This is a genomic window from Pelagibius litoralis (assembly GCF_011683915.1).
GTDB classification, from domain to species: Bacteria; Pseudomonadota; Alphaproteobacteria; order Kiloniellales; family Kiloniellaceae; genus Pelagibius; species Pelagibius litoralis.
In genome coordinates, this window is the sequence record NZ_JAAQPH010000012.1 from 111,338 (window position 1) to 168,466 (window position 57,129).

At 62.9% G+C, this 57,129-nt stretch carries 49 protein-coding genes (2 of these 49 only partly in view); 25 read left to right on the forward strand and 24 right to left on the reverse strand.

Annotation, left to right across the window (positions count from 1 at the left end):
* The 3 genes from hemA to HBA54_RS16220 form a co-directional block, all read right to left on the reverse strand.
* Positions 1–418, reverse strand: partial view of a 5-aminolevulinate synthase gene (gene hemA, locus HBA54_RS16210; protein WP_167226463.1) — the beginning only. It extends 794 nt beyond the left edge of the window; the window shows 418 of its 1,212 coding nt (coding positions 1–418); it begins with the start codon at positions 416–418; the stop codon falls past the left edge of the window.
* Between the two features lie 279 nt (positions 419–697).
* A complete protein-coding gene (locus tag HBA54_RS16215) occupies positions 698–2,089 on the reverse strand; it encodes an aspartate aminotransferase family protein (protein WP_167226465.1) in 1,392 nt (463 codons plus the stop codon).
* Between the two features lie 138 nt (positions 2,090–2,227).
* Positions 2,228–4,075, reverse strand: a complete 1,848-nt coding sequence (locus HBA54_RS16220) for an ABC transporter ATP-binding protein (RefSeq protein WP_167226467.1) — start codon at positions 4,073–4,075, stop codon at positions 2,228–2,230.
* Between the two features lie 301 nt (positions 4,076–4,376).
* On the opposite strand from HBA54_RS16220, the gene HBA54_RS16225 reads away from it, so the two are divergent.
* From HBA54_RS16225 to HBA54_RS16275, 11 genes are all read left to right on the forward strand, one after another.
* A complete protein-coding gene (locus HBA54_RS16225; protein WP_167226469.1) occupies positions 4,377–5,102 on the forward strand; it encodes a DUF2927 domain-containing protein in 726 nt (241 codons plus the stop codon).
* 74 nt (positions 5,103–5,176) lie between these two features.
* Positions 5,177–6,412 (forward strand): metal-dependent hydrolase family protein, encoded by a 1,236-nt coding sequence (locus HBA54_RS16230; RefSeq protein WP_167226471.1) that lies wholly within the window; start codon positions 5,177–5,179, stop codon positions 6,410–6,412.
* A gap of 195 nt (positions 6,413–6,607) precedes the next feature.
* Positions 6,608–8,215 (forward strand): ABC transporter substrate-binding protein, encoded by a 1,608-nt coding sequence (locus HBA54_RS16235; protein ID WP_167226473.1) that lies wholly within the window; start codon positions 6,608–6,610, stop codon positions 8,213–8,215.
* Between the two features lie 88 nt (positions 8,216–8,303).
* Positions 8,304–9,329, forward strand: a complete 1,026-nt coding sequence (locus HBA54_RS16240) for an ABC transporter permease (RefSeq protein WP_167226622.1) — start codon at positions 8,304–8,306, stop codon at positions 9,327–9,329.
* A 9-nt stretch (positions 9,330–9,338) separates the two neighbouring features.
* Positions 9,339–10,307 carry an ABC transporter permease gene (locus HBA54_RS16245; RefSeq protein WP_322096052.1) on the forward strand — a complete coding sequence of 323 codons (969 nt, stop codon included), beginning with the start codon at positions 9,339–9,341 and terminating at the stop codon, positions 10,305–10,307.
* 8 nt (positions 10,308–10,315) lie between these two features.
* On the forward strand, positions 10,316–11,353 hold the full coding sequence (locus HBA54_RS16250) for an ABC transporter ATP-binding protein (protein ID WP_167226475.1): 1,038 nt from the start codon (positions 10,316–10,318) through the stop codon (positions 11,351–11,353).
* Entirely contained in the window at positions 11,346–12,419 is a 1,074-nt protein-coding gene (locus tag HBA54_RS16255) for an ABC transporter ATP-binding protein (protein ID WP_167226477.1), read from the forward strand. The genes HBA54_RS16250 and HBA54_RS16255 overlap by 8 nt, the downstream gene beginning before the upstream one ends.
* A 22-nt stretch (positions 12,420–12,441) precedes the next feature.
* Positions 12,442–13,626 carry a M20 aminoacylase family protein gene (locus tag HBA54_RS16260; protein WP_167226479.1) on the forward strand — a complete coding sequence of 395 codons (1,185 nt, stop codon included), beginning with the start codon at positions 12,442–12,444 and terminating at the stop codon, positions 13,624–13,626.
* 111 nt (positions 13,627–13,737) lie between these two features.
* Positions 13,738–14,433 (forward strand): rhomboid family intramembrane serine protease, encoded by a 696-nt coding sequence (locus tag HBA54_RS16265; RefSeq protein WP_167226481.1) that lies wholly within the window; start codon positions 13,738–13,740, stop codon positions 14,431–14,433.
* A 181-nt stretch (positions 14,434–14,614) separates the two neighbouring features.
* Entirely contained in the window at positions 14,615–15,322 is a 708-nt protein-coding gene (locus HBA54_RS16270) for a hypothetical protein (RefSeq protein WP_167226483.1), read from the forward strand.
* A gap of 341 nt (positions 15,323–15,663) precedes the next feature.
* Complete coding sequence (locus HBA54_RS16275) at positions 15,664–19,362, forward strand: chemotaxis protein CheB (protein ID WP_167226484.1); 3,699 nt, start codon at positions 15,664–15,666, stop codon at positions 19,360–19,362.
* Between the two features lie 44 nt (positions 19,363–19,406).
* Here HBA54_RS16275 and HBA54_RS16280 read toward each other — a convergent pair whose 3' ends face one another.
* The 5 genes from HBA54_RS16280 to HBA54_RS16300 form a co-directional block, all read right to left on the reverse strand.
* Positions 19,407–20,390, reverse strand: coding sequence for an ABC transporter permease (locus HBA54_RS16280; protein WP_167226486.1), 984 nt, complete (start codon positions 20,388–20,390; stop codon positions 19,407–19,409).
* Positions 20,387–21,334 (reverse strand): ABC transporter permease, encoded by a 948-nt coding sequence (locus HBA54_RS16285; protein WP_167226488.1) that lies wholly within the window; start codon positions 21,332–21,334, stop codon positions 20,387–20,389. The genes HBA54_RS16280 and HBA54_RS16285 overlap by 4 nt, the downstream gene beginning before the upstream one ends.
* An 18-nt stretch (positions 21,335–21,352) precedes the next feature.
* Positions 21,353–23,023 (reverse strand): peptide ABC transporter substrate-binding protein, encoded by a 1,671-nt coding sequence (locus HBA54_RS16290; RefSeq protein WP_167226491.1) that lies wholly within the window; start codon positions 23,021–23,023, stop codon positions 21,353–21,355.
* Between the two features lie 77 nt (positions 23,024–23,100).
* Positions 23,101–24,093 carry a TAXI family TRAP transporter solute-binding subunit gene (locus HBA54_RS16295; protein ID WP_167226493.1) on the reverse strand — a complete coding sequence of 331 codons (993 nt, stop codon included), beginning with the start codon at positions 24,091–24,093 and terminating at the stop codon, positions 23,101–23,103.
* Positions 24,094–24,268: 175 nt separating this feature from the next.
* Positions 24,269–24,829, reverse strand: a complete 561-nt coding sequence (locus tag HBA54_RS16300; RefSeq protein ID WP_167226495.1) for a hemerythrin domain-containing protein — start codon at positions 24,827–24,829, stop codon at positions 24,269–24,271.
* Between the two features lie 284 nt (positions 24,830–25,113).
* Here HBA54_RS16300 and HBA54_RS16305 point away from each other — a divergent pair, with 284 nt between their 5' ends.
* Positions 25,114–26,382 carry a polyhydroxyalkanoate depolymerase gene (locus HBA54_RS16305; protein ID WP_167226497.1) on the forward strand — a complete coding sequence of 423 codons (1,269 nt, stop codon included), beginning with the start codon at positions 25,114–25,116 and terminating at the stop codon, positions 26,380–26,382.
* Between the two features lie 59 nt (positions 26,383–26,441).
* Here the strand turns inward: HBA54_RS16305 and HBA54_RS16310 are convergent, their stop codons facing one another.
* Positions 26,442–27,101 carry a class I SAM-dependent methyltransferase gene (locus tag HBA54_RS16310; protein ID WP_167226499.1) on the reverse strand — a complete coding sequence of 220 codons (660 nt, stop codon included), beginning with the start codon at positions 27,099–27,101 and terminating at the stop codon, positions 26,442–26,444.
* A gap of 840 nt (positions 27,102–27,941) precedes the next feature.
* Here HBA54_RS16310 and HBA54_RS16315 point away from each other — a divergent pair.
* Positions 27,942–28,253, forward strand: coding sequence for a hypothetical protein (locus HBA54_RS16315; RefSeq protein WP_167226501.1), 312 nt, complete (start codon positions 27,942–27,944; stop codon positions 28,251–28,253).
* 16 nt (positions 28,254–28,269) lie between these two features.
* On the opposite strand, the gene HBA54_RS16320 is transcribed toward HBA54_RS16315, so the two are convergent.
* The 3 genes from HBA54_RS16320 to HBA54_RS16330 all read right to left on the reverse strand — a co-directional run bounded on the left by HBA54_RS16320 (position 28,270) and on the right by HBA54_RS16330 (position 31,612).
* Entirely contained in the window at positions 28,270–28,839 is a 570-nt protein-coding gene (locus HBA54_RS16320; protein WP_167226502.1) for a queuosine precursor transporter, read from the reverse strand.
* Positions 28,840–28,988: 149 nt separating this feature from the next.
* On the reverse strand, positions 28,989–30,158 hold the full coding sequence (locus tag HBA54_RS16325; protein ID WP_167226504.1) for a DUF1501 domain-containing protein: 1,170 nt from the start codon (positions 30,156–30,158) through the stop codon (positions 28,989–28,991).
* Between the two features lie 11 nt (positions 30,159–30,169).
* The gene (locus tag HBA54_RS16330) at positions 30,170–31,612 is read right to left on the reverse strand and encodes a DUF1800 domain-containing protein (RefSeq protein WP_167226506.1); all 1,443 of its coding nucleotides are present in this window, start codon (positions 31,610–31,612) and stop codon (positions 30,170–30,172) included.
* Between the two features lie 368 nt (positions 31,613–31,980).
* Between HBA54_RS16330 and HBA54_RS16335 the strand changes: the two genes are divergently transcribed.
* Positions 31,981–32,430, forward strand: coding sequence for a TapB family protein (locus tag HBA54_RS16335; protein ID WP_167226508.1), 450 nt, complete (start codon positions 31,981–31,983; stop codon positions 32,428–32,430).
* Positions 32,431–32,631: 201 nt separating this feature from the next.
* Complete coding sequence (locus tag HBA54_RS16340) at positions 32,632–33,084, forward strand: GcrA family cell cycle regulator (RefSeq protein WP_240932727.1); 453 nt, start codon at positions 32,632–32,634, stop codon at positions 33,082–33,084.
* 213 nt (positions 33,085–33,297) lie between these two features.
* Here HBA54_RS16340 and HBA54_RS16345 read toward each other — a convergent pair whose 3' ends face one another.
* Positions 33,298–34,887 (reverse strand): gamma-glutamyltransferase family protein, encoded by a 1,590-nt coding sequence (locus tag HBA54_RS16345; RefSeq protein ID WP_167226512.1) that lies wholly within the window; start codon positions 34,885–34,887, stop codon positions 33,298–33,300.
* Positions 34,888–35,048: 161 nt separating this feature from the next.
* Positions 35,049–36,185, reverse strand: coding sequence for an aminotransferase class I/II-fold pyridoxal phosphate-dependent enzyme (locus tag HBA54_RS16350; RefSeq protein WP_167226514.1), 1,137 nt, complete (start codon positions 36,183–36,185; stop codon positions 35,049–35,051).
* Between the two features lie 114 nt (positions 36,186–36,299).
* Here HBA54_RS16350 and HBA54_RS16355 point away from each other — a divergent pair, with 114 nt between their 5' ends.
* Positions 36,300–37,262, forward strand: coding sequence for an ornithine cyclodeaminase family protein (locus HBA54_RS16355; RefSeq protein WP_167226516.1), 963 nt, complete (start codon positions 36,300–36,302; stop codon positions 37,260–37,262).
* Between the two features lie 183 nt (positions 37,263–37,445).
* On the opposite strand, the gene HBA54_RS16360 is transcribed toward HBA54_RS16355, so the two are convergent.
* From HBA54_RS16360 to HBA54_RS16380, 5 genes are all read right to left on the reverse strand, one after another.
* On the reverse strand, positions 37,446–38,444 hold the full coding sequence (locus HBA54_RS16360; RefSeq protein WP_167226519.1) for a sugar-binding transcriptional regulator: 999 nt from the start codon (positions 38,442–38,444) through the stop codon (positions 37,446–37,448).
* 21 nt (positions 38,445–38,465) lie between these two features.
* A complete protein-coding gene (locus HBA54_RS16365; RefSeq protein WP_167226521.1) occupies positions 38,466–39,254 on the reverse strand; it encodes an HAD family hydrolase in 789 nt (262 codons plus the stop codon).
* Positions 39,255–39,256: 2 nt separating this feature from the next.
* The gene (locus HBA54_RS16370; protein WP_167226523.1) at positions 39,257–40,072 is read right to left on the reverse strand and encodes a carbohydrate ABC transporter permease; all 816 of its coding nucleotides are present in this window, start codon (positions 40,070–40,072) and stop codon (positions 39,257–39,259) included.
* The gene (locus HBA54_RS16375; protein ID WP_167226525.1) at positions 40,069–40,953 is read right to left on the reverse strand and encodes a carbohydrate ABC transporter permease; all 885 of its coding nucleotides are present in this window, start codon (positions 40,951–40,953) and stop codon (positions 40,069–40,071) included. The genes HBA54_RS16370 and HBA54_RS16375 overlap by 4 nt, the downstream gene beginning before the upstream one ends.
* 139 nt (positions 40,954–41,092) lie before the next feature.
* On the reverse strand, positions 41,093–42,433 hold the full coding sequence (locus HBA54_RS16380) for an ABC transporter substrate-binding protein (protein ID WP_167226527.1): 1,341 nt from the start codon (positions 42,431–42,433) through the stop codon (positions 41,093–41,095).
* A 183-nt stretch (positions 42,434–42,616) separates the two neighbouring features.
* Here HBA54_RS16380 and HBA54_RS16385 point away from each other — a divergent pair, with 183 nt between their 5' ends.
* The 4 genes from HBA54_RS16385 (at position 42,617) to HBA54_RS16400 (ending at position 46,697) form a co-directional block, all read left to right on the forward strand.
* Positions 42,617–43,687, forward strand: coding sequence for an ABC transporter ATP-binding protein (locus HBA54_RS16385; RefSeq protein ID WP_167226529.1), 1,071 nt, complete (start codon positions 42,617–42,619; stop codon positions 43,685–43,687).
* A gap of 26 nt (positions 43,688–43,713) precedes the next feature.
* A complete protein-coding gene (locus HBA54_RS16390) occupies positions 43,714–45,078 on the forward strand; it encodes a sn-glycerol-1-phosphate dehydrogenase (RefSeq protein WP_167226531.1) in 1,365 nt (454 codons plus the stop codon).
* Positions 45,079–45,108: 30 nt separating this feature from the next.
* On the forward strand, positions 45,109–45,906 hold the full coding sequence (locus HBA54_RS16395; RefSeq protein ID WP_167226533.1) for an SDR family NAD(P)-dependent oxidoreductase: 798 nt from the start codon (positions 45,109–45,111) through the stop codon (positions 45,904–45,906).
* Positions 45,907–46,094: 188 nt separating this feature from the next.
* A complete protein-coding gene (locus tag HBA54_RS16400) occupies positions 46,095–46,697 on the forward strand; it encodes a retropepsin-like aspartic protease family protein (RefSeq protein WP_167226536.1) in 603 nt (200 codons plus the stop codon).
* Positions 46,698–46,714: 17 nt separating this feature from the next.
* Here the strand turns inward: HBA54_RS16400 and HBA54_RS16405 are convergent, their stop codons facing one another.
* Positions 46,715–48,124: an amidase gene (locus HBA54_RS16405; RefSeq protein WP_167226538.1), complete on the reverse strand. Its 1,410-nt coding sequence runs from the start codon at positions 48,122–48,124 to the stop codon at positions 46,715–46,717.
* A gap of 255 nt (positions 48,125–48,379) precedes the next feature.
* Here HBA54_RS16405 and HBA54_RS16410 point away from each other — a divergent pair, with 255 nt between their 5' ends.
* Positions 48,380–48,682 (forward strand): hypothetical protein, encoded by a 303-nt coding sequence (locus HBA54_RS16410; RefSeq protein WP_167226540.1) that lies wholly within the window; start codon positions 48,380–48,382, stop codon positions 48,680–48,682.
* A gap of 109 nt (positions 48,683–48,791) precedes the next feature.
* Positions 48,792–50,039, forward strand: a complete 1,248-nt coding sequence (locus tag HBA54_RS16415; protein ID WP_167226542.1) for an amidase — start codon at positions 48,792–48,794, stop codon at positions 50,037–50,039.
* 3 nt (positions 50,040–50,042) lie between these two features.
* On the opposite strand, the gene HBA54_RS16420 is transcribed toward HBA54_RS16415, so the two are convergent.
* The gene (locus HBA54_RS16420) at positions 50,043–52,244 is read right to left on the reverse strand and encodes a PAS-domain containing protein (protein WP_167226544.1); all 2,202 of its coding nucleotides are present in this window, start codon (positions 52,242–52,244) and stop codon (positions 50,043–50,045) included.
* Between the two features lie 209 nt (positions 52,245–52,453).
* Complete coding sequence (locus tag HBA54_RS16425) at positions 52,454–52,969, reverse strand: adenine phosphoribosyltransferase (RefSeq protein ID WP_167226547.1); 516 nt, start codon at positions 52,967–52,969, stop codon at positions 52,454–52,456.
* 284 nt (positions 52,970–53,253) lie between these two features.
* Between HBA54_RS16425 and HBA54_RS16430 the strand changes: the two genes are divergently transcribed.
* Both HBA54_RS16430 and HBA54_RS16435 read left to right on the forward strand, forming a co-directional pair.
* Positions 53,254–54,594, forward strand: a complete 1,341-nt coding sequence (locus HBA54_RS16430; protein WP_167226549.1) for an aspartate aminotransferase family protein — start codon at positions 53,254–53,256, stop codon at positions 54,592–54,594.
* A complete protein-coding gene (locus HBA54_RS16435; RefSeq protein ID WP_167226551.1) occupies positions 54,591–55,469 on the forward strand; it encodes a beta-keto acid cleavage family enzyme in 879 nt (292 codons plus the stop codon). Before HBA54_RS16430 ends, HBA54_RS16435 begins: the two co-directional genes overlap by 4 nt.
* On the opposite strand, the gene HBA54_RS16440 is transcribed toward HBA54_RS16435, so the two are convergent.
* Together HBA54_RS16440 and HBA54_RS16445 are read right to left on the reverse strand one after the other, a co-directional pair.
* Positions 55,466–56,008, reverse strand: a complete 543-nt coding sequence (locus HBA54_RS16440; RefSeq protein WP_167226553.1) for a copper chaperone PCu(A)C — start codon at positions 56,006–56,008, stop codon at positions 55,466–55,468. The genes HBA54_RS16435 and HBA54_RS16440 overlap by 4 nt on opposite strands.
* 114 nt (positions 56,009–56,122) lie before the next feature.
* Positions 56,123–56,455, reverse strand: coding sequence for a DUF2946 family protein (locus HBA54_RS16445; protein ID WP_167226555.1), 333 nt, complete (start codon positions 56,453–56,455; stop codon positions 56,123–56,125).
* 524 nt (positions 56,456–56,979) lie between these two features.
* Between HBA54_RS16445 and HBA54_RS16450 the strand changes: the two genes are divergently transcribed.
* On the forward strand, positions 56,980–57,129 hold the 5' portion of the coding sequence (locus tag HBA54_RS16450; RefSeq protein ID WP_167226557.1) for a TAXI family TRAP transporter solute-binding subunit. Its footprint extends 834 nt past the window's final position; only the first 150 of its 984 coding nucleotides appear in the window; the start codon lies at positions 56,980–56,982; its stop codon lies off the right edge, out of view.

Consider the following 57,129-nt stretch of genomic DNA (forward strand, 5'->3'; position numbering starts at 1 on the left):
TCATGGAATCGGAGAATACGGTGCAGTCCGGCAGACGGCTCGCCAGTGTGCCCAGGGCGGCCCAGTTCGACACATAGCCGGAGGTGAACAGCAGGGCCGATTCCTTGCCGTGCAGGCTCGCCAGTTCCTGCTCCAGCAGAACATGGTAGTGGTTGGTGCCGGAGATGTTGCGGGTGCCGCCGGCGCCGGCGCCGCAGCGGTCGATCGCTTCGTGCATGGCTGCCGTGACGGCGGGATGCTGACCCATGCCCAGATAGTCGTTGGAGCACCAGACGGTGACCGGCCTTTGACCCGCCGGGCCATGGTGCGTCGCCTTCGGGAAATCGCCCTTTTTGCGCTCCAGGTCGGCAAACACGCGATACCGGCCTTCGGCTTTCAGCCCAGCCATTTCCTCAGCAAAAAATCGCTCGAAGTTCATGCGCTTGATATCTCTCAATCCGTTCCGCGGCGTCTTTTGCTCCGCTTGCCGGCAATTTTAGCAATGCTGACGGCGTGGTCCTTGATGTTCATCAAGCGATGTTCATCAACCGCTCCGCAGCGTCTCAGCCCTGCCTCACTGCAACTTTAGCAATACCGGCAGGTGCGGTCATAGTTAATCCTATCCGATTTAACAAAGCTTTGTGAACAACGCGTCAATACGCCGCATAACCTGGGGTTTTATGTCTCCCGGCCCAGATGCGCCTCGGCCAAAATACGGTCAGGCCACGGCGGCCAGACCCTGCTCGGCCACCCAGGCTTCTGTCTCCGCCAGGGCCGCGGCAAAGCCGTCCAGCAGGATATCGATCTCCGCCTCGGTGATGATCATCGGCGGGCAGGCGGCAATGGTATCGCCGAGATTGCGGAAGATGACACCCTTGGCCTGGGCGCTGGCGGCGAAATAGGCGCCGACCTTGCCGATGGGATCGAAGGGGGCCTTGCTGGCCTTGTCGGCGACCAGTTCGACCGCGGCGATCAGGCCGATGCCCCGCACCTCGCCGACGATGGGACTGTCCTCGAAGCGGCGCAGGCCGTCCTGCAGGCGGGGCCCAACGGCTTGCACCTGCTCGACGATCTTGCGCTCTTCATAGATCTTCAGGGTTTCCAGGGCGACGGCCGCGGCGACCGGATGGGCGCCATAGGTATAGCCGTGTCCGAAGGAGCCGAGCTTGGCGGAATTGTCGGCCACCGCCTGATAGATGGGGTCTGAGACCAGAACCGCGGAAATCGGCGCATAGGCGCTGCTCAGCTGCTTCGCCAGGGTCATGATATCCGGCTTCAGGCCGAAGGTATCGCTGCCGAACATCTGTCCTGTGCGCCCGAAGCCGCAGATCACTTCGTCGGCGATCAGCAGGATGTCGTACTTCTTCAGGACCGCCTGGATTTTCGGCCAGTAACTCTCCGGCGGCACGATGACACCACCGGCGCCCTGCAGGGGCTCGCCGATGAAGGCGGCCACGGTATCGGGCCCCTCGCTCTGGATCAGCTCTTCAAGTTCCTGGGCCAGGCGGTCGGTGAAGGCCTCCTCGCTCTCGCCCTCCTGGGCGAAGCGATAGTAATGCGGTGCGCCGGTATGGATGATGTTCTTGATCGGCAGATCGAATCCGGCCTGAACATAGGGCATGGCGGTCAGGCTGGCGGCGGCGATGGTGACCCCGTGATAGCCCTTAATCCGGCTGATGATCTTCTTCTTTTCGGGCCGGTCCAGGGCGTTGTTGTAGTACCAGACCATCTTGATCGCGGTGTCGTTTGCCTCAGAGCCGGAGTTGGCGAAGAAGACCTTGGTCAGCTGAGCCGGCGTCATCTCCACGATCTTTTCGGCCAGATCGACCACCGGGCTCGCGGTTTTCTGCGCGAAGGAATGGTAGTACGGCAGCTTGGCCATCTGGTCGACGGCGGCTTTCACCAGGCGCTCCTCGCTGAACCCCAGGCCGGTGCACCAAAGGCCGGCCAGGGCTTCCAGATAGCGGTTGCCCTGATCGTCGATCACATAGACGCCTTCGCCCCGGTCGATAATCACCGGGCCCTCGTCCTCGTTCTTGCGGGCGTTGGTATAGGGGTGAAGGTGATAGGCGATGTCCCGGCTGGCTGCCGAGTTCGACCGGACGGTCATGCTGTTCTCCCGATTACGCGCTGTGATCCGCTTGAGCCGTTTCTTTCGGCTGCTGACGCCAGCCTACTATTCGCGGCCTTGCCCGGCCAAGCTTTGTCGACGCATGGCCGGGCAGGGCCCGGTGCATGGCGGCAGAGATCAGGAGGCTTTGCGTCCTTCGTCAATCCCCAGGAAGCCGCCGGACTGGCGTTCCCACAGCCGGGCATAGAGGCCGCCGAGGCGCAGCAACTCGGCGTGGTTGCCCTGTTCGACGATGTGGCCCTTGTCCATCACCACCAGACGGTCGAGCGCGGCGATGGTCGATAGACGGTGGGCGATGGCGATCACGGTCTTGCCGGTCATGAGGTTCTTCAACTGACCCTGAATGGCCGCTTCGACCTCGGAATCCAGGGCCGAGGTCGCCTCGTCCAGCACCAGGATCGGGGCATCCTTCAGGATGACGCGGGCAATGGCGATGCGCTGGCGCTGGCCGCCGGAGAGCTTCACACCGCGTTCGCCGACGTGGGCATCGAAGCCTTGCCGGCCCTGAAAGTCCTCCAGCTCGGGGATGAAGGCCGCGGCTTCGGCCATCTCGGCCGCTTCGCGCATGGCCGTTTCGCCTGCTTCCGGCCGGCCGTAGAGAATGTTGTCGCGGATGGAGCGGTGCAGCAGGGCCGTATCCTGGGTCACCATGGCGATCTGGGCGCGCAGGCTGTGCTGGGAAACCTCGGCGATGTCCTGCCCGTCGATCAGGATGCGCCCGCTCTCCAGGTCGTAAAACCGCAGCAGCAGGTTCACCAGGGTCGACTTGCCGGCGCCGGAGCGCCCGACGATGCCGACCTTCTCCCCGGGCTTCACGGTGAGCGAGAGTTCCTCGATCACCCCTTCGGCCTTGCCGTAGTGAAAACGGATGCCCTCGAAACGGACCTCGCCGGCACCCACGCTCAGGGTCCTGGCTGCCGGATGATCCTGCACCGCGTAGGGCTGGGAGATGGTTTCGATACCGTTCTGCACCGTCCCGATATTCTCGAAGAGGTTGGTGACGGTCCGCAGGATCCAGCCGGACATCTGGGTCAGGCGGATGATCAGGCTGATCGAGATGGCGATGGCACCGGTGGAGATGCTGCTGCTCATCCACAGGGCGATGGAAAGACCGGAGACGAGGACGATGAGCGCCGTGTTCAACAGCGTCAGGACCACCGTCATGCCGATGACCGAGCGCATCAGATGGCGCAGGGCCGCCGTGTGACGGCCGACGACCTCGCCGACGAAGCTGTCCTCGCGCTCGGTATCGGCGAAGAGCTTCACCGACTGGATGTTGGTGTAGCTGTCGACGATGCGCCCGGTCAGCGCCGAGTTGGTTTCGGAGAGGGTTGCCGACTTGCGCCTGACCGGGGGCACCATGAAGTAGATGACCGCGGCATAGGAAAGCACCCAGGCCAGAACCGGCAGCAGCAGGCGCCAGTCGATGCCGGCGAAGAGCACCAGCGTACCGACGAGGTAAATCAGCAGAAACCAGACCCCGTCGATGACGTTGACCACGGCTTCGCGCAGGGCGTGGCCGGTCTGCAGAACCTTCTGGGCGATCCGCCCGGCGAAGTCGTTGTTGAAGTAGGAAAGGCTCTGGCGCAGGACATAGCGGTGATTGAGCCAGCGCACCCGGTTGGTGAGGCCGGGAATCAGGCTGAGGTTGATGAGGCCGCGCGAGGCCAGAACCGCAATGGGGCGCAGAACCACCGCCACGAAAGCCATGCCGGCCAGGGCCCAGGCGTGCTCGCGCAGGAAGGTCTCGGGGGAGCCCACGGTCAGCCAGTCCACCAGCTTGCCGAGGAAGGCATAGAGGGCGATCTCCGCCACCGCGGCCACGGCTGAGACGGCCAGGGTAATCAGCAAAAGACCTTTGATCGGCGCCAGGAAATGGATGAAGAAGGCACGGGTCATGGTCGGCGGGCGTTCGATCGCCGCCGGCGTCAGGGGATTGAACAGGCGTTCGAAAAAAGCGTACATGCGGGGGCCGGCTCTCCTGATTCGGTTTCGTATCGGCGGCGCGGCTCCGGCAAGACGTGTTGCGCCGCAGTGCTGCCTGGCCGCGCGGGAACCTGGCGCCTGCGGGTACCAGGCGCCTAAGGTCTATTTGAGGCGCAGCGGCGATTTGGCAAATGCGGGTGGGAGCAATGCGCTGATCAGGATCATAACAGCTTTCGGCAAACCGACCTTTGCGAAATCGGAAGCCCTGCCAATCAGGGCCTTCGCCGTATCCTCCTGCCTTCTCCTGACAGTTCTTTGCGCCTGTGTTCCGACCCGTCCTGTGGCCGATCCGCGGGACGAGGCCCTGCTGCAGAATTTTCGCAGCGTCGCCTACCAGACCGAGCGGCCGGTACTGGGCAACGACGGGCTTCCGCGCGCCCGCCGCGATCACCTGGCCAAGTGGACGCTGCCGGTCCGCGTGGCGCTGGTCGCCGGCGATGCGGCGGGTACCTCCACCCCGGTGCCGCCGGCTTTCCGGCAGATGGCGGCGGGCCATTTGGCCGAGCTTGCCGAACTGACCGGTTTGGACATTGCCGCCGCCTCGGTTGCCGGGGCCAATCTTCTGATTTTTCTCGCCGACGACCCCTTCGCGGCGGCCCGCCGTCATCGCGGTCTCTTTGCCCACAAGATTGCCGATGGGGCCAGCTACGATGTGCTGTTGGCCCGGATGGAGCGCTCGGCGACCTGTTTCGGGTTCGTCTGGGGCGGCTGGCCCAGTGGCCGCAGCATCGACTTCGCGGTGACCTTCATCCGCAGCGACCGGGGCGAGCGTACCATTGAAGGTTGCCTGGTGCAGGAGGTGACCCAGGTCCTCGGTCTGATGAACGATCTCGATCTTTCGGCGGACTCGGTGTTCAGCGATTCGGGTCGCCAGGTCGCCCTGACCACGCAGGATCGCCGGCTCATCCGGCTGCTCTACGACCAGCGCCTGCGACCCGGAATGTCTTGGTCCGAGGTCGAACCCCTGGCCCGCACCATTCTGCGCGAGCAGCGCCAGGACGGCTGATTGCCACTGCGGGTGCAAACCCCTAGCATGACTTGAAAGCACAGAGGCTCGATACCGGGGGAGACGGCGACACCATGGCGCAGGTGCTGTTCAAGAATTGCAGTTTGTTTGACGGGCTCGGTTCCGAACTGCTGGAAGGTCGCCACGTCCTGGTGGAGGGCGAACGGATCAAGGAGGTGTCGGACCGGCCGATTACCGCAAGCGAGGCGGAGGTCATCGACATTGGCGGCCGCACCCTGATGCCCGGCCTGATCGATGCCCATTTTCACGCCATGGCGGCCGATCCGGATTTCGCCAAGATGGAGGTCATGCCGCGCTCTCTGCTGGCCCAGCATGCCCGCCATCTGCTGGAAGCGGCATTGGCGCGCGGCTTCACCTCGGTGCGCGATGCCGGCGGTGCGGACTATGGCTTGGCGATGGCGATCAAGGCCGGCCTCATCAAGGGGCCGCGGCTGTTCTACTCCGGCCGCGCGCTGACCCAGACCGGCGGCCATGCCGACTTTCGCGCGCTGGAGGATCACAGCGCCTTTTGCTTCTGCGGCCAGGGCAGCCATGTTTTCGGGGTTATCGCCGACGGCGTGCCGGCGGTGCGCCAGGCGGCCCGCGACGAGCTGCGCAAGGGCGCAACCCAGATCAAGATCATGGCGTCCGGCGGCGTTGCTTCGCCGAGCGATCCGATCTGGAACCTGCAGTACTCGGAAGAGGAGATCCGCGCCATTGTGTGGGAAGCCGCGTCCTGGCGGACCTATGTGATGGCCCACGCCTATACGCCCGAAGCGATCACCCGCTGTGTGCAGTTCGGCGTACGCTCCATCGAACATGCCAACCTGATCGACGAACCGACGGCGGCGCTTTGCGCGGCGGAGGGTGCTTTTGTCGTGCCCACCCTGGTGACCTATGACGCCCTGCATCGCTTTGGCCCCGATCTGGGCCTGCCGGCGGTCAGCCAGGAGAAACTGAAAGCGGTGCGGGCTGCCGGCCTGGTATCGCTGGAGATCCTGAAGGCTGCGGGGGTGACCATCGGTTTCGGGACCGACCTTCTGGGCGATATGCAGGCCCACCAGTCCGGTGAATTCCAGATCCGTGCAGAGGTGCTGTCACCGGCGGAGATATTGCGCTCCGCCACCTCTGTGAACGCCGCTTTGTTGAATGCGGAGGGGGAACTGGGCGTGGTTGCAGCGGAAGCTCAGGCTGACCTTATAGTAGTTGACGGCGACCCCCTGGCGGATCTGTCGCTGCTGCAGGATCAGGGCGCACGGATCCCGATGATCATGAAGGCGGGCAGCTTCGCAAAGCGCGAAGCGCTGTAGCCCTGCGCCAAGGGCCTGGCGAGGCACCGGGCGCCTGCGCTGAGGGCTGGTAAGCGGCTTGTTATCCTGGTCCGCCTCAGGCTAGGCTGTGGCCCTCGCAAAACACCAAATCCCCGAGCTTACCGGCCTTTACATCTTGACGGCTGGGTAACCGAGGGAAGCGGATAGACAGGGAAAACGACGAGGGAGATAGCAATGAAGTTGCGACGAGGAGTGAGTCTGCGCCGCGGTCTGCTGGCTGCGGTCGCCGCTGCGGCCCTGGCGGCTGGTGGGGCCGCCGCCGATGCGAAGACCTTCAAATGGGCCTTTCAGGGCGATGTTCAGACCATGGATCCCCATGGCCTCTTTGAAACCTTCACCCTGGGCTTTCAGTCCAACTTCTACGAAGGGCTGGTGACCCGGACGCCGGATCTGGAGCTGATTCCGGCCCTGGCCACGTCCTGGGAGAACATCAAGCCCGATACCTGGCGTTTCACCCTGCGCAAGGGCGTGAAGTTTCACAACGGCAATGACTTCAATGCCGACGATGTGATCTTTTCGGTAGAGCGCATCAACACCGAGGGTTCGGATCTGAAGGTGACCGCGGCCCTGATCAAGGAAGCGGTGAAGGTCGACGACTATACGGTCGACATCGTGACACCGGCGCCCGACCCGATCCTGCCGCTGCAGCTCGAAATCTTCTACATCATGGATAAGGAGTGGGCGGCGGAGCACAACACCACGGCGGCAACCAACGTCAAGGGCGACGACCAAGGCAACCACGCCAACATCAACGTCAACGGCACCGGTCCCTTCATGGTCACGGAACGCCAGCCGGATGTGAAGACGATGCTGGTGCCCAATCCCAACTGGTGGGGTCAGAACCAGAGCAACGTTACCGAGGCGATCTTCACCCCGATCAGCCAGGATGCGACCCGCGTGGCGGCGCTGATTTCCGGCGACGTGCACATGGCCTATCCGATCCCGGTGCAGGACTGGAGGCGCCTTGACGACGCCACCGGCGTCAGCCCGCTGACCGGCCCCGAGTCGCGTACCATCTTCCTGGGCTTCGATCAGGATCGCGACGAGCTGCTGGCCTCCAGCGTGAAGGGTAAGAACCCCTTCAAGGACAAGCGCGTCCGGCAGGCGTTTTATCAGGCGATCGACGTTGAGGCGATCAAGCAGAAGGTGATGCGCAACTCGGCGACGCCCAGCAATCTGATGGTGGCGCCGCAGATCAACGGCTTCAATGCAGCGATGAACGAGCGCTTGCCCTTCGATGTGGAGACCGCCAAGGCGCTGATGGCCGAAGCCGGTTACGGCGACGGTTTCGAAGTCACCATGGACTGTCCCAACGACCGCTATGTGAACGACGAGCGGATCTGTCAGGCGGTGGCCTCCATGCTGGCGAAGATCGGTGTGAAGATCGACCTGTTGGCACAGACCAAGTCGAAGTACTTCGGCAAGGTTCTGGCCCAGAACGACTACGACACCAGCTTCTATCTGCTGGGCTGGGCGCCGAACTCCTTCGATTCCCACAACCCGATTTCTTCCTTGATGTCCTGCCGGGTAGACGGCAAGGGCTCTTTTAATCTGGGCGGCTATTGCAATGAGCGGGTGACGGAGCTGGCCGATCTGATCCAGGTTGAGACCGATCAGGAAAAGCGTCAGGCCCTGATCGACGAGGCTTTCAAGATCCACTCCGACGATGTGGGGCACATTCCTCTGCATCAGCAGCCCTTGTCCTGGGGGGTGAGCGACGATGCCACCGTCGCGCAGCGCCCGGACAATGTGTTTCGTCTGCAGTATGTGACGGTAAAGTAAGTCTCCAGATAAGCTCGGGGCCCGAACCAGGTGGTTCGGGTCCCGGTTCGCCGTGTTCCGCCCTTCATCGGCCGGGGTTTTCGATTTCATGATCGCCTTTGTCGTCCGACGGCTCCTGCAGTCCATCCTCGTGATGCTGGCAGTCGGCTTTATCGCCTTCTCCCTCTTCACTTATGTGGGCGATCCGATCAACAACATGGTGGGGCAGGATACCACGCTGGAGCAGCGCCAGGAGCTGCGCGAGCGTCTCGGCCTCGACGATCCGTTTTTCGTGCAGTACGGAAGCTTCCTGGTGAAGGCGGTACAGGGCGATTTCGGCATCTCCTACCGCCACCGCCGCCCGGTTTCGCAACTGATTGCGGAGCGTATGCCGGCGACCCTGGAGCTTTCTCTCGTTGCCGCCTTTCTGGCGCTTTTTATCGGTGTGCCCATGGGGGTTTATACCGGATTGCATAGACGCGGGTTTCTCTCACAGGTTTTTCTGACCGTCTCCCTGATCGGCGTGTCGCTGCCGACCTTTCTGATCGGAATTCTGTTGATTCTGATCTTCGGCGTGATGTCGCAGGACATCAATCAGGCGATCGGCTTCTCGCTTTTGCCGCAGCTGCCGACCTTCGGGCGCGGCGATGTCACCCAGGTCGGCTGGTGGAGCACCGGCTTTCTCACCAAATCAGGCCTCCTGGCTTTGATCCTGCCGTCGATCACCCTGGCGCTTCTCCAGATGACCCTGATCATGCGCCTCGTGCGCTCGGAGATGCTGGAGGTACTGCGCACCGACTACATCAAGTTCGCCCGGGCCCGGGGGCTCAGCAACCGTGCCGTCAACTTCGGCCATGCGCTGAAGAATACCCTGGTGCCGGTGATCACCATTACCGGGCTGCAACTCGGCTCCATCATCGCCTTCGCGCTGATCACCGAACAGGTCTTCCAGTGGCCGGGCATGGGCCTGTTGTTCATCCAGGCGATCAACGAGGTCGATATTCCGGTCATGGCGTCCTACCTCATGATGATCGGCTTCTTCTTCGTGGTCATCAACCTCATCGTCGATCTGCTTTACTATGTGGTCGACCCGCGCCTGCGTGCCGACAAGGCCGTTGCCGCCGGGCATCAATAGGGGGCGGATGTGACAGTGGGAGAGGAAAAACAGATCGTCGTGAGGCCCGGGCTCGCCGAGCGCATGGTCGATGTCACCAGACGGTTTTTCGACAGCGATCTCTGGTACTCCTTTACCCGCTCGCCGGTCATCATCGTTTCGGCCTTCGTTACGCTCCTGTTCGTGGGCTCGGCGGTTTTTGCGCCGCTGGTCGCTCCGAACGACCCCTTCGATCTCGCCAGCATCGACCTGCTCGACTCCTTCATTCCCCCGATCTGGCAGGACGGCGGGGATTCGCGCTTCCTGCTGGGCACCGACGACCAGGGGCGCGGCATCTTCTCGACCATCATCTATGGCTCCCGTATCTCGCTGGGGGTGGGTTTCGCCTCGGTGCTCTTCGCCATGGTTCTCGGCATCAGCCTCGGCCTCATCAGCGGTTACTTCGGCGGTGCCGTGGATGCGGTCATCATGCGCGCCGCCGACGTACAGCTGACCTTCCCGGCGATCCTTATCGCCCTGCTGATCGACGGTCTGGCGCGGGCCGTGCTGCCGCGGGACTTTCACAGCGAGGTCTGGTTCTACGTGCTGGTCCTGGCGATCGGCCTGTCGTTCTGGGTTCAGTATGCACGCACGGTGCGCGGCTCGGCCATGGTGGAGCGCAACAAGGAGTATGTGCAGGCGGCCCGCGTCATCGGCATTCCGCCTGTCCTCATCATGCTGCGCCATGTCCTGCCCAACGTCATGGGGCCGGTACTGGTGATCGCCACCATCAATCTGGCCATTGCGGTGATCACCGAAGCAACGCTTTCCTTCCTCGGCGTCGGCGTGCCGCTGACCTCGCCGTCGCTGGGCACCCTGATACGGGTCGGCAACGACTTCCTGTTTTCCGGCGAGTGGTGGATCACCATCTTCCCCGGCCTGGCGCTGGCGGTGCTGGTGCTGGCGGTCAACCTTCTGGGCGATTGGCTGCGCGACGCGCTCAATCCGAAACTGCGCTAGGTCAGGGTATGAGCGACGCATCCTCCAGTCCCCGGTCCAGCAATCAGGCGCTTCTGCAGGTTGACAATCTGCGCATCGAGATTCCCAACCGGCGCGGCACCCTGGTGGCTGTGGACGACATCTCCTTTCATATCAACGAAGGCGAGGTCCTGGGCGTGGTCGGGGAATCGGGTGCCGGAAAGTCGCTGACCGGCGCCGCCGTCATCGGCCTGCTGGAGCCGCCCTGCCATATCGCCGGCGGGCAGATACAGCTGGACGGCCGGCGCATCGAAGCGCTGCCCTATGAGCAGATGCGCCGCATCCGCGGGCGCGAGATCGGCATGGTCTTTCAGGACCCGCTGACCTCCCTCAATCCGCTCTACACCATCGGCCGGCAACTGACCGAGACCATCCTGACCCACACGGACATGAACGAAAACGGTGCGCGCAAGCGGGCCATCGAACTGCTGGAGGAGGTCGGCATTCCCGCCGCCGCCCAGCGCATCGACCAGTACCCGCATCAGTTCTCCGGCGGTATGCGCCAGCGGGTGGTGATCGCGCTGGCGCTCTGCATCAATCCGCGCCTGATCATTGCCGACGAACCGACGACGGCGCTGGATGTTTCCATCCAGGCGCAGATCATCACCCTGCTGAAGCGGCTTTGCCGCGAACATGGCGCGGCGGTCATGCTGGTCACCCATGACATGGGGGTGATCGCCGAGACCGCCGACCGGGTTGCGGTGATGTATGCCGGGCGCATCGTCGAGGTCGGGCCGGTGGCCGATGTGGTGTTGCGCGCCCAGCACCCCTATACCTCGGGGCTGATGGGCTCTATCCCCCTGGTCGGCCATGACGTGGAGAACCTGACCCAGATCGACGGCGCCATGCCGCGCCTGAATGCCATCCCCCGGGGCTGCGCCTTCAACCCCCGTTGCCCGCGCGCTTTCGACCGCTGCCGCCAGGAGCGGCCGGACCTGCAGCCGGTGGGGGGCGCCACCGAGGCGGCCTGCTGGCTCTTCGATCAACAGGACGACCGTCTTTCCCGGGGGAGCGGCACCCATGGCTGACGCAGCGGCAAGCGATACCCCTGTGGAGCGGACTCTGGTGGAGGTCGAAGGGCTGGCCAAGCTCTTCGATGTTTCGCCACCTTTGCTGAACCGCATTCTGCAGGGCGAGAAGCGGGTGCTGCTGAAGGCTGTCGACGGCATCTCCTTCAAGATTCCCCAGGGCAAGACCTTCAGCCTGGTGGGCGAGTCCGGCTGCGGTAAATCGACCGTCGCCCGCCTGGTGGTAGGGCTCTACAGTCCGACCCGCGGCAAGATCGAGATCGATGGCATCGATATGGCGAGCCTTAAGACCCGCACCGAGATCGCGCCCCTGCGCAAGCGCCTGCAGATGATCTTCCAGGACCCCTATGCCAGCCTCAATCCGCGTTGGCGGGTGGCTGACATCATCGCCGAGCCGATCCGCGCCCACGGCCTGATGAGCGATAAAAAACAGATTGCCGCAAGGGTCGGTGAGTTGCTGGTACAGGTCGGCCTCGCCGCCGCCGACGGCGAGAAGTTTCCGCACGAATTTTCCGGCGGCCAGCGCCAGCGTATCTCCATTGCCCGGGCCCTGGCCAGCAATCCCGAGTTCCTGGTCTGCGACGAGCCGACCTCGGCGCTGGATGTGTCGGTGCAGGCGCAGATCCTGAACCTCATGAAGCGGCTGCAGCGCGAGTTGGGTCTGACCTATCTCTTCATCAGCCACGATCTGGCGGTGGTCTATCACATCTCGGACATCGTGGGGGTGATGTACCTGGGCCGTCTGGTGGAGTGGGGCGAGGCGCGGACGCTGTTCCGCAACCCCCAGCATCCCTATACCCGCATGCTGCTGGATGCCATTCCCGACCTGGAAATGACCGGGCGTCACCGTATCCCGGTGGCCGGCGAGGTGCCGAGCCCGATTTCCCCGCCCAGCGGCTGCCACTTCCATCCCCGTTGCCCCTTTGCCAATGATCGCTGCCGCCAGGAGGCGCCGAAGCCCCGGCCCACGGCGGCCGGTGAGGTCGCCTGTCACGCGGTGGAGGAAAACCGCCTGCCGGAGGCCGAAGCCCGCCGGGTATCGCAACAAACGGCGCCGCAAGCCTGAGATAGATCGAAGGAGTTCCCCCATGGCCGTCATCAACCGCATTGCCGAGTTTCACGAGGAGATCAAAGGCTGGCGCCGAGACCTCCACGCTCATCCGGAAACCGCGTTTGAGGAGCTGCGCACCTCGGACTTCGTGGCCGAAAAGCTGGCTGAATTCGGCATCGAGGTGCACCGCGGTCTGGCCACCACCGGCGTCGTCGGGGTTCTGGACGGGCAGAGCAACAAAAGCGGGCGGGCCATCGGCCTGCGCGCCGATATGGATGCCCTGCACATTCACGAACTGAACGACTTCGATCACCGTTCCACCAATGAGGGCAAGATGCATGCCTGCGGCCACGACGGCCACACGGCGATGCTGTTGGGCGCCGCCAAGTATCTCGCCGAGACACGCAACTTCGACGGCCGCATCACCTTTATCTTCCAGCCGGCGGAGGAGAACGAAGGCGGTGGCCGGGTGATGGTGGAAGAGGGGCTCTTTGACAAGTTCCCGGTCGAGGCGGTCTACGGCCTGCACAACATGCCCGGCCGTGAGGCGGGTACCGTGGGTCTGCGCGCCGGTCCGGCGATGGCGTCCTTCGATATCTTCGAGATCGTGATCACCGGCAAGGGCGCCCATGCCGCCATGCCGCATCTCGGCGTCGACCCGGTGGTGACCGGCGCGCAGATGGTGACGACCCTGCAGACCATCGTCAGCCGGCGCAGCGACCCCATCGATCCCGTGGTGCTCAGCGTGACCCAGTTCCATGCCGGCGACACCTGGAACGTGATCCCGGAAACCGCGGTCATCCGCGGCACCGTGCGGGCCTTCCGCAAGGAAAGTCAGGATCAGATCGAAGAAGACATCGCCCGTATCGCCGAGGCGGTCTGCACCGCCCAGGGCGCGACCATGACCCTGCGCTATGAGCGCCGCTATCCGGCGCTGGTGAACAGCGATGCGGAGACTGATATCGCAGCCGCCGTCGCCGCCAAGGTGGTGGGCCAGGAGAACGTCGAAATCGGTGCCGAGCAGCTTATGGGCTCAGAGGATTTCGCCTACATGCTGCAGGAAAAGCCCGGCTGCTACATCTGGCTGGGCAACGGCACCGAAGGCGGCCCCGGCGGCTGTTCGGTCCACAACCCGCACTACGATTTCAATGACGAGGTCGCCGTGGTCGGCGCCAGCTACTGGGCCACCCTGGCGGAATCAACGCTGCCTAAGGCGGGGTGAGTTTTGAGGCATTCAGGCAAGGCGGCGTTCTAGTCTGCTGAGGCTTGTCTTTGTGTGGGCGAGGCCTCACATCGAGGAGGCCTGTTTTCACGCACCATCGGTTTTCCCGCCATGAGCCCACAGCCCGATCCGAGTTACGGACCGCCCCCGCCCCCGGGCGGGCGCCAGCCGATGTTCAACCTGCCGCCAGGGACGATGTGGCTGACGCTGGCGATCATTGTCGCCTTCGGAATCGAGAATGTTCTGCAGGGGGAGGCCTGGCGCTGGTTCTTCGCCAACTTCGCCTTCGTCTCCTCGATCTTCTGGCCGCCGGGCAGTGCCTGGCCGTCGGTTTCGGGCATGTTGAGCCTGGTGACCCACGCTTTTTTGCACGGCGACTTCATGCACCTGATGTTGAACCTGGGTTTCCTGCTGGCTTTCGGCAGCTTTGTGGAACGCAATGTCGGCCTTATCCCCTATCTGCTGCTGTTCGTGGTTTGCGCCGCTGCCGGCGCGCTCACCGAGTTCGCCTTCCGCGGCGGCCGGGAACTGGTCCTGATCGGTGCCTCCGGCGCCGTCTACGGCGTCACCGGTGCGGCGGTGCGGTTCATGTTCGCCGGGGCAGGCCCAGGCGCCGGGCCCGGGCAGCGAAAGTCGGCATTAAGCTTCGTGCTGGTCATCATGGGGCTCAATGTCGTGCTCGGTCTGTCAGGGATCGGCGATTTTCTGGCCGGCGCCCAGGTCGGCTGGAAGGCCCATGCAGGCGGCTTTGTCGCCGGCTTGCTCTGCGCCCTGCTGATCGGCGGCACGCGGCGCAGAGTGCACTGATTCTGCCTCATAACGGTCACATCTCCACCCAGGCGCGATTCTGTATAACGGCCCAGGCCGTATAGCAGAGACAGTCCGAGGGGAATTCAGCGCAATGTCGTCTCGTGTGGCGGGGACTTGTTTTTCCGGCGCTTTGCGCCTGCCGTTTTGCCGCAGAGCCTGACGGTGGCGTAGCGAAGCCATGGCAACATCCCTCACGCATCCGGGCAAGGCCTTCTCGACCTCTGACCTGCACAGTCTCGATGTTTTTCGAAGCGGCGCGCAGGACATGGTCGAAGCTGCGCAGATCATTGCCCGGGCCGCCGAGGCTCTGCCCCGGGATTTCGCGGCCAGGGCGGTGCTGACGGACGCCGTCTTTGCCAAGACCACAGGGAATCGGGTCCTCTGTCTGCGTGATGAGGCGCCGCCGCCGGAAGGGCTGACGCTGATCGGTGAGGCGCGCTTTGCGGCCCCGTCCGGCCGAGGGCAGGAAGCGGTGACGCTGCGCTTTGCCGAACTGGCTGAAGCGGCCGAGCGCGGACAGTCTGCGGAGACCTTCGTCTACGAGCCTTTGGCCGCGCCGGCGTTGAGCCTTTCCGGTGACTTCGCTTTCGCCGGGCTGGCCGGCTTCGAGGATCTGCTGAGCCTGATTGTAGAGACGGCAACGGCTGCGCATCAGGCCGCCCGTCCGGGCTTCCGCGACATTCGATTGGCCGGTTGCCGTCAGACGGCCTTGCCGGTTGCTGGCGCGGCGATGACCGCCGGCAAGCTGAACGTCAGGCATCTGGCGTTAAAGGGCGAGGCGCCCCTGCTTCGCAGTACCAGTCTGGTGGAACTGGAAGGCGCCGGCGGCGGCAGCCTGTCGGCCGTCGTGACCTTTATCCTTCAAACGGCCGTATCCGCTTCGTGATCTGAGAACAATCCGGATACTGTTCACCGGCCCGTAACGTCGGGTGAGAAACGCGCTACCGAATTCGAGAATATATTCCTTATTTCGGATTCGCTCGCAAAGCCGGCACCCACAGAGTGCTCTGGACAACCCCTCTGACATGCTGACCAAACCCCATTTCGAGCCTCTTTAGACGATTGAATTTTAGCGTATTCCCGCTAAGAGAGCATTTTTAATTGAACTAAAAATATAGTCATAATATTATAGTTTGTCCGTTGAGATTTGATGGTCACAGACTAGAATCTCTCTCGGATTGTGGCGGATTTTGGGGGCCCATCATCGCCAGGGAACAGAAAGCGGCTTTGAAGATTACGATCATTGGTATCGGTGCCTCGGCTGGCGGCTTGGAGGCGCTCAGGGAATTTGTTGCCCATCTCACGCCGGGTGGGGACTTTTGCTATGTGGTGGCCCAGCATCTTTCGCCCAGCCATCGCAGCATGCTGATGGAACTGCTTGCCCGCGAGACGACGCTGGAAGTGAAGGAGTTGTCGCGCAACCAGCATGCGCGGCCCGACGTCATCTACATCACGCCGCCCAATCGTCATGTCGAATTGCAGAACGGGTTGCTGACGGTCAGGAAGCCGAAAGTCAAGACCGGGCCGCAGCCCTCTGTCGACCTGTTTTTTGCGTCGCTCGCGCTGGAGTGTGAGGAGCAGGCCGTCGGGATCGTTTTTTCCGGGACCGGCTCTGACGGCGCGCGCGGTGTTCGGGCAATCAAGGCCGCCGGCGGTATCACGCTGGCCCAGGACGATTCGGCCAAGTACGACGGCATGCCCAAAGCGGCCATTGCCACCGGTTGCGTCGACGTGGTGCTGCCACCGGCGGATATTGCCAAACGCATCCCGCGTCTGCTCAGTGCCGGCAGCCGCGCGCTTGTGTTGAAAGAGGCCGACCAGGTCACTTCCAGCGACACCTATGTCAATATCTGCGCGGTCATTCGCACGCACACCGGCATCGACTTCATCAACTACCGCTCCTCCACCATTTTGCGGCGGCTTTCGCGTCGCATGGCTTTGCTCCACCTCGCCGATCTTGAATCCTATCTCGCTCTGATGAACCGGGACCCCAGCGAGATCGATCGGCTGGTTCGTGAACTCCTGATCGGCGTCACATCCTTCTTCCGCGACTCCGCGATCTGGCAGGCTTTGAGCGACACTGTCGAAAAGCTTGTCCGCGTGCGGGAGGGAACGGAGGCGATCAGGGTGTGGATTCCCGGCTGCTCTTCGGGCGAGGAGCCCTATACCATCGCGATGCTCTTTGCTGAAGCGATGCGCAAGCTGAACAAGCGGGTGAAAGTACAGATCTTTGCCAGCGACCTGGATACCGAGGCCCTGGCGACGGGAAGGCGCGGCGTCTATCCGTCATCGGCCGCCGAACAGATGGATCCGAAGATTCTTCGGCGCTACTTCACGCCCGTGGCTTCCGAGTTTTCGGTGAAGCAGCAGATCCGGGAGATGATTGTTTTCAGCCGGCATGATCTTATCCAGGACCCGCCGTTCTCGAGAATCGACCTGATAAGCTGCCGCAACCTGTTCATCTATTTTACCCCGGACCTGCAGCGCCGTGTTCTGGAACGTTTTCACTATGCATTGAACCCCGGCTGCGCCCTGCTTCTGGGGAAATCAGAGGCGATTGCCGAGTCCGGCGATCTTTTCGAATTGGTCGACCGTTCCAGTAAGCTGTTCCATGCGACCAACGCCATCTCATCGCCTTTCCGCCCTTCCGCTTTTACACCGGCAAAGAAAGTTACGCCGGAAAGCCCAAGAAGTGTGCCGAGGCGCCGGCGATCGCATGACGAGCGGGCCAAAGAAGTTATCTCCAAGATCTTCGGCCCGCCGACGGTGATCGTCGACAGCGCGGATAAGCCGGTCCACATTGCGGGCAATATTAAACCCTATCTCAATGTCCCCACCGGGTCCGCGCAGTTCGACGTTTTCAGCCTTGTCGGCGAGGATCTGCGCGCCGAGCTTCGCGCCCTGCTGCTGCGCAGCCGGCGAGAGGAGGTGGTGGTCCGTAGCCGCGTGCATATCGGCGAGTTTCAGGGTGATCGCTGGCAGTACCGCATTGTCATCCATCCGTACAACGACGACGAAGTTTCAGAGAAATATAATCTCATTGCCTTCATGACCGTCAGGGCGCTGCTTGAGGAAGCGGAAGGAGAGGTCGAGGAAACCGGCGAGAACGACCAGGTGCGGGAGCTGGAGCATGAGCTGCTGGCCATGCGCGAGCACCTCCACACCATGGTCAATGAACTGGAGACCTCCAACGAGGAGCTGCAGTCGCTGAATGAGGAGCTGCAGTCGTCAAACGAGGAACTGCAGTCGGCGAATGAGGAGCTTGAAACCTCGAACGAGGAACTGCAGTCGACCAATGAGGAACTGACGACGGTCAATGAGGAGATCGTCGTCAAATCCGACGCCTTGAATGAGGCCCACTCTTTCCAGACGTCGATTCTGGAGAGCATCTCAAATGCCGTTATCGTCACTGACCGGAGCCTCAGGGTTCAGCGCTACAACGTTGCCGCAGCCAAGGTCTTCGAGATCAGCGAGAATGATATCGGCGAACTGTTGATGGGGTTGAAGGCGCGCTTTCGCATGCCGGATCTGCGGCCGCTCGTCGAGGAGGTAATTCGCACCGGAAAGCCAAAAGCCAAGGCGATCCGTGCGCCGCAGAAAGACCGTTACTTCGAGCTCCTGATCCACCCCTGTATCGGCGAGGAAAAGGGCACCGGCGGTGCCGTTCTGACCCTCACGGACGTTTCCAGGCTCGCACGTGCCAACCTGAAACTGCGGCGCAGCAGGAGCGAACTGGCCGAGGAAATGGAGCTGCGTCGCGCTATCCTGGACAGCACACCGGCGCAGATTGCGGTTCTCGACAAGGATGGTGTGATCACCGTCGTGAACGAGGCCTGGCGGGAGTTCGGACGCAAGAACGGCGCCAAGGATAACAGTTTTGGTGTCGGGACCAGCTATATTGCCGCCTGCGAGAAATCTGAGGACGGCGTGTCGAACGAAGTCGCCCTGCGGCTGCGGGAGGTGTTGAGCGGCCACACAAAATTGGCCGAGGTGCGTTATTCCTGCCACTCGCCGGATGAACAGCGTTGGTTCAAGTGCATCATGCGGGGCACGACGCTGCCGGGCGGCGAAATTGGCGCTTTGATCATGCACATCAATATCGCCACTGAGGTGCGGCTGGAAAGATCGATGGCCAATGCCCGGCAACTGGCGGAGGAGGCCAGCAGGGCCAAGTCCAGCTTCCTGGCAAACATGAGCCATGAGCTGCGTACCCCGCTGAACGCGATCATCGGCTTTGCAAACATGATCGGTACCGAGACATTCGGCGATCACACCCACCCGAAATATGCAGAATACGGCAAGGATATCGGCAATGCCGCCGACCATCTGCTGGGCATGATCAATCACATTCTCGATCTCTCGAAAATCGAGTCCGGTCAGCTGGATCTCGACGAGCAGCCGTTGAACCTGGCCGAATGCCAGCGGGCGGTATTCAAACTCTTTGAGCAGGGCGCCGAGCTGCGGCATGTGAGTTTGAAAGCACAGGTGCCGGAGACGCTGGCGCTGCTCCGGGCCGATCAGAGCGCTGTCCATCAGATCCTCATCAACCTGATCGGTAATGCCCTGAAGTTCATCAACAATAAGGGGGAGATCACCTGCAGCGCCAAGGTCGACAAATCTTCCGGCGACTTGACCCTGGCGGTGTCGGACAACGGCATCGGGATAGCCGAAGCGGACATAAAGCGTATCACCGAGCCGTTTTCCCAGGTCCGCTCCACACTCACCACTAACAATTCCGGCGTCGGGCTGGGCTTGTCGCTGGTCAAGAGGTTGGCCGAGTTGCACGATGCGACGGTCGACATCGAGAGTACAGTTGGTAAAGGCACAAAGGTGGCCGTGACGTTCCCCGCCGCGCGGGTCGAAGCCCGGAAGGTTCCCCAGAACCGGCGGGCGGCAAAGCGGCTGCGCAGCATTGCCGGCAGTTAGCGCCTGCCGGAATCCTTCGGTTTGTCAGGGCTTGCGGGCGGCTGTCAGTCCCGCCCCTCAATGGCGCGGGGGTCGAGGGCATCCTGCAGGCCGTCGCCCAGAAAATTGAAGGCGATCACCGTCAGGAAGATCAGCAGGCCGGGATAAACAGCCAGAACCGGCGCATCCCAGATCAGCTCCTGGGCATTGGTCAGCATGTTGCCCCAGGAGGGCAGGGGCGGCTGGATGCCCAGTCCGAGGAAGCTCAGGACCGACTCCAGAAGAATGATGCCGCCGATCGACAGCGTGGTCGCCACGATGATCGGTGAAACGACGTTGGGCAGAATGTGCACCAGCATGATGCGCGGCGCCGAAGCGCCCATGGCCTCGGCGGCGCGCACGAACTCCCGCGCCTTCATGGAAAGCGTGGCGCCGCGGACCAGCCGTGCCACCGTGGTCCAGCCGACCAGGGCGATCAGGCAGACGATGCGATAGATCGAGATGCTCTCCGAGCTTGCCAGATCGCTCGAGAGGCCCAGCTTGGTGAGATCGACCGCCGCCAGGATGATCAGCAGCGGCAGGATCGGCAGGGCGATGACGCCGTCGGTAAAGCGCATCAGCAGGCTGTCCAGCCGTCCGCCGTAGTAACCGGCGGTGATCCCCAAGAGGGTACCGATGACTGCAGAACCCAAGGCGGCGGCCAGCCCGACGATCAGCGAAACCTGTCCGCCATAAAGCAACCTGACCAGGGTGTCCCGCCCCAGCTCATCGGTTCCCAAGGGGTGTTGCGCCGAGGGCGGTTGCTTGGCGTTGAAGAGGTCGACCAGATTGCCGTCGACGCCGAGCAGAAACTCGATCACCGGCGCCACCGCGGTGAGCAGCGACAGCAGAAGCAGAAAAGCGAGACTGACCACCGCCAGACGATGGCCGAAAAAGCGGCGCCAGAAAATCTGCCGCACGGTCAGGGCCGGGCCGCCGGCCAACCCCGCCTCGGCGGCAAGAAGGGGGGCCTTCGCGTTGGCTGCGCAAGGGGTCTTCGGCGGTGTCATTGATAGGAAATCCTGGGGTCGAGCCAGGTATAGGCAAGGTCCGCGACAAGGTTGGCCAGCAGGGTCGTGACGGTGGCGAGCAGCAGGCCGACCAGGGCAACGTTGTAGTCATTGCCGATGATCGAGTCGTAGATGGTCTTGCCCATCCCCAGATAGGCGAAGATGGTTTCGGTGATCAGGGCGCCGGAGAAGAGGTTGCCCATCTGCAGGGCGAGGATGGTCGCCACCGGGATCATCGCATTGCGCAGGACGTGGCCGACCACGATCTGCTGCCCGCTCAGGCCCTTGGCCCTGGCGGTGCGCACATAGTCCTGGCGCAGGGTCTCCAGCGCCGCTGCCCGCATGAAGCGGATGACGCCGCCAACTGTGGCGATGGTCAGGGCGATCACCGGCAGGACCAGGAAGCGCAGGTCCGACCAGAAACTGTGTCCTTCACCCATGCCCCCTGCGGGCAGCCAGCCCAGGGTGACGGAGAAGAGCATGATGAGAAGGATGGCGAGCCAGAACGGCGGGATTGAGATGCCGGCAAAGGCCAGCAGGTTGATGCCATGGTCGCTGAGGCTTTGCGGGCGCGTCGCCGCATAGATGCCGGCCGGTAGCGCAATAACCAGCGCAAAGAAGAAGCTGAGTCCCATCAGCACGATGGTGTTGCCGAGGCGCGGCAGCAGTATATCCAGGGTCGGCTGGTTGTAGAGCCGCGAGTAGCCGAAGTCGCCCTGCAGGGCAGAGCCGAGCCAGGTGAAATAGCGATCCGTAATCGGCCGGTCCAGGCCGTAGAGCGCACGCAGCCGCGCGGCATCCGCCGGCGTCATCTCCGGGTCGGAGAAAATCATCACGTCGATCGGATCGCCCGGCATCAGGCCGATCAGGGCGAAGATCACCGCTGACATGACGGCCAGAACGAAGAAGGATTCGGTCAGGCGGCGGGCGAGGTAGGCGAGCATCGTTTGGCGGCCTTCCGCTCAGCGTCCTTCCACGGTCCAGTCCTCGACCCAAAGCGAAGAGGAAGCCATCTGCCCGGTCGGGCGCACGCCCCTCAGCCACTTGGGCATGACATAGGCGTTGGCGCGCCAGTAAAGCGAAATCACCGGCACTTCCTCGGCATAGATCTGCTGGATGCGCGACCACATCGCTTTGCGTTTCGGCCGGTCGAGTTCCAGGTTGATGGCCTCGATCAGGGCGTCCATCTCGGCGTTGCGAAAGCCCGTGTAGTTCTGCCCGGACCAGCCGTTCTCCTCGCTCGGGATTTCCTCGGAGTGCAGGGTCGTGCGCGGAATGTGCTCCGGCCCCTTGCCCCAGGCGAACATGGCGAGGCCGGTGAAACGGCGGTGATGCACGGTCTGCCCAAAGAAAACGCGCGGTGGTTCATTGCGCACGCGCATGTCGATGCCAACCTGACGCCACTGGCTCTGCAGCACCTGCTGCACCAGCTCGCGGATGCGGTTGCCGGCTGTGGTCATGAATTCCAGGCGCAGCGGCTCGCCCGCGGCGTTGTGACGTATACCGTTTCTGATGTCGCTCCAGCCGGCGGCGTCGAGCAACTCGCCGGCCTTTTTCGGATCGTAGCTGTACGTCTTGATCTCCGGATCGTGAACCCAATCGAGCGGCGAGACTCCGGAATGGGCCACCGGCTGGCGCCCGGCGAAGAGCCTTTCACTGATCGCTTCGCGGTCGATGGCGTAGATCAGCGCCTGGCGCAGGGTCTTGTCCTGCAGGATGGGGTTCTCCAGCATCAGGTCGATGTGCTCGTAGAGCAGGCCGGGTTCGTAGACGATCTGGTAGTCGTCGCCGTGGCGCTTTTCAAAGGCCAGGGCCTGGTCGAGGCTGAGCCCCAGTTCGCCGGAGATCATGTCGATGTTGCCGGAGAGCAGATTGGCCTCCAGCGCCGTCGTTTTCTCAATGGTCAGCAGGACGATGCGATCGAAGGCGGGCTTTTTGCCCCACCAGGTATCGTTGCGCTCCAGCGTGATGCGCGATCCCGGAATCGCCTCGGTGATACGATAGGGGCCGAAGTAGAGGCCCGGGTTGGTCGGGTCATTGTCGAAGGCGGTGCGGTTCTTGTAATCGTCCGGAGCGGCCTCGAAGACCGGCCCGTCGATATGCGCGGGCAGCAGCTTGAAGTCGTTGATTGCGGCATATTCGAAGGAGACGCGGTCGGCGTGGACGACGAAGGTTTTCTCGTCGATCACGTCGATCGAAAGCATGCGCCGATAGAGTTCCGCGTTGCCGATGCCCGCCTGCTCATGCCGGCCGACTTTCCAGGTAAAGACGACGTCGGCGGTGGTGACCGGGGTGCCGTCACCCCAGGTCGCTTGCGGCTGGATGCGATAGGTCAGGGCGATCCCGCGGCCGTCGCCGGCGCCCTCCACGCCGTCGGGCAGAGGCTCCGGTACGGCTGTCCCCGCCTCGATCGACGGCAGTTCGACACAGAGCATACAGATTAGCTGCCACTCGTGATCATAGACCGTCATCGGGCGCCGGGTCATTGATCGCACGTAAGACTTGGCGACCGAGGGATCTATGTTCGGGTGCAGCGTCGTCGGATACTGCGACAGGCCGATGCGCAGTTCCTCACCCGCCGCAGCGGTGGTGCCCGTGACCGCAAAGATGATCGCCAGGAGTAGCTTTCGCATTTGCACGCCCTTTTTTCCGCCGGCTCAGGTTATCCCGTAAGTCTAGCCGACCCCGGGCAGAAGGCGAAGGGATTGCATCAGAGCCAGCCACGCTCCTTGAAATAGCGCGCCGCGCCCTCATGCAAAGGGGCGGAGAGGCCGTCGCGCACCATGCGCTCGGGTTGAAGCCCGGCAAAGGCAGGGTGCATGCGCCGGAAGCTGTCGAGATTTTCAAAGACTGCCTTGGTAACCGCATAAATCGTGTCTGCATCCACTTTGGCGGAGGTCACCAGGGTCGCCTTCACGCCGAAGGTCGTCACATCGTCGCGATTGCCGGAATAGAGCCCGCCGGGCACGGTGGTAAAGGCGTAGTAGGGCCTTGCTGCGACCAGTTTCTCGATCTCAGGGCCGGAGACTTCGGCGATCACGGCGTCGCAGAGGCGAACGGCCTGTGCCACGGAATCATTGGGATGACCCACGGTATAGACCAATGCCTGCACCCGGTCGTGACAGAGCGCCAGGGATTGCTGACTGGCGGGCAGCTCTTCGCTGAGGCTGAACGACGATTTGGTCCAGCCCATCGCCTGCATCACCACCTCCATGGTGCCGCGTTGGCCGGAACCCGGATTGCCGATGTTGACGCGCCGGCCTTCGATATCGCGCAGGTGGCGGATTCCCGAATCCCGGCGGACCACCAGGGTGAATGGCTCGCCATGAACGGAGAAGACAGAGCGCAGGTCCGGGTCCGGCTTTGCCGATGAAAAGCGGCTGCTGCCATTGACGGCATGGAATTGCCAATCCGACTGGGCCACGGCCAGTTGGAGCTGGCCCGCGCGTACTGCCTTTAGATTGGAAATCGATCCGGCGGTCGAGGGCGCGTTGCAGGCGATGCCGTGTTGAGCCTGCGATTGGTTGACAAGGCGGCAAACCGCCCGGCCGACCTGGTAATAAACGCCGGCACGGCTGCCCGTTCCAATCGTCACTGCTTTGTCGGCCGCCCAGGCCGCAGTGCCTGGCTGACCGGTCAGGCAGGCCAGCGTCAGACTGATGCAGAGGCCCTTCAGGCCCGATTTGTAGATCCCTTCCGGCATGAACAGCGCCCCCCAAAAATGCGGTTCCGCAAGGCCTTAGCGACAGCTCGACAGCCATGTTAAGGCGCAGCCCGCTCTGCAGCGCTGCGCCGTGTTGTCGTCTCACATCGGGAAGTTTAGCACCATAAGCTTAGCAAGTGTACCGGTTGAACCAAGGCTGCCCCGGTGCGTTTATCTAAGCGGTAGAGGCCTGATCCCAGGCGATGATATCTTCATAGAGCGCAGAGAAACGCTCGTCTTCGCGCCGCTCGAAGAGGGGGTCTTCGATCGGTTTCAGCTGTCCGGCGATCGTGCTCCAGTCTTCGGGCTTAAGGCTGCGCTGTGCTGCCGGGAAAAAGAGCTTCTCCTCCATCATGATGTGGCGCCGATAGGCACTGAGGAATTCGCTTGCGACCTCTTGTACGGACTTCCTCTCGACCGGGATGTCCTGCTGCACCGTTCGGATGGCGGCGGCAAAGCGCCGGGTATGTATAGCAAGCGCTTCATGCTCCTCGCGGAGATCCTTGGTGCCTGCAAGAGCCTCCGGATTGCGTAACTTGAGCCGGTCGAAGACCAGGTCTTCCAGTGGATGGTGATGTAGGTCGGGATATGACAGGCAATAGTAGATAACCCCGTCCAGGATATCGAAATCCACCGGCTTGCCTTCGTCAAAGCTGGAGAGCTGCCGCTCTAGCGCGTCGAGCAACTTGGTCATCCGCGAATGATCGCTACGCAGGGATTCGATGACACCGGCCATGGGTTTACCTTTGCGTGGAAGGGTCGCCTTAGTTGAAGCGTCAGCCTAGGTTTCGGTCGATGGCGGGGCATTGACTTGAGTCAAGGCCGGATTCCGGCCCAAAAGAAGGGCTTTCGGCAGGGTGACTTTTCGCTTCGCGCGACGCCGCCGCGAGTGATAGATTCCCGGCGCACGGCGGTTTGGAGCTCCTTTCCGGACCGCTTAACAGCTTGCCAACAAGACAGTGCTAAATTGGGGGGAGTGCCGAAAATGATCGGCACCGCAACTCTGGGGACCAAAGAAACTTGCTTTATCATGCCTATGAGTTAACCCATGCTGCGGTCCGGCCTCTGCGGATGCAGTCCGATGCTCTGCAGTACCTTTGCCGCAGCGCTTTCAGCCCCGTTGCCTATACACCGGCCGGAAAGGCGATGGCCGCGGCCTGCGAAGTTTTCGAGAATGTGACCAGGCGCTACCGCAAACCGGCGTGGGGCATCGACGAGGTTGAAATCGACGGCCAGGCTGTGGGCGTTCATCCCGAGCTGGTTTACGGGAAGCTTTTTTGCGACCTGCTGCATTTCAAGCGCGACGAGAGCGTCACCGGCAAGCGCAAAGATCCGAAGGTCTTGATCGTTGCACCGCTTTCCGGACACTACGCCACGCTGTTGCGCGGTACCGTAAAGGCGATGATCCCGGAGCATGAGGTCTACGTAACCGATTGGCGCGATGCCCGCGTGATGCCGCTGGCCTACGGGCGCTTCGATCTGGATGACGTCATCGACTATGTCATGGACTTTGTCCGCTTCATCGGCCCCGACACCCACGTCATCGCCGTGTGCCAGCCTGCGGTTCCCGTGCTGGCGGCAGCGGCGGTCATGGCGGCCAAGCGCGATCCACTGCAGCCGGCATCGATGACCTTGATCGGCGGCCCGATCGACACGCGGCGCAATCCGACGGCAGTCAACGATCTGGCGGCATCGCGGCCTCTGTCCTGGTTCGAGCAGTCCGTCATTCTGTCGGTGCCGTTTCCCAACCCCGGTGCCATGCGCCGGGTGTATCCCGGCTTCGTTCAGTTGACCGGTTTTATGACCATGAACCTGGAACGGCATCTGGATGCCCACAGCGATCTCTTCCGGCACCTGATCGAAGGCGATTGCGATTCCGTCGAGCAGCACCAGGGTTTCTATGAAGAGTATCGCTCGGTAATGGACCTGACCGCCGAGTTCTACCTCCAGACCATCGAGACGGTGTTTCAGGAGCATGCCTTGCCCAAGGGCACCATGCGCCACCGCGGCGCTTTGGTCGATTGCGGCGAGATTCGAGATACCGCCTTGATGACGATCGAGGGCGAACTCGACGACATCTGCGGCCTGGGTCAGACCGAGGCTGCCCATGACCTCTGCCGCAACATCCCCGATGACGACCGGCACCACTACGTTCAACCGGATGTCGGCCACTACGGGGTGTTCAATGGGCGGCGTTGGCGTGACGAGATTCAGCCGCGACTGAAGAAGATGATCCGGGCGACCGAACGCAGGCGCCGCAGTGCCGCCAAGCGTATCGCCGGAGCGTGATCTCGTTTTTAGAGATGCCCCTCAACTAAAGTGTGACAGGGCCTAAAGCGGGACGGGGGTCAGGCGCTGCGCTTTTGCAATGGTTTGACGGTGCCCTGATCCGCCTCTTGGCGGCCGGCGGCTATGCCCGGCCTGTGGTAACGCCACACCGCCGCGGGGGGAATATTGTCCATCACCCAACTGGCGCGGGTGCCGCGCAGGCCGAGACGTGTGAGGATGCGACGGGACACCGGCGACGCGGGTCCATAGGTGAATTGGACAAGGGTGCCGTCTTCACCGAGAACGGCCATGGCTTCGGAGATGATCTGCAGGCAGATCCTGTCGGGAATGGACAGAAGCGGCAGGCTCGAGACGATGGCCTTCACCTTTCCGACCCCTGCCGTGGCGAGCAGTCGGCGCAGCTTTGCCGCGTCGCCCTGAAGGACCTGCACGTCCGGGAAGCGCTGAGCTATAAGGCGGTGAAAGGTGGGGTCCCGCTCGATCACGGTGATGCTCTGGCCTGGAAAGCCGGCATCCAGAAGCGCGGCCGTAATGTTGCCGGTCCCGCCGCCCAGCTCGATCACTGCGCCTTCGGCCTCGCGGTCGATCTCTGCAACCATTGCAGCAGCAAGGCTCTTGCCGCTGGGAATCACGGCACCCACGGCTTTTGGGTTGCGCAACCAACGGCCAAGAAAGCTCATATTCCGGCGCAGGAGTGTCGGCCCTGAATTTGTCGGCATTTGCCGGCCCGCTGTTGTTGACCCTGGCGGAGTCACTTTGTGGCCTGTTTTCTGACCGATTCAAGAAAGATCAGGAAAGAAAGGCGCCAGACGCCCCAGGCGCCCACGACTCCGCATGTCTAGAATACACCAGCTGTATATGGACTGTCTGCAAACGTCCACAAGTGATCTTGTTGTGGCCGGCAGCCGGATTCTTGTCATTCAGCGAACGGTGAGAGCCCCGAAAAAGGCCTTTTCAGCCTCTCTCGGAGCTCCCTAGTTCGTTGTCATGTTCCACCCCCCGGTACCGCTTATAAGGTTGAAGATCAGGCTTCGATATCGATCTTCAGGCCTCGATCGGTCTCCGGGTAGGGAAACCGCGGGGGTGGGTCCTTATGGACGGACTCCACGGGTCGCGCGGATTCTGACTTGGCGGCAGGTGGCGCCTCGGGCGCCACAGCCACCTGAGTCGCACCCCCATTAGCAAGGGGCGCGGGTGCTGTTTGGATCTGCATTTGAACCTCCTACAGTTCAGGCATCTATTCTGCCATATGCATGTACTATAGAAGATTGCTTAAGTAAAGATTTAAATAAAAAACCAATTATTACTTATTAATCTAAAATTTTATGGAAATTTATCTAAAGTTATACTCCGTTGCCAGGGTTTCTCAGCTTTTTTCGATCCTTTTCTTGTTCTGTGCTTACCTTTGTAGGCATTGCCGGAGTAGCCAACTGAGCTGATTGTCTAATAATAATGTTGGGGAAGGCCATGCGGCGTCTTGTTTGAGCCAAGTCAAAGCCCTGGATCGCGAAGCGGACGACACTCAGTGAACCTGCATCATGTTCACGAGGAGAGGCGCCATGCTCCGCCCCAAAACCCGGTTACTCACGTTTTTAGCGGCGCTCCTCGCCGTCCCCTCATACCCTGCGCTGCTTTCGGCGCAAGGGCTGGAGGAGGAATGGGGGCCGGTGCTGAGTGAGCAGATGCTGGTGGAGCACGACTGCGAGGTCGCCTTCTTCAGCCAGGTGGCGGTACGCGAAGTCAATGGCGATGTGATCGTCATCGCCAAGGTTCACTGCACCGATCAACGCAGCTTCGATGCCTACCGGCCGGGTTCTTTCGATCCCTTCCAGGTCAGCCCCTGCGAGAATCCGGCCAACCGTGTCTGCTGAGGTTCGGGTAAAGGCCTCAGTCGTAAGCCTGCGCCGCGGACTTTTTGTCGAACCGCGGCGGCAGCGCCGGCATCAGCAGCCGGAACGGCAGCAGCATAAGGGCGGTCATGGCCATCTTCACGGCAAAATCGCCCAGGGCCCAGGTCTGCCAGGGCAGCCCGGTTCCGACAAAGGCGATCGACCAGAAAAGGGCGGTATCGACAATCGACCCGACGGTCGAGGAAACCAGCGGCGCAGACCACCAGACACCGGAACGCAGGCGATTGAAGACCGCGACGTCGAGCAACTGGGCCACCAGGAAGGCGGAGCCGGAGGCGAGCGCGATGCGGGGATCGGCCAGCCAGAGCGAGAGGACGACCGCAAGGGCGAAGCCGGCACAGATCACCAGCCGGGCGGCGCGCGGCCCCATCGACCGATTGGTCAGATCGGTCACCAGGAAAGCCACGGGATAGGAGAAGGCGGCCCAGGTCAGCCAGTCATTGATGGCGAACTGCACGAGATAGTTCGAAAGCGCGACGATAACCGCCATCGCGGCGATTCCGGCGGCGATGCCGACGGTGGAGAAGGTAAAGCGCGCTTCGCTCATGGCCGATCTGTCCTGGTTTTGGTCTGTTGTCCCCGGATATGCCCCAGGGGACTGAGCCTTGGGACTATGCCTTGCAACGGGCGGGTTTCCTAGCAGCCTGACGGGAGCAGGCCAACTGCTTTGTGGTCCTGCGCAGGACAGGAGGGGCCTCAGGCGAAGAGATCCAGGGGGTCCGGCCGGCCAAGACTTTCGAGGCCGGCCGGCAGGCCCAGCCAGCCGGCGGCGATGGCCGCATAAACCTGCCTGAAATCCAGACTGTGGCGCAGGTCGCCGCCATCCAGGTCGATGAGCGAGGGCTGATGCCCATGCAACCCGCCCCGCAGGCGTCCTCCCAGCAGAAAATGCGGGGCCGCCGTGCCGTGGTCGGTGCCGGCGCTGGCGTTTTCGCCGACCCGCCGCCCGAACTCCGCGTAGGTCATCACGAGACAGCGGTCCCAGGCGCCGGTTTCGCGCAGGGCGCGGCGGAAGGCTGCGAGGGACGACGCCAGCTCGCCCAGCAGGCGAGGGTGGCGTCCGGCCTGTCCGGCATGGGTGTCATAGCCCGCATGCTGCACCTTGATAACCGATGCCGGCACGCCGCCGGCGATCAGGGCGGCGGCCTGTTTCAACTGCCGTCCCAGCGGCGTTTTGGGAAAGGAAGCCCCCAGAGCAGGCGCCGACGCCAGCCGGGCCTCGATCTGACGGGCGGCCTCCTGCGTCTGGCGGCGAACCGAGAGGATGTGATCCAGGGCCGGGTTGGCGGTTTGCAGCGTGCCGTTGCCCGCCATGGCGGCGGCGCGGGCCAGTTGCTTGCTGTCTTTCATGATCACCGCTGTCAGGGCGTCGCCGGCCAGGGGGCCGGGCGCGCCGCCCAAAACGATTCCCAGCCGGCCCTGAGGCGGCAGCAGGCCGCCGGCTTCGCTGACCGCCTGATGCAGCCAGCCATGTTGTCTTACCTCGTTGCTCTGCGATGCGGTGTTCCAGATCTCGATGGACCGGAAATGCGATCGATTGGGGGCCGGGTAGCCGAGTCCCAGCACGACCGCCAGCTCGCGGCCCCGCCAGGGTTCCATGAGCGGCTCCAGCGCCGGGTGCAGACCCAGTCTTTCATCGAGCGGCAGGACGGCATCACGCTTGATCGCAAGCTTGGGTCTGGCGCGGTAATAGGCGGCATCGCCGTAAGGCACGACCGTATTCAGGCCGTCGTTGCCACCGCTCAGTTCGACCAGAACCAGCGTCTTCTGCGGCACCGAGCCGAGCACCTTCCGCGGCATCAGGCCGAGGCCGAGCGGCAGTGCGGCGGTTGCGGCGAGAAGCCGGCGGCGATTGAGGTCTGTCATCTGCCGCCCTCCTATTTCAGCTGGTAGGCCGGATCGCCGAGGAGCTGGCGCACCTGGGCGCCGCTGGCCCGGCGGTCCAGAATCTCGACATCGACCGCCGGTACGGCCAGCAGCAGCAGGCTGACCGCTTCTGCCTGCTGCCAGCGGTCCGGCAGTTCGGCCAGCCAGGCATCGAACCGCACCGCCCGCCGGGCACTGCCCTTGAGTTTCCGGCCTGCCTGAATGGCGATGGCCTGTGCTTCGGCCTGCCGGCTGCCGCCGGTGATCCGCTCCGCCAGGGCTTGCCGGTCCAGCAGGCTGGCGGCGGTGATCCAGTCGGTTCCACCCGGCCAGCCCTTTACGTTTGGCGGATCGAAAAGATCCTGGCCGAGGCGGCGGCTGAGGCGCGCCAGGTCCTCATACCGGTCGACCGGTAGATCGAAGAGCCGCACGGTGCCGACGACGAAGTCGATCGGCGACTTGATCAGACGGCCGCGGTTCTCCGGCGCCCAGAAGGCGTCGCTGGCGAGGAGGGCGGCCAGCAGAGGCCTGATCTCATAACCGGTCTCGCGAAAGACCTGTGCCAGACGCGCGACCTCATCCTCGTCCGGTGTTTCGGAGATGAAACCGCGCCAGAGTTTTTCGACGATGAAGGACGCGGTCCTGGGATGGTCGAGCAGGATTCGAATCACATCGTCGCCCTCCAGGCGGCCACGGTGACCCAGGACCGTTTTCTCGCCGGCGTCATGCCATTGCCGGCGAAAGGCGAAGGCGCCGGTCTTGCGCTCGACGCTGCGCCCGGTGAAGGCCCGGGCGGCCTCTTTCACGTCGGCTTCTCGGTAGTGGCCTTCGCCAAGTGTGAAAAGTTCGAAGAGCTCGCGGGGGAAGTTCTCGTTGGCGGCACCCTTGCGGCTGCGGGCACCGTCAAGGTAGACCAGCATGGCCGGATCGCGCGCTATTGCGTGCAACAGATCGCCGAAGTTTCCCAGGGCATGGCGTCGGAGCAGGCGGTTCTGGCGGTAGAGCAGGACCGGCGCCTTCACCTTGCGCAGGCTGGAGGTGAAGTGGTTGTGCCAGAACAGGGTCATGACCTCGGTCAGCGGTGTCGGGGTGTTGGTCATTTCCTCCATCCACCACGCCTTTAACGTCAAACCCCGCTCCTTGTTCTGATTGCGCAGGGCCCGGCGCTCTTCCGCCGACAGCGCCTTCATCCGCGGCGGCACCCATCCTTCGACCCAGGCGGGCGGGTCGGTAACGGCTTCGGTTCCGGCCGTGCGCAGGATCTTTTCTATTGCCGTTTTGCGATTGAGCGGCGCCAGGGTTTCGATTTCCGCCACGTCGGCGGAAAAGCCGCTGCGGACCAAAAGGTGGCGCGCTTCCGCCTCGCTGAGCGCGGCGGCTGTCGACGGCAGCCAGAAAACTGCGAGCAGGAGCGCTGCGAGAAACTTGGAATCGTGTTTTGCGCCGCTGTTCATGACGGATTCCGCAGGGCTTTGTGTGATATCGGAACCGGACCATACCCCAGGCTATGTTGGGGACCATATTGGCGGCCGAGTCGAGTTATCCTCATGTTACGCCTTTTGCGAGGCTTTCATCCCCTGCCGCAGATAGGCTAGCTTTCAGGGGCCTTGGCCGTGGCACTGTCATTGGGGGAGTTTTCTTGTCATTCCGCAGAGTCTGCACAGCAAAAGCCTGTGCGACGTTCAAATTCCTGCCGCATGTTTTTGCGCTTCTCTTGGCTTGCGTCTCCTTACCGGTTTTTGCACCGGTTTTTGCACCGGTCCTTGCCCAGGATCTTGAGCTTTCGCCGGCGCCTTTCAAGGCGCTCTCGGAAGGCACCCAGATGACTTGGGAGAACATGGACTCCGGCGAGCGCGTCGAAGGCGTTGTCGGCCGGACATCGGGCCGGATCGTCAGTTGGATCTGGAAGGGCCGCAGTTTTTCCAGTTGGGGCCACGTCTGCATTGACTGCGTGGCCGCCGGGATCGCACCGGACGGCGGTGTCCTGGGACGGCTTTATCCGCTGGAGGTGGGTAAGGCGGTGACCTTTTCGCGCAATTGGGGCGGGCAGAGCTGGCGGGACCGGATCTCGGTTGCCGGGGTCGAGCGCATAGAGGTGCCGGCCGGCACCTTTGATACTTATGTGCTGCTGCGCCAATCGGAGCAGGTTGACGGCGATTGGCGGGCCGAACAACGGACCTGGTACGCGCCGGAACTCGGCTGGGTCGTCCGATTCGAAGGTTTCAACAACCGCGGCACCGGCGAGCGCTGGCAAGCCGTACGTTTCGACTAGGGATTGAAGAGGCTGCGGCGATAAGCAACAAACCCACAGAAAACCGCAGTTTTCCACAGGTCTGATCCTGGACAACGCCCTCCCTCCACTATATTGTGCTGCCAGCCTGGCAGGTTACGATATATAGTATAAGCCGCAACATATTGTGAAAAATGTAGAGGCAATCGCATGACTTGGACAGAAGAACGTGTCGCTGAACTCATGCGGCTCTGGGAAGCTGGACGGAGCGCATCGGAAATCGGTCGTCTGCTGGGGGTTTCAAAAAATTCGGTGGTCGGTAAGGCTCATCGCATGAAGCTTGCGGCAAGGCCTTCACCGATTAAAAGATCGACGGGTACGCCGAGCCGGCGTGCCGCGGTGTCGCCGATGCCCAAACCCGTAGCTCGTGTTGAGCCACAGGCAAGACTGGAAAGGCCGCTGCGTCCTGCTGCAGCACCGACTCCGGTACGGCCGACGGTACGGCGCCAGGCGCCGAGCCTGCGCCGCAGCAGCGGAAAGGGGCCCAACTGCCTCTGGCCGATCGGCGATCCTGGTGACGCGGATTTCCATTTTTGCGGGGCTCCGGCTGTTGCCGGCAAGCCCTACTGCGACGAACACTGCGCGCGTGCCTATATCGTGCGTAACAGCGGTCGTTCGGATTCCGAAGCGGCCTGATCGGGTCTGGCTGACGGATTGTCTGCGCGGCATGCAGCTGTGCAAGACGTAACCCTGTGCTTTGCGGTGCCGCTGCCTAGAGCAGATCCCGGTCGGATGGAATCGCCGGAGGCGATCCATCGACCGGGTGAATCTGCTCTCACTGTTTGATGGCGATCGGATTCACATGTTTTGGCGTAGCCACGAAGTGGTTCCGTCAAAACATGATCCGATCTAGACGATAACGGCAGCGCCACCGCGACGCGGGTCGCCGGCGGCGGTGAAGCTTCCGTCGGGGTGGCGGGCGACTCCGTGGACGCCGCCGAAGAACAGGTTGTGTGCCGGCCAGTCGATGGTACGGCAACCGCGTTCGGCCATCAGCCTGTCGGCACCCTCGACCAGACCTTTTTCCAGATTTGCGATGTCCGCTTCCAAATGCAGGCGCGGTGTTTCAATGGCTTTGCCCAGGCTCATGCCGTGATCCAGGATGTTGGTCAGCACCTGCAGGATTGCGGTACGGATACGGTTCGAGCCGCCTGAGCCGATGGCAAAGAGCGCGCCTTCGGCGGAGGTTGCCAGGGTCGGCGCCATCATCGAGGAGAGGCGGCTGTCCCTCGGCCAGCGGTGAAAGCCGCCGCGGTTCAGATCCTCCTCGCCCAGCATGTTGTTCAGCATGATGCCGCTGTCCGCCAGATGCGTCCCACAACCCTCGCCGTTCGACAAACTCATGGCCGCCAGATTGCCCGCCGCATCGACGACGGAGATATGGGTCGTGCCGCGGGTGAAGCTGCCCTGGCCGGCGACCTCGGCAGCGTAGCGTTCGAGCAGTGACGGATCGAAGAGGCGCGCCGCGGCGGCGGCTTCCTCGGCCTCGCCGCTTGCCTCTTCCAGACGCGCTTCCACCCTGGCCTTGTTGGTCAGATCCATCACTCGCGCGATCAGCAGGAGGCGTTCCTCGCTTCGCGCGTCCATGCGATGCAGCGACGCCTCGGCCAGAAGACCGAGGGCAAAGCCGATCAGGATCCCCCCGCAGGAGGGCGGCGGGTTGGTCACGACCTCGGCGCTGCGGTAGTGGGTGACGAAGGGCTTTCGCTTGACCGTCCGATAGTTCGCCAGATCGGCTGCACTCAACAGACCGCCTTCCGCGCGGCAGAGCGCAACCAGTTGCTCTGCCAGATCGCCCTCGTAGAACAGGGCCTCGCCCTCGCTGGCCAGGGCTTCGAAGGTATCGGCCAGACGTGGCTGTCTGAACGGTTCCCCCGCCGCCAGCAGCGCGCCATCGGGCCCGGTAAACAGGCTGCGGGGGCCCGCTTTGGCGGTCAGGATCGGGGCGACGACCTGGAACAGGTAGGCGTCGATCGGGCGCACGGTTACACCCTCACGCGCCAGCCTCGTCGCCGGTTCGATCAGCCGCTTCATCGGCAGGCTTGCCAGCTCCCGGTGAATGGAAAAGATCCCGCGCACGGCGCCGGGCGTGGCGACGGCACCCAGGCCGATATGGAATTCCTGGGTGGCGGTGCCGAAGTCCGCCAGGATTGGATAGAAGTCCAGGGCCTGGAGCGGCTTGCGCCCTCGCGGGGTCTGGACGAAGAAATCGTAGAGCAGGGCTTCCCGGCCGCTGCTCTGGGCCAGCAGAAATCCGCCGCCGCCAAGGGAACAGAGCACCGGCTCCGCGACGCAGGATGCGCAAAATGCGGCAATAACCGCGTCGAAGGCATTGCCGCCCTCTGCCAGGATTTCTTCCGCTGCTGCCGCTGTCTGGGGGTGGCCGCAGGCCACCGCGCCCAGTGGCCGGGCTTTGCCCCCCGATCTGCCCGAATTCATGCTTCCGTTCGTTTCCCTGTTGCTGCGTGACGGTGCCGCCGCATTCTTGGTGACCCCGGAGCGACAGGGTGATGATTTTTGAAGGAGATGGCAACGCCGCCGCGACAGGCAAGGCGTTGTTCCGGGCCCACCCGGTTTGCGATCAGAGCGCCATGATAGCGTTAGTTGAGACCGCGAGCTATATGAGCGTCCAAAGCCGCCAAACCTTCGTCCAGGCCACTACGGCCATAGCCGAGGCGAAAACGGTCAACAGGTGTCTCACCCAGGTCTGAACTGTAGATCGTACTTGGAAGCAACAGGACGCCACTTTTTTCTACCAGTGACCGTGTGAATTGTTCGACACCTTCATGGCCTTTGTACCTTGGGAAAGCCATGCACGAGCCGCCCGGACGCTGCCAGTCGAACAAATCGGGGTACCGCGCAAAGAAGGCCTCCCATTTCGGCAGGTTCTCATCAATGATGGCGCAGTTTCGCGCCAGCAAGCTGTCCCGGTTGTTCAGCGCAATCTTTGCCAAACGTTCGCTTGGACCTGAATTGCAGATGGATAAATAGTGTTTCATGCGCTCCATCCTGCCGATCACGTCAGCGTCCTGACAGGCGATCCAGCCAATTCTCAAGCCCGGCAACCCATAGGACTTGGACATCACGTTCAGTGACAGCCCGCGCTCGTAGATATCCGCGATGAACGGCAGATGTTGCGTTCCGGTTCGCCCCAGGCCGTTGAATATCTCGTCGTGCAGTATGTAGATGCCGTGCTTTCGGCACAGCTCGACCAGCGCACGATAGCGATCAACCGGCAGGATGGCTCCAGTGGGATTGTGAGGGAAATTGATTGTGACGAGTCTGGTGTTTGGTCGTACAGACGAGGCAACCCGGTCGATATCGAGTGACCAGTTGTCATCGGGATCAAGCGGAATGCCGGTGGCTTCGCAAATCGCCAAAGGCAAGGTCTCGTGAGATTGATAGTTGGGCGTGACGACGATCGCATGGCTGTCTTTGTCGAGGATCACCGAGTTCGCCGCGAAGATGCCCTCGCTGGCGCCGGCGAAACACAGGACTTCTTGGGCGTTGCGGTTCTGAAAACCGAACGCAATCGTCTCACGAAGGTCTGGTGCGCCGAATGTCTCAGTATAGCCGAGCCACAGGTTTTCGAACGCGTCGCGCTCTTCCGGCGTTGCCATGGCCAACAATTCACGCAGTGAGATGCTCTCGGCATCGGATGCAGTCATGTGATAGCGCGCATGGAACTCCCACCTCGAAAAGTGCGTTTCCAGTTTGAAGTCCGGCAGCACTGTCATTCTTGCCTGCTCCTGCTGTGACTGTTTGGTTGCCTCGGATTCTGCTGTTATAGACTGACGGTACCATTAGCCCATCAGTCGCTACAAATGCTGCCGTGAGGATACTTTACCCGGATGATCAGTCTTTCTCGGCCACAGATTGAAGCGCTGATTGACCATGAGCGCGCAGCGGAACTGATTGAAGAGGCTTACCGTGCTGTCAGCCTCGGCAAGGTCAACCTTCCACCGGTCGGGCATATTGTGTTTCCCGAACATGACGGCGATTGCCATATCAAGTACGGTCACGTCGAAGGCGACCCGGTGTTCGTGATCAAGGTGGCGACGGGTTTTGAGAACAACGCCGCGCTTGGCCTTCCAACCGGTAATGGATTGTCGCTTGTGCTGTCTGCAAAAACCGGGGCGGTCAGGGCCGTGTTGCACGACGAAATGTGCATGACGGATATTCGAACCGCTATCGGTGGCGCAATCGCGACACGCTTGTTGATCCGTGAGGAAAGCAGGCGGATCGTCATAGTGGGAACCGGTGTACAAGCACGCAGGCAGGTCGAGGCTCACCTGAAGCTGATGGCTGGCAGAGACCTGGAATTCCTTGTGTGGGGCCGGTCAGCAGAAAAAACCACTGAGGCCGTTGTTGAGCTTTCCGAGGCCTTTCCGTCTGTTCAAGCTGCAGCCGACCTGGAGCAAGCCTGCCGGCAGGCAGATGTCATTGTGACGACCACGGCTGCAAGGCGCCCAATCGTCCAGCGTGACTGGGTTCAGCCGGGGACGCATATCACGGCGGTTGGCGCAGACGCGCCGGGTAAGCAGGAGTTGGAAACCGACCTTGTTGCAAGCGCGGATGGGCTCTTTGTCGATCTCAGGCCTCAATGCCTGGATCATGGCGAAGTCTCCACAGCAGCGCGCGCTGAACTGATCGGGCCCGATTCACTGGCGGAACTTGGTGAAGTGCTGGCTGGAGAAAAGCCGGGCCGGGCAAAGGATGAAGACATCACCATTGCCGATCTGACGGGTCTCGCCGTGCAGGATATTGCGATGGCGCGCATCGTTCTTTCGGCTTTTGAGGCGCATGAGAGTTAGGACATAAAGACATTCAGGCTTTTATGGGTTTTAAAGACTCCGCGTCCTAGAGCAGGTCCGGGTTGGATGGAATCGCAGAAAGCGATCCATCAACCCGGTGAATCTGCTCTACCTGTTTGATGTCGATCGGATTCACATGTTTTGTCGAAACCACGAAGTGGTTCCGTCAAAACATGATCCGATCTACGTCCTGGCCTGATCTTGCGGCTTCGCCTCGGCGCCGAGCAGCACCGCCTCTGCGGTGTCTTCGTCGGAGATGAAGACGTCGACCGCCCCGCTGCCCAGGGCGGCGGCCAGGATCGGTACCTTGTGCGCGCCGCCGGCCGCCAGGATCACCGACTTCATGTCGAAGAGGTCCTTCATGCCGACGCCGATGACCCGGTCGTTGATGGGATGGTCGACCAGCTGTCCCCGGGCATCCAGGAACTGGCCGAGAATGTCGCCGACGGCGCCGGCCTCGATCAGTTCTTCGATGGCGATGTCGCCCGGCAGGCCGTCGTTCACCAGGATCGATGCCGCGCTTGTGTCGCCGGCGGCCATGGTCACCGCATCGACGCGGCGGATCTTGTCCAGCACAGCGCGAAAGACGTCGAGCCCCATCAGCGTGTCGCGGCTTTCCTTCGACCCGGTGTAGAGCGGTGCCGTGAAATAGCTGTGCTGGGCACTGCAGAGGTCGGCCAGGCGGGTGGTGACCTCAAAGGTATTGATGTCCGATCCCTTGGTCATGCCGCCCATCATGGAGACGATTTCCAGGTCCGGACGGTGCACCGGTTCCATGAAGCGGGTGGCCAGGTTCAGGGTGTTGCCCCAGGACATGCCGAAGAGTTTGATCTGCGGGTTCGCCAGCAGCCGCGTCAGGTGGTGGCCCAGCGCCGTTCCGACGATGGTCTGAACGTTGTTCGGGTCGGCGGGGCTGGGCACGATATAGGCGTCTTCCAGGCCGAAGCGGGTTTTCAGCCGCGCCTCCACCTCGGCGCAGGAACCGAAGCTCGAGTTTATGGAGATGCGCACGACGCCAAGGCGCCGGGCGTCCGCCAGCGCCTTGTTGACCCGCAGCCGGGTGACGCCCAGGCGTTCGGCGACTGCGCCCTGGGTCAGGCCTTCGACATGATAGAACCAGGCGACGCGGGCGAGAAACCGCTCATCCTCGTCTATCTGAAGCGTCTTGGGCGCCCGTATCATATTCTGCCGTCTCTCATCGTTTTATCGCGCTTCGAGAATCGCGTCCGCCAGTTCCTGAAAACCCGCCGCAGAGCGTTGCCGGGTAATCCAGTTCGGCGGCGTCGCGAGATCGAAGTCGCGGACGTTTGCCACACCTATGGCATTTTCGAAATAGGCAAACATGGGTTGGTCGTTGGGTGAATCGCCGGCGAAGACGATTTCCGCTCTTGCGGCCTCCATGTCGATGCCGAAACGCTCGGCCAGGCAGCGCCGGGTCATGGACAGTTTGTCATAGCTGCCGAACCAGCCGTTCACATGGATCGAGCTGACCTTGGCCGTTGCGCCCTCGTCTTCGAAGATCGCCACGATGCGCCCGATATCCTCCTTGGAGAGGGGCGCTACGTCCTCACAGAAATCGATGGCCAGATCGGCAATTCTGTAATCCTGGTCGGAGGCGATACCGGCGCCCGGCACCGCGCCCAGGATGCGCTCGCGCAGCCGTTTCAGGCGCTGGCGGTCGGTTTCGCGCTCTGCCGGCGTCTTGGCAAAGCTCTGCAGCATCTGCCGCCTGGTGCGGTCGTAGGCGAAGTAGAAGGCCCCGTTTTCCCCGACGACCGCATCTACCGGCCACATGCGCGCGATGTGATCGCACCAGCCGGCCGGACGGCCGGTCACCGGGACGACATGAAGGCCGGCGGCCGAGAGCCGCTCCATCGCTGCCAGGCTGGCGGAGGGCAGGCGCCCGTCTTCGGTCACCGTGTCGTCGATATCGGCAAGGACGAAACGCAGGGCGCGGCGCGCGGCCAGGGGAAAGTCGGCGAGCGGACGCATGGCTACTTCACCGCACCCATTGTGAGGCCACGCACCAGTTGCTTGGAGGCGATGAGGGCGAAGATGATCACCGGTATGACGATCAGGGTGGAGGTCGCCATGATCTTTCCGTAGGGCAGGTTGTAGCCTTCCATGAAGCCGACGGCGACGGCGGGCGCCGTCTTGGCGGCGGTGCGGGTCAGCACCAGGGCGAACATCAGCTCGTTCCAGGAAAAGATAAACGAAAAAATCGCCGAGACCGCAAGCCCGGGCGCGGCGAGCGGCAGGCAGATCGAGCGGAAGATACGGAACTGGCTGGCGCCCTCCAGGGTCGCCGCCTCGTCCAGGTCACGCGGGATCGAGCGGAACTGGTCGGTGCAGATCCAGATCACGATGGGCAGGTTGAAGGTCAGGTAGATCAGAATCAGCACGATGTGGGTATCGAGCAGGCCGAAGCTGCGCACGATGAGAAAGAAGGGCAGCGCCAGCACGATGGGGCTGACCATGCGGTTGGTGATGAACCAGAACCAGAGGTCGCGCTTGCCGCGGAACTCGAAGCGGGCGAGGGCATAGGCCGCCGGCGCGCCGAGCACGAGGGCGAGAAGGGTCGTCGAGACGGCGACAATGAGGGAATTGATCAGGCTGGCCCCCACCTTGTCTTCGAACAGCGCTTCTGTGTAGTTGTCGAAGGTCGGCACAAAGCTCCAGACCGGTGGCGAAGCGAGGGCGACGATCTGATCCTTCAGGCTGGTGGTGACCATCCAGTAGAACGGAAAGAGACAGAAGAGAACGATCACCACGAGCAGGAGGATCTGGAGAATGAGACTGCGGTTGGTCATTGGTCGACCTCGCGATAGATCAGCCGGATGTAGAGTTGGCTGAGCACAATGGTGATGATCAGCAGGATGATCGCCTGGGCCGAGGCGAGGCCCTGGTCGAAAACACGAAAGCCGACCCGCTGGATCAGCAGGCTGATCAACTCGGTAGAGGAGCCGGGCCCGCCGCGGGTCAGGGTGAAGACCATATCGAAGAGCTTCAGGGTATCGGCGGTGCGCAGGATCAGGATCGCCGTCAGGCCGGGGATCAGGAAGGGAAGCTGGACGTGGCGCAGCACCGTCCACCATTTCTTGGTTTCCAGCCGCGCGGCCTCTTCGATCTCGCCGGGCACGGTGGTGAGCCCAGCCAGCAGCACCAGGGCGCAGAAGGGCGTCCACTGCCAGACGTCCCAGAAGGCGATGGCGATGAAGGCGTTGGTCGGATCGCCCAGCCAGTTCACCGGGTCGACGCCGAGGAACCCGATCAACTGGTTCACCACGCCGTATTTCAGATTGAACATGATCTGGCCGAGCAGGCCCACCACGGCATAGGTCGTCGCCATGGGTACCACCAGCGACAGCCGGGTGAGGGTCTTCAGAAAGCCGAGGCCGGGCCGGTGCAGCAGCAGGGCGATGCCCATGCCGATCAAGAGCTGCAGGGGCAGAACGATGACCAGCAGGGTCATGGTGCGCTGCATCGCGTCCCAGAACGCCGGGTCGCTCAGCACAGTCTGATAGTTTTCCAGCCCCAGGAAGGGGGTGCGGCGCAGATTGGTGAGCTGGTACTTATGGAGCGATGTGTAGATCGCGAAGACCAGCGGTGCGATCCCGATCAAGGCCAGGGTGAGAACCGCCGGGCCGAGGAAGCCGAAGATGGTGGACCGACCTACGTGGCCTGCCTGCATGATGGTTCACCCTCTTTCCTGTTGACCGGCGCGCGCTCTTGCGGAGGCCCTGCAACAACCCAGCGGGAAGAAAACGGCAAGGGGAAAGGATTTTGACCTTTCCCCTTGCCGCCAGGGAGGTTCGTTTACGCCTATCGTTTTACTGGGCCAGCGGTTTGTCACCGGCGTAGTAGCCGGCCTCTTCCAGCACCGCTTCCATACGCTTGCCGAGTTCGGCTGCACCTTCCTCGGTGGTCACGTTGCCCAGCATGATCTTGGTGCCCCATTCCTGGACGATCTCGGTGATCTCCGGCCACTCGGCGAAGCGGGGACGGAACTCAGGCACGCCGTCCTGCCAGGATTCGACCAGGGCATCGACGAACTTGTACTCCTCGGCCACGCCCGGCAGCTTGTAGACGCTCTGGCGGGCCGGTACGCCGCCCATTTCCAGATAGCGCTTGGCGTTGGCCTTCGACGTCACCCACTGGATGAAGAGATAGGCCGCGGCCTGCTCGTTCTCGTCGGCCTGGCTTGCCACAGCCAGGGAGAAGCCGCCGAGGGCCGGCTTGCGCCCGGCGGGGCCCATGGGCTCCGGCGCGACGCCAAAGCAGTCGCCGAGCCTGGAGGTTTCGGATGAGGTGAGGGTCGAATAGAAGGCCGACCACTCGGTGATCATGGCGACATCGCCCTGGGCCAGGGCGTTGACCGTCTCGGCATGGTCGTAGGCGACGATGCCTTCGGGCATGTACTGCATCAGGTCCTGGCGGAACTTCAGGCCGGCCTGGCTCTCCGCAGACAGCAGGTTGGACTTGAACTTGTCGTCCAGGAAGGAGCCGCCGAAGGGCCAGAGCACGCGCGCGAAGCTGTCGGCCGACTGGGTTTCATTGCGCTTGGACTGCAGGGCGAAAGCATACTTGCCGTCTTTCGTCAGCGCCGGGCCATAGACGTCCTTCAGTTCGCTCCAGGTCTTGGGCGGGCCGTCGAAACCGGCTTCCTTCAGCATGCAGGAATTGTAGAACATCAGGCCCGAGTAGTTGTCGAAGGGCAGGCCGTAAACCGTATCGTTCCAACCGCCGAAAGCGTTCAGCACCAGGGGAAAGAAGTCGTCGATGTCCAGTTCCGGGTCCGCCAGGGCCGCGTTGGAGGTGAACTTCTCCAGCGGCACGATCCATTCGTTCTCGGCGAAATTGCCGATCCAGACCAGATCGATCAGGGCGATGTCCAGATCGCCATTGGCGACGAAATCGCGCACCTGCTCGCCCAGGGCATTCTCATAAGGATGCTTGATGATGTTGACCTTGATGCCGGTTGCCGCCTCGAACTCCGGCAGCATCTTCTCCGCGGCCTCATAGCCCGGCCGAAGCAGGAAAACGACGTCGACGGTCGTTCCGGCATAGGGCTTGGCCGCTTCCTCAAGCGACCACCCGAAGGCTTGTCCGGCGCTTAGCGACAAGCTTGCCGCGGCGCCCAGGGCCAAGCCACGAAATGTGGATTTCAGCATCACCAGTTCCTCCCTTTTGTTGTCTTGTTACCGCAACATACAAATGTCTTATTGGATTTACAATTGTTTTCGTGCGTGCTAGCGATGAGACATGCGGACCGAGGCGGTACCGGCATGAAAAACGACGCTGCCGGCCATAGAATGGCGCGGCGGCCAAAGAGCTGAGCAGTAGGGGAGGAGCCGTTGGCGCGTGTCGCCTTTGCCAAAGTCGACAAGTTTTATGGGGCGGTACAGGCGCTGCATGATGTGTCGCTGGATATCGAGGACGGCGAATTCGTCGTCTTTGTCGGGCCTTCAGGCTGTGGCAAGTCGACCCTTCTGCGGGCGATTGCCGGGCTGGAATCAATCTCCGCCGGCGTCATTTCCATCGGCGACAAGGATGTCACGGCGGTGGCACCGTCGGACCGCGGCGTGGCGATGGTGTTCCAGTCCTATGCGCTTTATCCCCACATGAGCGTGCGCGCCAATATGGAATTCGGCATGAAGGTCAACGGCGTCCCTGTTGCCGAACGCGGGGAGCGGGTGGCCGAGGCAGCGCGCATCCTGCAGCTTGAAGACCTGATGGAACGCAAGCCCGGCCAGCTTTCCGGCGGGCAGCGCCAAAGGGTCGCTATCGGCCGGGCCATCGTCAAGGAACCGCAGGTCTTTCTCTTCGACGAGCCGCTGTCGAACCTCGACGCCAAGCTGCGGGTGCAGATGCGCGTCGAACTGGAGGCCCTCCACGAACAACTCGGCGCGACGATGATCTATGTGACCCACGATCAGGTGGAGGCCATGACCATGGCCGACAAGATCGTGGTGCTGAACGGCGGGCGGGTCGAGCAGGTCGGGCCGCCGCTGGAACTGTATCATCGCCCGGCGACGGAGTTTGTGGCGGGCTTCATCGGGGCGCCCAGCATGAACTTTCTGGATGTCCAGCTGCGGGCCGCACAGGGCGGCACGGAGGCCGTCTACGGCACCGCGGCCATTCCCCTGGGCATGACCCTGGGGCAGGACGGTGCTGGGCGTCTCGGTATCCGGCCGGAGCATCTGCGCCTGACAGAGGCCGGAACCGGTGCCGTCGATATCGAGGTTCAGGTGGCCGAGGCCCTGGGCGGTGAAACCTATCTCTATGGCCGTACCGCGCTGGGCGACCGCCTGGTCGTGAAGGTCGACGGCGATTCGACCGTGCATGCCGGCCTCTCCCTGGGGCTGCATTTCGATGCCGAGCGGTTGCATCTCTTTGCCGCCGATGGGCGCAGTCTGCGCGCCTGAAGGACTTGTGCGACTGAAGGAAACGAATGTCTGACTGGCGACGACAACTCGAAGACATCGTGGTGCCGGCGGTCGCGCGTTCGCAGCACATTGTGGAGATTCTCGTCGACTCCGCCGCACTGGACCGCTCGGCGGAGGTTTTCCGCCGCCACTTCGGACCGGCGCCGGCCTTTCTTGTGGCGGACAGCAACACCTTCGCGGCGGCCGGCGAGACAGTCCTGGCCCGCTTGGCCGCCGACGGCATTGCGACGGAAACCCTGGTTCTTCCGGCGGAGCCCCGGCTGAAGCCGACGCGGGAACTGGCTGAAGAGGTTGGCCGCCGCTGGTTGGCTGCGCCGGCCGGATCGGTGCCTGTCGCCGTCGGCTCCGGCGTGCTCAACGATCTGGTGAAGTACGCCGCCTTTGTGGAGGGCCGGCCGTTCTTCTGCGTGGCGACCGCCGCCTCGATGGACGGCTATGCCAGCGCGGGCGCGCCCCTGGTGGATTGCGGTTTCAAGCACACGATCGCCTGTGCGCCGCCCCGCGCCATCCTGGCGGACCTTGATGTCATCGCTGCCGCCCCGGCGGAGATGACCGGCTGGGGCTACGGCGATCTGGCGGGAAAGGTGCCCGCCGGGGGCGACTGGATTCTGGCCGATGCCCTGGGGATCGAGCCTCTGGATGATGTCGCCTGGCCCCTGGTGCAGGATCGCTTGCGGGCCTGGCTGGCCGAACCTGCGGCGCTGCGCAGGGGCGACGCGGCGGCGATGGCCGGCCTCTTCGCCGGGCTCACGGTGACCGGCCTGGCCATGGAGTTTCACGGCTCCTCGCGGCCGGCCTCCGGCGCCGATCATCAGATCGCCCATCTCTGGGAGATGGAAAATCTAAGTCACAACGGTGTCCCGGTTTCCCACGGCGCTTGCGTTTCCATCGGCAGCCTGACGGTGCTGGCGCTTTTCGATTGGCTGCTCGCCCAGGATCTGACCAGCCTGGACAAGGAAAAAATCATCGCCGAAGCCCCCGGCTTCGACGAGACGCAGGCGGCGATCCACAGAGCCTTTCCCAATGACGCGGTCGCCGGACGGGCGGTCGTGGAGAGCAAGGCAAAGCACCTGTCGCCCGCCGCCCATGCTGAGCGTCTGGCTTTGATTGCCGAGACCTGGCCGGCTCTGCGCCGCCGCCTGGGGGCGCACCTGCTGCGTGCCGGAGACCTGCGCGACCTTTTGGCCGCTGCCGGTGCGCCGACCCTGGCGGCTGAGATCGGCCTCAGCCCCGATCATCACAAAGCGACTTTGGACAGGGCGCGGTTTCTGCGCAGCCGCTATACGGTATTGGACTTTCTGTCGGAGGTCGGCCTGCTGGGCGTCGCGACGGCGGCGATCTTTCAGCACGGCGGCCTGATGCGGCCTTGAAGAATTTCAATCGCGAAGGAGGAGACCACCATGTCAGCGAGCAACACGGACCCCGGAACCGGGCGTTGGATCGATCGTTTCTCCCTCTCCGGCAAGCGGGCCGTGGTTACCGGCGCCTCCAAGGGAATCGGGCTTGAGATCTGTTCGGTCTTTGCCGACGCCGGCGCCGACATCGTGGCCGTCGGGCGCGACGAGGCGGGTCTGGCCGAGGTGGTGGACCTGATTGCCGCCAGGGGGCGGCGCGGCCTTGCGGTTGCCGCCGACATGGCGACCGCCGAAGGGCCGCGCGCGGCGGCGGCGGAGGCGCTGGATTACTTCGGCACGGTGGACATTCTGGTGAACTGCGCCGGCGTCGCCCTCATTGCCCCTTTGCTGGAGGCCGGTGTCGAGGACTGGGACCGCACCATGGCGATCAATCTGCGGGCGCCCTTTCTGCTGGGCCAGGCCCTGGCGCCGGGCATGATCGCGCAGGGCGCCGGCAAGATCATCAACGTCTCCTCGCAGGCCGGGGTCATCGCGCTGGACGATCACGGGGCCTACTCTGCGTCGAAAGGCGGGCTGAACGCCCTGACCAGGGCGATGATGGTCGAATGGGCGAAGCACAATGTGCAGGTCAATGTGATCTGCCCGACGATTATCATGACCCCCATGGGCCGTCAGGTCTGGGGCGATCCCGACAAGGGGCAGCCGATGCTCGAAAAGACGCCGCTGGGCCGTTTCGGTGAGCCCGTCGAGGTCGCCGACCTTGCGCTCTACCTGGCTTCCCCGGCTTCCGATCTGATGAACGGGGCCATCGTCATGCTGGAAGGCGGTTATACTTCAATCTGAGGAATTGATATTAATATATTGATATAAAAAGAGAATTACTAAAATTTTCCCAACCCTCCTAAGGTGCTGGATTAACCACGAAGGTAAGAAAAGCTTTAACCCAGGCCGCGCACCATGGCCCCTCACCATGCGACACAACCAGGGCCGCCGCCCTGTCGAATACCGCGTGTCGGCGGGGAGAAACGGTCATGGCCGAATACAGGAAACAGCGGATCGCTTCCACCGGTTTGCTGGGACAGACCTTGCGCCTGGCCACGGTGGCAATCGTGACCGGAATCGCCGTTGCCGTGCTGATGGACCGTTATGGCGCGCCTGCCGATCCGGATGCGCCGCTGATACGCGACGTCACGCCGGCCTTGATCGGACCGGGCGCTGCCTACGCCGGTACCGATCCGGGCCAGGCTGGTCCAGGTCCGGCTGGGGGATCGGACATCGTCCTGAAGGCCGGGGCCCATGGACACTTCATGGTCGATGCCACCGTCAATGGAGAGGTGCTGCGCTTTCTGATCGATACCGGCGCCAGCTCGATTTTCCTCACCGCCCAGGATGCGGAGAAGCTGGGGTGGTCGCCGAACCGGCTGACCTTCAGCGAACGCTATGAGACCGTGAACGGTGAAATCCGCGCCGCGCCCATAGAGCTGCGCTCCCTGCGCATCGGACAGATGGAGCTTTACGACCTGCCGGCGTCGGTCGGCGAGGGGCCGGGTTCGGTCTCCTTGCTCGGCATGACTTTCCTGAAGCAGTTCGAAAGCTATCAGGTGCGCGGGGACACGCTACTTCTGACCTGGTAGCCGGCCCCGCGGCAGGCTCAGGCCAGGCTGGTTTCCAGATCCGGAAAACTCCAGGGAAAGGCGGCTTCGAAAGCGCGCGAGGCGCGCAGCACCAGCGCATCCGCATAGCGCGGCCCGACAATCTGAAGCCCGATCGGCAGGCCTGCCGCTGTCAGTCCGCAGGGTAGCGAGGCGGCCGGTTGCTGGGTCAGGTTGAAGGGATAGGAAAACGGCGTCCAGTCCGGCCAGCGCGTCATCGCCCTGCCGGCAGGAACCTCCACACCGGCGTCAAAAGCCTCAATTGGCAGGCTTGGGGTGATCAAGAGATCATAGTCGGTATGAAACAGATTTGTCGCCACGGTCAGTTCTTCACGCCGACCGACAGCGGCCAGATAATCGAGCAGGCTGTAGCGCGCGCCCTCTGCGGCAATTTCCCGGAAGCCCGGATCCATCTCTTCCTGAGCCGCCGCATCGAAGCGCCGCATCAGGTTTGCCGCACCGGCATACCACAGACAGCGGAAGACCTGGTCCGAGCCGCTGAGATCGGGCTCCGCCAGTTCGACCTTGGCGCCGAGGTCGGCGAAGGCCCAGGCCGCCTTTGCCACCAGCGCCGCCACTTCCGGATCGACCTGATGTCCTCCCAGGCTGGGTGAAAAGGCGACGCGCAGGCCTTCGATGCCGTCGTCCAATCCCTGCTGATAGTCGCTGCCGTCGTAGGGCAGGCCGTAGGCATCGCGGGGATCGGGCTCGGCAAGGACCGAAAGCAGCAGCGCGGCGTCGGCGACGCTGCGGGTCATCGGTCCGATATGGGACACCGTGCCGAAGGGGCTGAGCGGATAGGCCGGGATTCTGCCGAACGAGGGTTTGAGACCGTAAATGCCGGTGAAGCCCGCGGGGATGCGCACCGAGCCGCCGCCGTCGGTTCCCAGGGCGAGGGGCCCCATACCTGCCGCGACCGCGGCGGCGGCACCGCCGCTGGAGCCGCCCGGCGTCGTCGCGGGGTTCCAGGGGTTGCGCGTGATCCCATCGAGCGGCGAATCGGTCACGCCCTTCCAGCCGAACTCGGGCGAGGTGGTTTTGCCCAGCAGCACGGCGCCGTGCTCCTTAAGGCGGGCGACTGCCGGGGCATCCTCATCCCAGTCCTGCTGCCGGTCGATGGCCTTGGAGCCGCGCAGTGTCGGCCAGCCCTGGGTCAGCAGCAGATCCTTGATCGAAACCGGGCAGCCGTCGAGGCGGCCGCGCGGAACGCCCAGGCGCCAGCGTTCCTGCGATTCCCCGGCGGCGGCCAATGCCCCTTCGGGGTCCACCAGATTGAAGGCATTCAGCTTGGTGTTGAAGCGTTCGATGCGATCAAGCGCGGCCCGGGTGGCGTCGACAGGGGACAGTTCGCCCGCCCGAAAGGCGGCCAGCAGGGTCTCCGCCGTCAGCATTGCGATATCGTCACTCATACGCCTCTGCACCCTTTTTTGGTTGCCGACTCTCCGGTCAGTCAGAACCGAATTCCTCGCATGCCGGACCGGCCTCTGTCGAGGGCGGTTGCCCGGGGACACAAGGGGGCGGGCGCAAGGGGGCTGGGGCATCCCCGCAGCGCATGATAACCTTGCCCGAAACTGGCCACTTTTTGCATGTAGACTGACGCCAAGATGGAATTCGACCCCTCGGACTGCCGTTGTATCCCAGGTTCGATGCAAAGGAGCATAGCGATGCGCGCTTCCCGAAAGGCCTTCATTCCTGCCGCCCTCGCGGCGGTTCTGCTCACCGGCGGCCTTGTCATATTTCCCTGTTCCGCGGTATTGGCGGATGAGCCGAAAGGCGAAGAGACCCCCGGCTACCTTGCCCGTGAAGGGATCGAGCAGATGATGCGGGCGATGCGGCTGCTGGTCGACAGCATCCCGCAGTACGAGCTGCCGGAGATGCTCGACAACGGCGATATCATTATCCGGCGCAAAGATCCGCAGAAGCCGCGCCGGCCCGAGGAGCCGGAGGTCGACGAGACGGCGACCTGAGGCCGCCGCTGCTTCTATACGTTACGGGTATGAGTTACAGGGCGATTTGCGTTTCCTGATCGTCTCGATCAAGAAGCATGGCGCTCTTTTTTGGGGGGAAGGGGAGCAGATGAACCAGAACGATCCTTTTGCCGGCCTGGACGACGGCCGTCCGCCGTGGGACGCCTTGGGCGCCTTTGTGCCGGCGCCGCAGCCGCAGATCGGCGGCGCCGAGAGCGGCCGCCTGAAAGGCCTGCGCTTTGCGGCCAAGGACATCTTCGATATCCAGGGCTTTGTGACGGGCTGCGGTAACCCGGACTGGGCAAGCAGCCATGCGCCGGCCGGCGCCCATGCACCGACGGTTCGGGCGCTGCTGGACGGCGGCGCGGACCTGGTCGGCAAGACGGTTACCGATGAGCTGGCCTTCAGCCTGAACGGCCAGAACCATCACTACGGCACACCGACCAATGTGAACGCACCGGGGCGCATTCCCGGCGGCTCCTCCTGCGGCTCCGCTTCGGCGGTGGCGGGCGGTCTTGCGGATACGGCTCTTGGCAGCGACACCGGCGGCTCCGTTCGCATCCCCGCCAGCTATTGCGGCCTCTTCGGCCTGCGCCCGAGCCACGACCGCATCTCGCTGGAAGGGGTAATGCCCCTGGCGACCAGTTTTGATACGGTCGGCTGGTTCGCCCGTGACGCGGGCCTGCTGCGGCGTGTCGGACAGGTTTTGCTTGGCGGTGCGGAGGGCGAGGCATCGCGTTGGCGCCGCCTCTTCCTGGCTGCGGATGCCATGGCGCTTGCGACACCGGCTGTGCAGGCTGCCTTGGCCCCGCATATCGACCGTCTGGAGCAGCGCATCACCGAGGCTGTGCCGGTCAAAGCCGCCGGCGATGATGTGAGCCTGGAGCAGTGGATGTGGCATTTCCGTCATCTGCAGGCCCGCGAGATCATCGCTACTCATGGCGCCTGGATCGCCGAGGTGAAGCCAACTTTCGGCCCGGAATCCCAGGAACGTTTCGACTGGGCCCACGGCATCGGCGAAGAACATGTCAAGGAAGCCCGGCCCCTGCGTGAGGCCTTTGCAAAACGACTGGGTGACCTGTTGGGTGACGATGCCCTGCTGGTACTGCCGACGGCGCCGGGAATCGCGCCGCGCTGCGACGCCGATGCAGAGGCCCTGCGTGAGCATCGCTCGTCGGCGTTGAGCCTGACCTGTATCGCCGGTCTGTCGCGCCTGCCGCAGATCACCCTGCCGCTCGCCACGGTCGAGGGATGCCCTGTCGGGCTTTCCCTGATTGCGCCCTATGGCAGCGATGAAGACCTGATGATGCTTGCCGAAGCGTTTTGCCAGGCACCGGAGGAGCGGCGCGACCTTTAGCGGTCAGGCTGCCTCGACAAGCTTGCTGCTGATCCGCTCGACCGGCAGGCAGACGGCGATGCTGGTCCCTTCGTTCAGGGTGCTGTTCAGTTCCAGCCAGCCGTCGTGAATCTCGATCAGAGCGCGGCAGAGCGGCAGGCCGAGGCCTGTACCGTCGTGCTTGCGGCTGAGACCCGATTCCACCTGGGTGAAGGGCTCAAGCATGCGGATCTGATCCTCTTCGGCGATGCCGATGCCGTTGTCGGTCACCTCGAACCCGGCCCCTTCACCAGGGGTCGCCCAGGCTTTCACCAGTATTTTCCCGCCCGATGGCGTGAACTTCACGGCGTTGGAGAGCAGATTGATAAGGATCTGTTTCAAGCGGCGCTGGTCGGCCTGTACGAGCGCCAGGGGCATCGCAAAATCGGTCTCGAGGGTCACCGCGTTTTCGCGCGCCCGCGGCCCGATGAGCCGCAGGCCCGAGGCGACCACCTCGCGCAGGTCGACCTCTTCTTCGTAGAGATCGATCATGCCCGCTTCTGCTTTGGAGACGTCGAGGATGTCGTTGATGATGGTCAGCAGGTGGTTGCCGCTCTCGTGTATATTCTTGATGTAGTCGCAGTAGTTCTCGTGGCCGACGGGCCCGAAGACCTGCTGGTCGATCAACTCGGAAAATCCGATGATGGCGTTCAGCGGCGTGCGCAGTTCATGGCTCATGGTGGCCAGGAACTCGCCCTTGGTCCGGTTGGCGAGTTCCGCCGCCTCCTTGGCGCGCAGCAGCTCCTGTTCCGCCGCCTTGCGCTCGGTAACATCGCTTAGAGATCCCGACATGCGGTAGACATGGCCGTCCTCATCGCGCAGCCCCAGGCCGCGCAGGCGAACCCAGCGATACTGGCCGTCATCCCCGCGTATCCGGTACTCATGATCATAGAATTCCGATTTGCCGCGCAGATGGTCGCTCATCAGCTTTTTCATGACATCCAGGTCTTCCGGATGAACGCGCTGATACCATTCGGCTGAGGCAATGGTTGGCCCGAAACCGTGAATGCCGACAATTTCGCGCAGCCGCCGTGAGATGTAGACGCCGTTTATCTCGTCCCCCCACTCCCAGATTCCTTCATTGGCGCCCTTCAGTGCCAGTGCGTAGCGTTGTTCGCTCTTCCGCAAGGCGGCTTCGATTTTTTTGGTTTCGGTGATGTCGGTATAGACCATCACGTAACCGCCGTTTGCCAACTGACGGGTCCGTATTTCCAGCATAGAGCCGTCCGGGCGCAGACGCTCCATCCTGAACTGCAGATTCTCCAGGAGGATGGCGGTTCGGCGGGCGACTTCCTGCTCGACGTCCACATCGCCATACTCGCCGCGTTCCGCGTTGAAGCGGACCAGGTCTCGGACGCTTATACCGCGTTCCAGCAACTCCATCGGAAGGCCGAGCAGCTTGCTCAGTTCTCTGTTGAAGGCCACGAGCTGCAGGTTCGCATCGAAGATGCAGACGCCTACGGGGATATTCTCGATGATCGCCGTCACAAGCCGCGACTTGCTGTCGGCCTTTTCTTCGGCGGAGGCCTTGGCATTGTGCAGATCGTCCTGGACCGCAAAGACCATGCAGATCATGCAGAAAAGAACCAGGCCGGTGTGCAGGATTACGCGCCAGTCGCCGGTGGGGTCCAGACTGGTCATTGTCGGGTCGAGCAGGACGCGCAGCAGCTCGGCCAACAGGTAGGTCGCGAAGATCAGCAACGGTCCGGCGCAGAAAATCGCGGCAAGCTGCTGACTGTCGCGGTAACGGCGCCAAAAGAGGATCCCGGCGAGTCCGATCGCCGCTACAGCGCCCAGACGCAGTGCCAGGAACACGATCAGGGGAACCTCCGGGTAGGCGATACAACTGGATGTGCCCAGGAAAACGACTGTAACGGCGAAGAGAAGGGGCCGCAGATAGGTACGGTAGCCTAGAAAGGCGAGGGTGCCGCCCAGCAGCAAGAAGGCGATCATCGCCTGTCCGCCTTCGTGGATGGCTTCGAAGCACGTAGGAAAATGCCATGAGGACAGGGCAAGAGCGCCGAGCTGGACCGCTTCCAGCGCCAGGCTGGCCGACCACCATTTCAGCGCCGGGGTGCCGCCGCGCTGACGGTCGAATGCCAGGGCCATGGCAGCCAGCATTGCCGGCGCCATCGCAGTGACCAGCATGACAGCAGCGAATGAGAAGGTGTTAGCCCCGGCAGGCATAAAGACGACAATTCCCAGCAACAGGGCGCCTGCAGCCTCTGCACGGGCCGGCGGCGAAGGACTGAACAACGCCGGAGCCCACGCTAAGCCACAAAGCGCGAGTCTCGACTGATAACTCAGAGAGGGTTAACCGATTCTGAAGGAACCGGCGCCGCAACCAGTCATATTGCCGATTTAGCGGCGTGATTCGCTATTCAACCGCCAAAGGGTCAACTGTCGTAGGGCAGAAGGGTGCGGATCGGCATATCCAGATGATCGCGTCCTTTGAGGAAGGTCAGCTCGATAATGCAGGCGGCGCCCGTAACTTCCGCGCCGGCCGAGCGCAGCAACCGGGCCGCGGCATTCATCGTTCCGCCGGTGGCCAGCAGGTCGTCCAGCAGAAAGACCTTCTGGCCGGGCTCTACCGCATCGGCCTGGATCTCGATGGTATCGCTGCCGTATTCCAGGTCATAGGTATAAGGAATTGTCGCGCCCGGCAGCTTGCCCTGCTTGCGGACCATAACGAAACCGAGATTCAGCTTCAGCGCGAGGGGCGCGGCGACCAGGAAACCGCGGGATTCGATGCCCGCCAGGACGTCCGGCTTGTGTTCTTCGACGATGGTCGCCAGGCGATCCACGGTCGCCTGCCAGGCCCCGGGGTGGGCCAGCAGAGGGGAGATGTCGTAAAACAGGATGCCGGCGCTCGGGAAATCGGGAATTGCCCGGATGTGTTCCTTCAGGTCCATAACGTCTCAGACGCCCCCTCGTCATTTTGCCCAGTATCGGCATTGGTCCCAACCGGCATCAGCCTTGATCGGCACTCTGCCTTGCGGCCCTCGTCATGCGGGCGCCGGCGCATCCTAATGGTCCTCTTTGCCGGAGACAACGCGAAGCTCTGATCGCTATACGGAAAGAAAATGTTTCCCTGCAAGCAGATGAAGACTTGCCCGTGGTTGGGACCGGGTGTCTAAATTAGAGCTGCTGAAGCCTTTCAGCGACAGCCCCAGCGACAGCCTGTGAGTGTCATCCCGTGAGCTACGTTTTTCCGCGTCACAGCAAGGCGCGTTATCCGGTCGCCTGCGGCGGCCAGGGCGCCTATCTGATTGACCGGGACGGCCGCCGCTATCTCGATGCTTCCGGCGGCGCCGCCGTTTCCAGCTTGGGCCATGGTCACCCGGCCGTGGTCAGCGCCATCAAGGCGCAGGTCGATCGTCTCGCCTATGCCCACAGCGGCTTCTTCACAACCGAGCCCTCGGAGGCCCTGGCCGAGCACCTCGTCACCCGGGCGCCGGAGGGTCTGGCACGGGTTTACTTCGTGTCCGGCGGCTCGGAAGCCAATGAGACGGCCCTGAAACTGGCCCGCCAGTACCATCTGGAGCGTGGCGAGGAGGGGCGGCACCACTTTATCGCCCGGCAACAGAGCTATCACGGCAACACGCTGGGCGCGCTCGCCGTCGGCGGCAGTGTCGCGCGGCGCGCGCCCTTCCAGCCCCTGCTGATGCCGGCCAGCCACATCGCGCCCTGCTACGCTTACCGGCATCAGGCAGCTGATGAAACCGAGGAAGCTTACGGCCTGCGCGCCGCCGATGCGCTGGAGGTGGAGATCCAGCGGGTCGGTCCTGAAACCGTTGCCGGTTTCATCGCCGAGCCGGTGGTCGGGGCGACCGCCGGCGTGGTGCCGCCGGCGCCCGGCTACTTCAAGCGCATCCGCGAGATCTGCGATCGCCACGGGATTTTGCTGATCCTTGATGAGGTCATGTGCGGGATGGGCCGTACCGGCAGCCTGTATGCCTGTGAGCAGGATGGTATCGCACCGGATATCCTGACCTGTGCCAAGGGCCTCGGCGGCGGCTATCAGCCGATCGGCGCGGTTCTCGCCTCCCAGTCCATCTACGATACCATTGCCGAGGGGTCGGGCGCCTTTGAGCACGGTTTCACCTACATCGGCCACGCAACGGCCTGTGCGGCGGCGCTGGCGGTTCAGCAGACCATTGAGACGGACGACCTGCTGGCCAATGTCCGGCGCCAGGGGACGGCCTTGCGCGAAGCCTTGGACGCCCGTTTCGGCAATCATCATCATGTTGGCGACATCCGTGGGCGGGGCCTCTTTATCGGGCTGGAGCTGGTTGCGGAGCGGGCGAGCAAGGAGCCCTTCGATCCCGACTTGAAGATCAATGCAAAGATCAAGCAGCGGGCGATGGCCGAGGGGCTGATCTGCTATCCCGGCGGCGGCACGGCGGACGGCCGGCGCGGCGACCATGTGTTGCTGGCACCGCCTTTCATCATCGGGCCGGACCACATTGCCGAACTGGTCGACAAACTGGGGCGCGCGGTTGACGGGGCGCTCAGCGAAGCCGGGATGAAGGTTTGACCACATCGGCAGAGCTTGGCTGGACGCCTCTCGTTCTCGCCGTGGCGCCCAACGGCGCGCGCAAGACCCGGCAGGATCATCCGGCCCTGCCGATCACACCGGCTGAGATAGCCGATACGGCGGCTGCGGCGCTGGAGGCCGGCGCGGCGATGATCCATTTGCATGTCCGTGACGCAGAGGAGAAACACAGCCTGGATGCCGGCGCCTACCGAGAGGCGATTGCCGCCGTTCGGGCGCGGGTCGGCGATGCAATGGTCATCCAGGTGACCAGCGAAGCGGTGGGGATCTACAACGCGCAGCAGCAGATGGCGATGGTTCGCGACCTGGTGCCGGAAGCCGTCAGCCTGGCGATCCGTGAAATCGTGCCCGATGCGGAAAGCGAGCCTGAGGCGCGCAGGTTCCTTGGGTGGCTGAGCGAAGCCGGGATCCTGCCGCAGTACATTCTCTATGACGCGGCGGACGTGACGCGGCTGGCTGCTCTTATGGCCGCCGGTGTGGTGCCGGAAGAGGCCGCTTTCCTGCTTTTCGTCCTCGGCCGTTATTCGGCCGGTCAACGCTCTCAACCGACGGACCTGCTGCCTTTTCTGTCGGCCAGGACAGTGGTGCCGGTGCTGACTGGGCTGCCTTGGGCGGTCTGCGCCTTCGGGCCTCAGGAAACCGCCTGCGCTGCCGCAGCGGCTGCTTTGGGCGGGCATGCCCGGGTGGGGTTTGAAAACAATCTGTTCCTGCCCTCGGGTGCCCAGGCTGGGGACAATGCTGAACTTGTCGCCGCGGCGGCGGCGGCGGCGCGTACCATCGGCCGTCCTTTGGCCGATGCCGCCACCGCGCGCCTGATGATGAAGGGCGGCCAAACCTTAGGTTCGACCACGCCTTAGTTGGTCTTCGGTGTTTCTCCGTGGTTCATAGTGCCGTGATCCATTTTCTTCATGCCGTCGTCCGGCATCGCGCCCATGCTGCCGACAGCCTCGACAGACACTTCGACCGCAACATCGCCGGCCTTTTCGAAGGTCAGGGTGACGGGGAAGCGATCGCCTTCGCGCAGCGGTGCCTTGAGGCCCATGAGCATGACGTGATATCCGCCGGGTTTCAGCGTTGCCATGCCGCCGGCGGGTACGTCGACGCCTTCGACCTGGCGCATCTGCATCACGCCGTCGACGTTCGTGTGGCTGTGCAGTTCGACCCTCTGGGCGGCATCGCTGGCAGCCGCGATCAATCGGTCGCCCGCCGCGCCGGCGTTGTGGATCATCAGGTAGGCGGCACCGTTTTTGGCCTGGCCCGGGGTTGCGCGGGCCCAGGGGGTTTCGATCTTTAATTCGCCAACTGTGAAGTCGCGCGCCTGGGCAGGAGTGACGGCGCTGAGCATCAGGCCGAAGGCAAGGGCCACGAGCGGCAGGATCGCAATACGGTATTTCATGGGTAGGAACTTCCTTTTTAGGTGCCGGCAGCGGCGCTGCCGGCTGCTTGGCCGCGGGAAGCGGTCAGAGGCTGTTTGTCGGGTTGTGTATTAGGCCGCTGGGAGCGTCTGGCGCTAGACGGGCGGTGCGCGCGTCCGGGGCAGGTTGACGGCCTGCCGCCGTAGCGTGACTTTGCCCTGGGCAACCGGGCGGTCCTGGGCCGTGCAATCCGGTGCCAGGACAATGCTTGCCGGAGGTCCGCTGAGGCTTTGTTGACCAAAGGCCGAGCAGACCGGGCAGCTTTCCAAACCGCCGCCGGAGTCGTGTTTTTCAGCCGGGCGCCCGTCGCCCTGTTCCAGCAGCTGATCCGCCGGCAGGAAGACAATCCCTTCGGCCGTACAGATCTCCATAAAGACCGTGTTTGACGCGGCTTCGGCGGCGGGCGTGAGGGCCGCGACCAGCAACATTGCCAGGCTGTGCCCTAAAAGGGAAACAACCGCTAAAGTTGCAGTGATTCGGCGGATTACAGGGCGTTTCCGTCCTGCCCGCTGGTTCGTTGGGCGGCCTGTTTTGCGCATTACAGGCGAACAATAAGGCAGAATTCCACCCGGAGCCAGTTCGACCGCTGCGACAGAGCGACGCGAGGCAGACTGCGGGATAGAGCCGCAATTGTTCGCCCATCGGTAACTACGGGGTGGACATTGTGCAATGGAACTGTGTTGAATAGCTGCACAACAACGGCGAACAAATCGCCGGATAACAGCACAGGGAACCATCAGCTCTGACAAGTGCTGCGTTACAGCTTAAGCCGCAAGACCGCGTAGGGTCGGCCCGACAGGGGCCCTCCCAAGTCTTGTCTGCGGCTTTTTTACGCTGTTGTTCCTTATACAAGCCTGATTTTCGAATCGGGGGGGAGAGCGGCAGGCCGGGGATACCGGACCTGTCAGTGACAATTTCAACTCAGACCGAAAAGGTCGGGAGCAAAAAACTTATGAAACGCATTGCTTTGAAATCCATTGTCCTCGGCTTGTCCGCAGCGGCGCTGTTGGCGGGCGCTTCGGCATCGGTGCAGGCGGAAGACAAGTTCGTCACCATCGGCACCGGCGGTCAGACCGGCGTCTACTATGTGGTCGGACAGTCG

Bases quoted from the DNA above. Each gene is read 5' to 3' on its own strand.
- HBA54_RS16215 (WP_167226465.1), bottom strand. From the start codon at position 2,089: ATGACCGTCCGGTCGAACTCGGCAGCCAGCCGGGACATCGCCTATCAC.
- HBA54_RS16220 (WP_167226467.1), bottom strand. From the start codon at position 4,075: ATGTACGCTTTTTTCGAACGCCTGTTCAATCCCCTGACGCCGGCGGCG.
- HBA54_RS16230 (WP_167226471.1), top strand. From the start codon at position 5,177: ATGGCGCAGGTGCTGTTCAAGAATTGCAGTTTGTTTGACGGGCTCGGT.
- HBA54_RS16235 (WP_167226473.1), top strand. From the start codon at position 6,608: ATGAAGTTGCGACGAGGAGTGAGTCTGCGCCGCGGTCTGCTGGCTGCG.
- HBA54_RS16240 (WP_167226622.1), top strand. From the start codon at position 8,304: ATGATCGCCTTTGTCGTCCGACGGCTCCTGCAGTCCATCCTCGTGATG.
- HBA54_RS16250 (WP_167226475.1), top strand. From the start codon at position 10,316: ATGAGCGACGCATCCTCCAGTCCCCGGTCCAGCAATCAGGCGCTTCTG.
- HBA54_RS16255 (WP_167226477.1), top strand. From the start codon at position 11,346: ATGGCTGACGCAGCGGCAAGCGATACCCCTGTGGAGCGGACTCTGGTG.
- HBA54_RS16260 (WP_167226479.1), top strand. From the start codon at position 12,442: ATGGCCGTCATCAACCGCATTGCCGAGTTTCACGAGGAGATCAAAGGC.
- HBA54_RS16265 (WP_167226481.1), top strand. From the start codon at position 13,738: ATGAGCCCACAGCCCGATCCGAGTTACGGACCGCCCCCGCCCCCGGGC.
- HBA54_RS16270 (WP_167226483.1), top strand. From the start codon at position 14,615: ATGGCAACATCCCTCACGCATCCGGGCAAGGCCTTCTCGACCTCTGAC.
- HBA54_RS16280 (WP_167226486.1), bottom strand. From the start codon at position 20,390: ATGACACCGCCGAAGACCCCTTGCGCAGCCAACGCGAAGGCCCCCCTT.
- HBA54_RS16285 (WP_167226488.1), bottom strand. From the start codon at position 21,334: ATGCTCGCCTACCTCGCCCGCCGCCTGACCGAATCCTTCTTCGTTCTG.
- HBA54_RS16290 (WP_167226491.1), bottom strand. From the start codon at position 23,023: ATGCGAAAGCTACTCCTGGCGATCATCTTTGCGGTCACGGGCACCACC.
- HBA54_RS16295 (WP_167226493.1), bottom strand. From the start codon at position 24,093: ATGCCGGAAGGGATCTACAAATCGGGCCTGAAGGGCCTCTGCATCAGT.
- HBA54_RS16300 (WP_167226495.1), bottom strand. From the start codon at position 24,829: ATGGCCGGTGTCATCGAATCCCTGCGTAGCGATCATTCGCGGATGACC.
- HBA54_RS16310 (WP_167226499.1), bottom strand. From the start codon at position 27,101: ATGCCGACAAATTCAGGGCCGACACTCCTGCGCCGGAATATGAGCTTT.
- HBA54_RS16315 (WP_167226501.1), top strand. From the start codon at position 27,942: ATGCTCCGCCCCAAAACCCGGTTACTCACGTTTTTAGCGGCGCTCCTC.
- HBA54_RS16320 (WP_167226502.1), bottom strand. From the start codon at position 28,839: ATGAGCGAAGCGCGCTTTACCTTCTCCACCGTCGGCATCGCCGCCGGA.
- HBA54_RS16325 (WP_167226504.1), bottom strand. From the start codon at position 30,158: ATGACAGACCTCAATCGCCGCCGGCTTCTCGCCGCAACCGCCGCACTG.
- HBA54_RS16330 (WP_167226506.1), bottom strand. From the start codon at position 31,612: ATGAACAGCGGCGCAAAACACGATTCCAAGTTTCTCGCAGCGCTCCTG.
- HBA54_RS16335 (WP_167226508.1), top strand. From the start codon at position 31,981: ATGACTTGGGAGAACATGGACTCCGGCGAGCGCGTCGAAGGCGTTGTC.
- HBA54_RS16340 (WP_240932727.1), top strand. From the start codon at position 32,632: ATGCGGCTCTGGGAAGCTGGACGGAGCGCATCGGAAATCGGTCGTCTG.
- HBA54_RS16345 (WP_167226512.1), bottom strand. From the start codon at position 34,887: ATGAATTCGGGCAGATCGGGGGGCAAAGCCCGGCCACTGGGCGCGGTG.
- HBA54_RS16350 (WP_167226514.1), bottom strand. From the start codon at position 36,185: ATGACAGTGCTGCCGGACTTCAAACTGGAAACGCACTTTTCGAGGTGG.
- HBA54_RS16355 (WP_167226516.1), top strand. From the start codon at position 36,300: ATGATCAGTCTTTCTCGGCCACAGATTGAAGCGCTGATTGACCATGAG.
- HBA54_RS16360 (WP_167226519.1), bottom strand. From the start codon at position 38,444: ATGATACGGGCGCCCAAGACGCTTCAGATAGACGAGGATGAGCGGTTT.
- HBA54_RS16365 (WP_167226521.1), bottom strand. From the start codon at position 39,254: ATGCGTCCGCTCGCCGACTTTCCCCTGGCCGCGCGCCGCGCCCTGCGT.
- HBA54_RS16370 (WP_167226523.1), bottom strand. From the start codon at position 40,072: ATGACCAACCGCAGTCTCATTCTCCAGATCCTCCTGCTCGTGGTGATC.
- HBA54_RS16375 (WP_167226525.1), bottom strand. From the start codon at position 40,953: ATGCAGGCAGGCCACGTAGGTCGGTCCACCATCTTCGGCTTCCTCGGC.
- HBA54_RS16380 (WP_167226527.1), bottom strand. From the start codon at position 42,433: ATGCTGAAATCCACATTTCGTGGCTTGGCCCTGGGCGCCGCGGCAAGC.
- HBA54_RS16390 (WP_167226531.1), top strand. From the start codon at position 43,714: ATGTCTGACTGGCGACGACAACTCGAAGACATCGTGGTGCCGGCGGTC.
- HBA54_RS16395 (WP_167226533.1), top strand. From the start codon at position 45,109: ATGTCAGCGAGCAACACGGACCCCGGAACCGGGCGTTGGATCGATCGT.
- HBA54_RS16400 (WP_167226536.1), top strand. From the start codon at position 46,095: ATGGCCGAATACAGGAAACAGCGGATCGCTTCCACCGGTTTGCTGGGA.
- HBA54_RS16405 (WP_167226538.1), bottom strand. From the start codon at position 48,124: ATGAGTGACGATATCGCAATGCTGACGGCGGAGACCCTGCTGGCCGCC.
- HBA54_RS16410 (WP_167226540.1), top strand. From the start codon at position 48,380: ATGCGCGCTTCCCGAAAGGCCTTCATTCCTGCCGCCCTCGCGGCGGTT.
- HBA54_RS16415 (WP_167226542.1), top strand. From the start codon at position 48,792: ATGAACCAGAACGATCCTTTTGCCGGCCTGGACGACGGCCGTCCGCCG.
- HBA54_RS16420 (WP_167226544.1), bottom strand. From the start codon at position 52,244: ATGCCTGCCGGGGCTAACACCTTCTCATTCGCTGCTGTCATGCTGGTC.
- HBA54_RS16425 (WP_167226547.1), bottom strand. From the start codon at position 52,969: ATGGACCTGAAGGAACACATCCGGGCAATTCCCGATTTCCCGAGCGCC.
- HBA54_RS16440 (WP_167226553.1), bottom strand. From the start codon at position 56,008: ATGAAATACCGTATTGCGATCCTGCCGCTCGTGGCCCTTGCCTTCGGC.
- HBA54_RS16445 (WP_167226555.1), bottom strand. From the start codon at position 56,455: ATGTTGCTGGTCGCGGCCCTCACGCCCGCCGCCGAAGCCGCGTCAAAC.